The organism is Frankia sp. Hr75.2 (assembly GCF_949319125.1).
Lineage (GTDB): Bacteria > Actinomycetota > Actinomycetes > Frankiales > Frankiaceae > Parafrankia > Parafrankia soli.
Genome location: NZ_CASGGV010000122.1, coordinates 57,672 through 108,755 on the forward strand (window position 1 = coordinate 57,672; position 51,084 = coordinate 108,755).

A 51,084-nucleotide genomic window follows, 5' to 3' on the forward strand; every position below is an offset into this window, starting at 1 on the left:
GACACGCTTAACCTGATGGAAACCCTGCGCGCGGCTGAATCGGGGCATCTGAAACACCGGTCCGGGGCAGCGGCGGCGCCCCGGACACCATCGCGGAACTCCTGGCAGAATTTGCTGGAACCGTTCGCGCACGCGGACTGGAACCGGCGCCACGCGAGTGGCGCCACACGGCGGATCGCCGGGCCGGCGAACCGCCGGTCCGCGCGGCGGGAGGAGGTGGGCGGTGACCGGGGCCGAGCGGGCCGACGCCGCCCGTAATCGCGCGGCGATCCTGGCCGCGGCGGCGGACCTGTTCGACCGCGAGGGGGCCGAGGAGGTGTCGATGAACGACATCGCCGAGGCCGCCGGGGTCGGCAAGGGCACCGTCTTCCGAAGGTTCGGCGACCGCACCACCCTGGTCGAGGCCGTCCTGCAGCCCCGGGCGAACACGCTGAGCCAGCGCGTCGAGCACGGGCCGGCGCCGCTCGGCCCCGGTGGCAGCCCGACCGAGGCGCTGAGCGCCTACCTCGACGCCCTGCTCGACTTCGTGGTGGCCAACCGGACCCTCATCCGGGCACTCGAGCACCGTGGGCCGAACGCCTACTACTCGAACTCGTCCAGCCGGTACTGGATCGCCGAGCTCGCCCGGCGCCTCGCGGCCGTGCGGCCCGGGGAGGACACCGACTATCTGGCGCACGTCCTGTTCACCGCGCTGCGTGCCGACGTCGTCGACTACCTCGTCGCGGCCCGCCAGATGCCCCTCGATCGCGTCCGCGCCGGTCTCCACAACCTGGCCGGAGTGTGACGGGCTCGCGCCGGGCCTGCTGCTCGCCTGGTTCGACCGCTGGGTGATGGATCTGCCGGACACCCCCGTGCCGGACCGCCCGACGTTCGTGAGCTTCGAGGGTCCCGAAGGCACCGGTGCCGGCTGGCGTGAGGTCTCGAACTACGACCCGGCCGCCCACGGCCGCACCGGGACGCTGCTCCTGGGCAAGGACGGCGTCCTCACCGACGCCGGTGACCGCCGGGGAGCCCACCGCCTTCGAGATCGGCATCCGGCCGGTCCACCACCGCTTCGCCGTCGGCCACCGCATCGGTGTCCGGGTCTCCGGCGGCGCCGCCGACGTCCTCACTCCCAACGCGAGCCCGGTCGACGTGACCGTCAGCACCGGCCCTGGAACCTCCACCCTGGTCATCCCTACCGTGCCCGAGTAGGACGGTCTCCGCGGCGGGCGCGCCGGCCGCGGTCGCGGGCGCGCCAGCCGCCGTGACGGGCGTGGTGGCCGCGCCCGCGGCGGTGGCCGGCACCGCCGCGGGTGGGCGCATGGTGGGGGCGGCGTCGGCGTCCCGAACGCGCAGCGCGGCGAGGAGCCCGAGGGCGGCCAGTGCCGCGGCGACTGCGAACGCCCACCGGAAGGAGCCGGTGTCGCCGACGACCGACCCGCCGCCGGGCCCCGTGGCGGCGGGTCGCGCCAGGCTGAGCGCGGTGGAGACCAGCGCGACCCCGAGCGCGGAGGCGAGCTGGCGCTGCGCGTTGAACAGCGCGGAGGCATGGCCCGTCCGCTGCGGGGAGATGGTGGCAAAGGCCGCGGTCTGGGCCGGCATCATCACGAAGCCGATACCGAAGCCGACCCCGAACAGCAGCGCGCGCAACGGCCAGAGGGATCCGGCCGAGTCGAGAAAGCCGAGGGCGAGCATCGAGGCGGCCGCGAAGACCAGGCCGCCGGCCATCAGCCGGCGCGGCCCGATCCTCGGGTAGAGGCGCCCGGCGATCTGGGTGGCGGTCAGCACACCCAGGGCCTCGGGGAAGACGACGAGCCCGGACGTCGTCGCGCTGGCGCCCCGCACCGTCTGCATGAGCAGCGGGACGAGGAACAGCACGCCCATGAACGCCATGAACGCGATCGACAGGGTCAGGCTGACGGTGCGGAACAGGTCGTTGCCGAGTAGCCGCAGGGCCAGCAGCGGCTGGGTGCGGCGCAGCTCCCACCACACGGTGGCCCCGGTCGCCAGGAGCCCGACCCCGGCGGCCGTGAGGGTCCCGGCCGAGCGCCAGCCGTGGTTCGGCCCGACGGACAGCGCGTAGAGGACGAGGGCGAAGCCACTCGCCGAGAGCACGAAGCCCAGCGCGTCGAAGCGGCCGGCACCCGGCACCCGGGAGCCGGTCAGGAACGCCAGGCCGAAGCCGAACGCGGCGATCCCGATCGGCACGTTGACCAGGAACACCCAGTGCCAGGACGCCTGGTCGGTCAGCACCCCGCCGAGGATCGGGCCGGCGGCCGGCGCGACGACGGTGGGCACGATGAGAATCCGGGCCGCCCGGGCCCGTTCCGCCGGTGGGTAGACCCGGTAGAGCATCGCCATGCCCACCGGGGTGAGCAGGCCACCGCCGACGCCCTGCAGCACCCGGAAGACCACCAGCGCGGTGAGGCTGCCGGCAAGCCCGCACAGGGCGGAGGCCGCCGTGAACACGCCCAGCGCGGCGAGGAACACCGGCCGGCTGCCGAACCTGTCCGCGAGCCAGCCCGACGCGGGGATGGAGACGGCCAGGCTGACCAGGTAGGCGATCACGACCTCGTCGATCGACCCGGAGCTCACGCCCAGGTCGGCGGCGATGGAGGGAAGTGCCACGTTGACGATCGTGGTGTCCATGATCGTGATGAACATCGTCGCGACGAAGAGGGTGGCGACGACGACGCGTTGGCTCGGGCGGCGGTCGAGGGGGACGTCCATGCCGACTCCTTCTGTCCCGCCGCGGCCGAGGTGGGACAGGGCTCCGGCGTCAGACGTCACGGGCCGGCATCATCCGGCCCTCATAGTGAGGCAACCTCACTATGAGGGTGTACGGGAGAGTCGTCAACCGAGGCGGCGGGTGGGGCCGCTCACCACCACCCGCCGCCCGAGGGCTCAGTTCCCCTGGCCGTTGGCGCAGAGTCGCTCGCGCACCACCTGGAACGCGTCACCGGCCGGATTGACCTGGACGAACGCGGCGCACTGAAGCGGGGTGGTCGCGTTGGTGCGCAGGTCGGTCGCCTCGATGAGCCCGCCGGCGTCGTAGTCGGTCACGTTCCGCAGCGCGCTGATGAAGCCCTCGCGGGTCGGGCAGTCGCCGGCCAGCTCAAGTCCGCGCAGGAACATGTCCGCGTAGATGTATCCGTACACGGCGAACTTCTCTTCGGGCTGGACGGCCTGCGGCGCGAAACGGGTCATCGCGTCGCGGTAGCGGTCGATGGCCGGCCCGCCCGCCTCGAACGGGTGGAAATAGACCGGGAAGGAGACCCCGCGCAGCGCCGGCCCCGTCGAGGCGAGCACGCCGCGGTCGTACCCGCTGGTCGAGACGGTCGAAGTGAGAGCCAGGTTCGCCTGGCGGGTGGCCTGCACGATGGCGGCCAGGTCGTCCACGGTGGTGAAGCCCATGAGCGCGTTCGCGCCGCTGCCGGCGATCTGCTGGGCCACCCGCGCCGGGCTGTCGACGCTGGCCGCGAAGGGAATCAGCGGGGCCACCTGCAGACCGACGGCCTCGAACGCGCTGCGGTACCGCCCGGCGACCTCCTCGGTGAACGCCGACCCCCCGGTGCTCACCATGGCGACCTTCGTTCCGCCGTTGGCCTGGAAGTACCGGCCGATCGTCTCCGGCGCCGCGTCGTACAGGTGCGCGAAGACATTCGGGTACTTGGCGTAGGAGGGCTGGGTGAGACCGACGTACGGAACTCCCTCTTTTTCGAGGCTGTCGAGGGAGCCACCGATCGAGGAGGTCACTCCCACCAGGCCGAAGGTGGAGCTGCTGAGATCCTGGGTCACCCGCACGGTCGTGGCCGGGGAGGCTCCGTCGTCCCGCCAGTCGTAGGTGACGCGGCGGCCGTTGACCCCGCCCGCCTCGTTGGCCAGCCCGATCCTGGCATCAACCCCCAGGCGGGCCGACGAGAGCGCCTCGCTGCCCGTGCCCGTGTCGGAGAAGATGAAGCCGAACTTGACCTGGTCGGCCGTGACTCCGGGACTGTCGCAGGGGCCGTTTGCCCCGGCTCCTGCTCCCGATGTCGAGCACCCTGTCAGGGCACCCACGACGATCGCGGCTACCAGGGATAACGGTCCGACCACTCCAGCCTTACGCATACAGATTCCCCCTATGAGCGCGCGGACGAACGCACGCGGCGATGTCGTGGCCGCGGCAGGCCTTCCCTCACCGGGCCGCCCACGGCACCCAACCCTCGTGCCTAAGCATTTCATTAGCGAAGTTTGAGGATCGTAGCCGCTACTCCCAGGACGCCAAATATGGACCCTGACCTGCACAGACATCGTCACGCAAAGCACAGTTCGCAGCCCTGGGCCAGCGTCGGCGCGATGTGCACACAAGGTGCTTCCGGCCGTGCCGAACCATCCCCAATCAGTCCGAAACGGTCGGAAACAATCACGATCACAAGGCGTCGATCTCGCGCCTGGTAACGGGACGACTACCGGTCACCTGACACCGCCGTCCGTCTGGCCTGCCCCGGGTCTCGTGACGCGACTCGGGCCGACCGCGGTTCAGGGAACCTGTCAGCGGCCGGAGCTCGCCGTCGCGGCCTGCTCCCAGATCTGGCGGGACACCGCCTGCGGATCGGCCGCGAGGCGGGACGGCACGTCCCAGATGCGGGTGATCGCCTTGCCCGCCCGGTAGACCGGCCATCCGGGGTCGCCGGTCGCGGCGAACGAGATCCAGGCCGAGCGCATCTGCTCCGACAGGTCGACGACCCCGGCCGGGACGGGATTGCCGAGCAGCATCGACGACATCGTCCCGACGAAGTTGCCGAACGTGAGTGGGGTGTCGATGCCGTGGCAGGCGCCGAGCGCGCCCGCGAAGGCGGGGCTCTGCCAGGCGAACTCGTAGCAGTAGGCGCGGCCGGGATGGTTGCCGACGCACCACAGCGAGGGCATCCGGAAGGCGCCGTCGGAGAGGATCATCGCGTTCAGGTCGGCATCGGACAGATCCGGGTGGGCCGCCCGGTAGGCACCGGCCGCCGAGGGCGGCAGGCCGACCGTCACCGCGGTCGCCGCCGGATCGGCGTCCGCCACGCCCGCCGCGATGGCGAACAGCCGGTACTCGTCACGGGTGGAGCCGGCCACGAGATCGACCTCGCCGCGCAGCCGCCCCCACGGCAGACCGGGGACGAGCTCCCCACCCAGGATCGGCCCGTACGGCGTGATCTGGCCTTCCTCATGCTGAACCGCGTGGATGGCCTCGGGGCGCACGGCTGCCAGGTCGCTGACGGTGGCGCGCACCCCGAGGGCCGCGGCGATGCGCTCGGAGGTCGCCCGGGCGTGCTCCGGGGTGAGGAAGCCACCGGCGACGCTCTGGGCGATCGCGCGGTTGAACAGCCCCCGCCCCTCGTCCGCCGCCACCAGCACGGCCACCGAGGTACCACCCGCGGACTGGCCCATGATCGTCACATTGTCAGGGTCGCCGCCGAACTGCGCGATGTTGTCCCGCACCCAGTGCAGCGCGGCCAGCTGGTCGAGCAGGCCGCGGTTGAGCGGCGCGTCGGGCAGCCAGCCGAACCCCTCGAAGCCGACCCGGTAGTTCACGGTCACCACGACCGCTCCCCCGCGGGCGAGCGTCGCGCCGTCGTACTCGGGCTGGCTGGCGGAGCCGATCAGGAACGCGCCGCCGTAGAACCACACCAGCACCGGAAGACCACGCCCGGTGGGATCGGGCGTCCACACGTTCACGCTCAGGCAGTCGGTGCCGTCACCGGGATGCCACAGCGACTCCAACCCTCCCATCCACGAGGTCTGCGGCGGGCTGGGGCTGAACCTGGTGGCGTCCAGGGTGCCCGTCCACCGCTCGGGTAAGCGGGGGGCGGCGAAGCGGGCGGGGCCGTCCAGCGGGGCGGCGTAGGGGATCCCACTGAATACCGCGATGCCGTCGAGATAGTCGCCCCGGACGTGACCGGCCGCCAGGTGCCTTACAAGGTTCATGTGAAGCCCCCCAGGACGTAGCAGGTGCTCCCGGGAGGTAGCTGTTCCACCCGGGACATCGGAAGTCTCGCGCGTGACCTGCACCTTTGCGCCCATTGCCCTGGTGTCAGCGCAATCGGCCGGTACCAAATATGGGCAAACAGCATGAAAAGCTCAGCCGACAGCGGAGATAACAACCCCTCCGCGCGAGGTGTGACCAAGAACCCACCGGTCGTACACGGACATCGCGTCGATGTGCGTGATACACATAGTTGTACTGTACAGCTAATCTTGGGGTGCACATGGACGCCAGCGAAGTCTCGAACGGAGCGAGTCCGGGCCCCGGCCCGGACCCCGGCCCGGACTCCGGAGCCGGGACGGACGCTCCGTCACGAGCCAGCGCCATCGTCGCCGTCCTGGCCGCGGTCGGCGTCCTGGTCTCGCTCATGCAGACGCTGATGGTGCCGCTGATCCCGGTACTGCCGAAGCTCCTGCACTCCAACGCGAGCGACGCGTCCTGGGCCATCACGGCGACCCTGCTCACCGGAGCCGTCGCGAACCCGGTCTTCGGCCGGCTCGGCGACCTGTTCGGCAAGCGGCGGATGCTCCTGCTCTCCGGCTACATCCTCGTGGCGGGCTCGCTGGTCTGTGCCCTGACCGACTCCCTGGTGCCGATCGTGGCGGGGCGGGCCCTGCAGGGCCTCGGTCTGGCGATCATCCCGCTGGGCATCAGCATCATGCGTGACCTTCTCCCGCCGAAGCGGCTGATCCCGGCCATGGCCCTGATGAGCTCGTCGCTCGGCATCGGCGGCGCGCTGGGACTGCCGATCGCGGCGATCGTCGCGCAGAACCTCGACTGGCATGTGCTGTTCTGGGGTTCGGCCATCGCCACCCTGATCCTCATGGCGCTGGTCACGGTCGTGGTCCCCGAGTCCCCCGTCCGGGGTTCCGGCAGCTTCGACCTGCCCGGAGCGGTGGCCCTCTCCGCGGGCCTCGTCGCGCTGCTGCTCGCCGTGTCGAAGGGGAGCAGCTGGGGCTGGTCCAGCGCCACCACCCTGGGGCTGTTCGGAGCCGCGGTCGCCGTCCTGCTGGCCTGGGGCCGGTGGGAGACGCGCACGAAGGCCCCGCTGGTCGACCTGCGCACCTCGGCCCGGCGCCCGGTGCTCCTGACGAACCTGTCCTCCACCGTGCTGGGCTTCGCGATGTACGCGATGTCGCTGATCTGCCCGCAGATCATGCAGCTACCCAGGGCCACCGGGCACGGCCTCGGCCAGTCACTGCTCGCCACCGGCCTGTGGATGGCGCCGGCGGGGCTGATGATGATGGTCGTCTCGCCCTTCGCCGGACGCCTGATCACCACCCGCGGGCCGAAGGCCGCCCTCCTCTCCGGCACAGCTGTGATGACCGTCGGATACGTCGCCGCGCTCGGGCTGATGGGCAGCCCCGTGGGCGTCCTGGTCATCGCCTGTTCGATCAGCGGCGGCGTGGGGCTCGCCTACGCGGCGATGCCAACCCTGATCATGGCCTCGGTGCCCGCTTCCGAGGGCGCCGCCGCCAACGGCCTCAACACCCTGATGCGCTCCATCGGGACGTCGACGGCCAGTGCCGTGATCGGCGTCGTGCTGGCGAACATGACCATCTCCTTCGGGACGACGCAGGTCCCGTCACTGACCGGCCTGCGCGTCGGCTTCCTGATCGGCGCCGGCGCCGCACTGGTGGCCTTCCTGGTAGCCCTCGCCATCCCGGCCCGCAAGTCGGCCGCACCCACCTCCGTCGTTCCCGACCAGCGCAGCCCGCACGACCGGCCGACCGGGGCCGCTGGGGCCGCCGCCGGTTCCGTGGCGGAGGGCACCGCGGGCGCCGCAGCGACGGACGCGGTCGAGGCAAGGGCCTGAGCGACCGCCCCGGCCCATACCCGGCGGAGCCCCGCGCTGACGGGGCCCCGCAGCCGGCACGAGCACGGCGACGCCCCAAGCCCCGGGATGCGGGACCTGGGCATCTCGGGTCCCACTGCCCGGAGACGTGTGGCTGCCAACCCGCCGTGGAAAGCTCCACGGGCTCCGGCCTGGGCCGCCAACGTTGGCCAGAAGGCCGAACCTTTCCCTGGCTGCACCAGTCTCGCCAGCTCCGCACCCAGTGGGAACGCCGGGTCGACATCCACCGGGCGTTTCTCGGCCCCGCCTGCCCGATCATCTGCCTGCGCAAACTCCAAGCATCATTCGGAACGGGTTTAAGACCGTGTCTGCGGGCGCGGACCGCGTCGTTCACCACGACCTCCTGGATCCGGCATGACTCCACCGACGACCGCTGGCGGCTTCCTCGGGTCTGGTACCGCTGCCGTGTCAAACCCGTTCCCGCTCGGATCACCCACTGACCGTCCGCGAAATCGGCACCGGTGATCCTTGACAACCATCCTGCGCCAGACAATCGCCAGGACATCTGGGGTGACCCGATCACCGCCCTGCCTCGACCCGACCCACCTCGCTTATCATCATCAATCGGGTACATCGGGCGGATGTTTGAGGGGTGGCCGTGCCAGGAGATTCGCCGCTTCCCTCCCAGCTAAGCCTGCGTGGTGACGGTGGATTTGACCGATCCCGGCGCGGGCGTTTCCGTGGTGGGCGGTTCGGCGCCGTGCTCACGGCCGCGCTTTCCGCCGCAGTGCTGCTGTTCAGTGTGGGTGGCTGGTCGCTGTACGCCTACGCCAACGGCAACGTCACGCACGTCGACCTTGACCTGGGTGACGATCGTCCGGCCGCGGACCATGATGTCGAGAACTATCTGCTCGTCGGCACGGACAGCCGCGCGGGCACCGGCGACGAGTACGGCGGCTCCTCGCTCGTCGCCGGCCAGCGCTCTGACACCACGATGCTGATCCACGTGGCCGAGGACGGGGCCACCACGATGGTCTCGTTCCCGCGCGACACCCTCGTCGTCATTCCCGAGTACACCGACGCGGCCGGCAAGGTGCACAAGAAGCATCGGGGCAGGTTCAACTCGGCGATCACCGACGGCGGCCCGTCGCTGCTGGTGAAGATGATCGAGAGCCTGACCGGGATGCGGGTCGACCACTACGTGTCGGTCGACCTCGCGGGCTTCAAACAGATCACCGACGCGATCGGCGGCGTCGACGTCTGCGTGCTGCCCTCGGACTTCAAGGACCACTTCCAGGACGACAACAAGCGGTGGCGGGTGAGCACCAACACCAACGACACGATGAGCGGCTGGTCCGGCGGCCCGGGTACCCTGCACGTCAACGGCGAGCAGGCACTCGCGTTCGTCCGGCAGCGGCATGGCTTCATGCAGGGCGACATCGCCCGGATCAACCGCCAGCAGCAGTTCCTCGGCGCCGTGCTCCGCAAGGCCACCAGCGGCGACGTCCTGACAAACCCACTCAAGTCGTCGGCGCTGCTCCGGGCCGCGACCGGCGCGGTCACCCTCGGTAACACCACACTCGACGAGCTCATGGCCCTCGGACTGTCGATGAAGGGCATGGCGGCCGGCACGATGCACGTCGAGACCCTGCCGACCCGCGCGCCCGGCCTCGCCGACGGCGGAAACCCGAACAACGGAACGCTGCCCGGCTTCGGCGCGGTGCAGCTCTACGACCCGGTCGACCTCGCGAAAATCGTCATGCCGCTGGGCGGCCAGGTCGACGGCGTCACCCTCGAGGACACGACCGCCTCGGCCACGCCCGGCCCGGTGACCGTCCCGCCCGCGCAGGTCGCTGTCGCCGTCTACAACGGCTCCGGCACGTCCGGCCTGGCGGCGAAGGTGACCACGGCGCTGGTGCGGGAGGGGTTCCAGGCAACCAGCGCCGGCAACGCCGACCCCCGCGCGGCGTCACAGGTGCGCTACGGCCCCGGCCAGGAGCAGGCCGCGTGGACGGTGCAGGCGGCGGTACCCGGCTCGATCGCCCGCGCCGACTCGACCATCACCGGGATCCACCTCATCCTCGGCAGCGGGTACACCGGCGTCGTCGCCCCGGCGATGGCGGGTGCCACACCCGCCGCCGGCACGACGCCCGCAGCCCCGGCGGCCGCCGCACCGCAGGGGCCGCCGCCACCGCCCTGCACGCTGTGAAAACCACCCGATCTGAGGCGGGACCTTCCCGAGCGGTCCGGGAGACGTCTGGCCGGCGCCACCAACATCGCCGGACGAGTGGTGAGGTGCGTTCCGCTGACCAGGACATCCAAGGGTGCTTATGCTCTGAGCTGAATATTGATTAACGACTATGTATGGCGGTGGCTGCATGGACGCGGAGTCTGGCCCGGGCAGGGCATGGGCACGCTTCGGTGGCGGGCGCTGTCTCGCCCCGACACTCGGGCGGTGCACCCCGGTGTTCGGACGGCTCACCCCGGCCCTTACACGGGCGGCGTCATGACCCGGCGGCCGCTTGCGGGACTGCAGGTCGTGGAATGTGCGAGCTTCGTCGCCGGGCCCACCGGCGGGATGACGCTCGCGCAGCTCGGGGCCGACGTGATCCGGGTCGACCCGATCGGCGGCGGCAGCGACTACCAGCGCTGGCCGGTGGCACCCACCGGCGAGAGCTACTACTGGACGTCCCTCAACAAGGGGAAGCGGTCCGTCGCGGTCGACCTGCGTTCCGGCGCGGGCAAGGAGCTGGTCACAGCTTTGATCACCGCGCCGGGGCCGGATCGCGGTGTCCTCGTCGACAACGTCGTCGGGCGGCGCTGGATGTCCTACGACGCCCTGACCGCCCGCCGGCCGGACCTGATCCACGTTCGCGTCCAGGGCTATCCGGACGGGCGGCCCGCCGTCGACTACACGGTCAACGCCGAGGTCGGCCTGCCGGGAATCACCGGGCGGGAGGAGGGCGGCGCTCCGGTCAACCACGTGCTGCCGGCCTGGGATTTCATCACCGGGCTGACCGTGTCGACGGCGGTTCTCGCCGCGTTGCGCGACCGCGACCGCACCGGGGCCGGCGCGTTCGTCGAGCTGGCGCTGGCAGACGTCGCGCTCAGCGGTGTGGCGAATCTCGGCTGGCTGTCGGAGGCCGCGGCCCGCGGGACCGAGCGGCCCAGGCATGGCAACCACGTCTACGGCAGTTTCGGCGTCGATTTCACCTGCAGCGACGGCAACCGGGTGATGGTGGTGGCGCTCACCGAGGGCCAGTGGGCGGCGCTGTGCTCGGTGACCAAGACCGGCGAGGTGTTCGCCGCCCTCGAAACGGCGCTGGACGCCGACCTGGCCCACGAGGCCGACCGGTACCGGCTACGCGAGACCATCGCCGCGGTGCTGCGTCCCTGGTTCGCCGCCCGCGACTACCAGCAGGTCAGCAACGAGCTCGACGCCGCCCGCGTGCTGTGGGGCCGGTACCGGGGCATGTCCGACGTCGTCGCAGCGCACGCCGCGGACCCGATCCCGCTGCTCGCGGAGGTCCGGTTGCCGGCTCACGAGCCGTCCTCGGGAACCGTCACGGCGATCACGGCGCGCTCGCCGATGCGCTGGGACGGCGAGTACGGCGCGCCCGGTGAGGCACCGCGCCTCGCCCAGGACACCGCGCCCGTCCTGGGCGAGATACTCGGCCTGACGGATGCCGAGATCGGCCGGCTGATCGACACCGGCGTGATCGCGAGTGAGACGACGGGACGGGCGGGATGACGATCGGATCGGTCGCCGAGGGGCCCTACTTCGACGAGCTGGCCGTCGGGCAGCGGTTCCGCTCCGCGCCGGGGGTCACGCTGACCGCCGGCCTCGCGGACGTCCACCGCTCGATCGTCGGCGGCCGGCTCGCCCTGGCCCTCGACACCGCACTGTGCGCCGAGGTGACCGGCGCCGCGGCGCTCGCCCCGCCGAACGTCGTCTGGGACGTCGCCATCGGGCAGTCCACGGTGGTCACCCATCACGTGAAGGCCAACCTGTTCTACCGCGGGCTGGTCTTCCGCCGGGCGCCCGAGATCGGCGACACGCTGCGGACGTCCACCGAGGTCGTCGCACTGCGGCAGAACAGCGTCCGGCCCGGGCGCCGGCCGACCGGGCTGGCGGTGCTGCGCATCACCACCGTCGACCAGCTCGACCGGCCCGTCCTGGACTTCTGGCGGTGCGCGATGCTCCCGCTGCGCGACCCCGACCGGACCACCGGGCACCGCGACGACATCGAGGCCATCGGGACCGTCGAGACGGCCGGGACGGCGGAGCTCGGGGCCGTCGTCGAGGGCTGGGACCTCGAGCGTTTCGCGGCCGCGACCGAGGGCGCGGGCTTCGCCGATCTCAAGGTCGGGCAGAGCTGGCGGGTCGGCGGCGGCGACGTCGTGTCCAGCGCGCCCGAGCTGGCCCGGCTCACTCTGAACATCGCCCAGGTGCACCACGACACCCGGGCCGGCGGCGGGCGGCGGCTGGTCTACGGCGGTCACACCATCGGCCTCGCGTTCGCCCAGGTCACGCGGGCACTGCCGCGGCTGGTCACCGTCACCGGCTGGCACGGCTGCGACCACGTCGGGCCGGTGTACGAGGGCGACACCCTGCGCAGCGACATCACGGTGGAGGACCTCACCCCGCTCGCCGCGGGCGGCGGCCTGGTCAGCCTGCGCTCGCGGGTACGCGCCGACGGCGGCCCCGGCCAGGAACCCGACCGGGACGTCCTCGACTGGCGCTTCGTCGCGGTCCTGCCCTGATCGACGCGCCGGCCGCTCCGGCGCGGTCATGAGGGCCCGCCCGCCGGGGTGGCAGGTGTCTCGATCGGGCAGTCATCAAGGATGGTCATGCAGTAGCTGGCGCGGCTGACCTTCCAGCCGCCCGCCGTGTGGATGACCTTGCCGCTCGTGGAGTACGAGCGGGGCTCGTCCCACTGCCCGGTGAACGGCCTCAGGATGGTTGGGTCGGTGAAGTTCAGCGTGAACGAGGCCACGGCGTGCTCCGGGTCCCGCAGCACCACGTCCTGCACGGTCACCCGCAGGGTGTGTGCCAACCCGGGATGGTTTGCGAGGAAGCGACTCCTGGTCTCGGCGAGGCCCGGCCCGTTCTCGATCGCCGCGAGCGCCCGGTCCGCAGGCCCGTCCATGGCGTACGCCCGTGTGACGGCCTCGCGGACGGCCTGCTCGGTCTTCGGGTCGAGCGTTGGCCGGGCTCCGACTACCAGCCCTTCAGCGACCCGGCGCAGTTCGTCTTCGGTGAGAGGAGTGCCGGCGGCTACCTCGATGAGCAGCCCGTCCTGCTCGGCCCAGACGAGGGCGAACTCCCGCTTGGGGTCCATGCGGGTGAACACGGCCGGCCGGCCCCGGACCGTCGTGCGGGCGAAGGTCCGCTCTGGCTGCACGCGCATGCTCGACTCGACGGCGTCGAGGGTCGGTACCGGCCCCCAGCTGACCGTGACCATGACGAACGCCATCTGCTTACCCATCATCGCGTTGAAGGACGACCAGTAGGTGGCGATGTCCGGGGTGGGCTCGCCGGTGCCGGCACCGCTCGTGTCCTCCTCGAAGGTCATCTCGGCGGGTATCCAGGTGATGCCGACGCCCCCCACGTCCCGACCAGGCCCCAGCCCGGAACCCGGACCGGCGGTCGGGGCGGACGTCGGCCCAGCGGCCGGACTGGCGGTCGGTGACGGGCGGGCCGGCCTGACCTCGACGGTGTCGGAGTCCGACCGGGCCAGGCCCAGACCCGTGGGGATGGCGACCACGAGCACCGCCACCGCCGCGGCGAGCGCGACCCGCCGCCTGCGCCGACGCAGGCGGAACCGCTCGCGTACCAGGCGGGTGGTGTCCGGGCGGGCCGTGACTTCGGCCGTCACGGCCCGCATGGCCGCTCGTAGATCCCGTTCGACGTCGATGGTCACGGAGTCCTCCTTTCCGCCGGCAGGACGTCGTCGAGGTGCGCGCTGGCCCGCAGTCGGGCGAGTCCGCGCGAGGCCTGGCTCTTGACCGAGCCGACGCTGCAGCCGAGCGCGGCCGCGACCTCCGCCTCGGGCAGGTCGTCGAGGTAGCGCAGCACGAGCACCGCGCGTTGTCGGACGGGCAGGGTCATCAGGGCACGGATGAGCTCGTCGCGCACCGACAACCGGTCGGCGTGGTCCGGCAGGCCGATCTCGGTGTCCGCACCCAGCGGCACCTCGTGGATCCGGAACCGGCGCCACCGGCTCGCCGCCGCGTTGACCAGCGCCCGCCGCACATAGGCCTCCGGGTGCCCGGCGGACACCCGCGGCCAGTGCCGGTAGGTGCGCTCCAGAGCCCCCTGGACCAGGTCCTCGGCCGTCCCCCGGTCGCCGACCAGCAACACCGCGCAGCGCACCAGCCGGTCGCCCGTGCGCGCGACGAACTCCTCGAACGCCCGCTCCTCGCGTTCCAGCACCCGATACGTCCCTTCCGTGGTCCTGCCCTCCTGAACGCCGCCGCGCGCCGCCAGGTTGAGTGCGGCCACGAAAAGGCTTGCGGGACAGGGAACACGGCACGGACACGGAGCGCCGGCCCCACGGGCGACGATGGTGTCCCTGCGTGGCGCTCCGGTGGCACTTTCGGGTGAACCCGATCAGGTACTCGTTACCCACGGGCAGACCGGACGATAGCGTCCAAAACGCACCAAAGCTTGACAAGGGGAGGGGGTGGGACAACAGACCAGCCGCACTGCGCTGGTCGATTACGCGAGGAGATTCGCGCATGAGATTTGTCGGCTCCTGGAAACGTCGCGCCCTGGCGCTCGCCGTCGCCGCGACGGCCTGCACCCTCGGCGGTGGCATCGTCGCCGGGCCCGCGCAGGCGGCCACCTGTTCCGACGTGGAGGTCGTTTTCGCCCGGGGCAGCGGTGAGCTGCCCGGCCTGGGCATCACCGGCGGCCCGTTCGTCAACGCCGTGAAACAGAACCTGCCCGGTAAGACGGTCGCCTCGTACGCCGTGAACTACGCCGCGGACTACGCGCAGACGTCGGCCGGCCCTGGGGCCACCGACATGACCCGGCACGTGAAGGCGACCGCGGCCGCCTGCCCGAACACGAAGTTCGTGCTGGGCGGGTACTCGCAGGGTGCCAGCGTCACGGACATCTCGATCGGGATTCCGACGTTCCTCGGCCTGGGCGAGACCATTCCGAAGGAACTCGCCCCGCGGGTCGCGGCGGTGGTCGTGTTCGGCAACCCACTGGCACTGACCGCCGGTAAGATCACCACGGCGAGTCCGCTCTACGGCCCGAAGGCCAAGGAGTACTGCAATCTCGGCGACCCTGTCTGCGCCTCGGGGTTCAACTTCTTCGCGCACATCATGTACGGGTTCGACGGAAGCGCCGCCGACGGCGGGAAGTTCGCCGCGTCGAAGGTCCTCGCGCTGAAGTAGTCCGCACGCTGAAGTACTCGGCGCGCTGCGGCAATGGTGAAGCGGCCCGCCGGGGCGGAACAGTGTCGTCCGTCCCGGCGAGCCGCCCGGCGCGGTCAGCCCAGCGGTGCGGCGGCTATTACTCCGGGATGGCGCGCAGGTACTGCGCCATCGACAGCGGCGTGATGCTGAGGACTCCGGAGTCCACCGGCATGGTGATGCCGGTGATCCAGCGTGCCTCGTCGGAGGCGAGGAAGGCCACGGCCCAGCCGACGTCCCAGCCGGTGCCCGGGGTGCCGAGCAGGCCGGCCTCGTTGCGCAGTTGCGTGCGGAAGTCGGCCCGCGGGTCCTGCCCGGAGACGGAGTTCACCATCGGGGTGGTGATGTGCCCCGGCGCGATCGCGTTGACCCGGATGCCCTGCCGCCCGTGCGAGTAGGCCATGTCGACGGTCATCGCGAGCATCGCGCCCTTGGCCGCCGAGTAGGCGATCGTGCCGTCGCCCCGCAGCGCGGAGATCGACGAGATGTTGACGATCGAGCCGGAGCCCTGGGCGGCCATCACCGGCACGGCGTACTTGGACGCCAGGAAGACCGTGCGCAGGTTGACGTTGAGGGCGCGGTCCCAGGCCTCCTCCGAGAGGTCCACGACGGTGCCCAGGGAGGCCAGCCCGATGTTGTTCACGAGGATGTCGACCGTGCCGAAGTTCTCGACGGCCGCCGCGACCATCGCCTCGCACTGGTCCGCCTGCGTGACGTCGGCGGCGAAAACCTTCGCCTTGCCGCCCTCTTCCTCAATCATCTTTAAGGTCAGCTCGGCGCGCTCGGGGTACAGGTCGACGAGCAGGACGCTCGCGCCCTTCCGGGCGAGCACCACGGCGCTGGCCTTCCCGGTGCCTATCCCGTCACCCGGCGTGGAGCCGGCTCCGGTGACGATGGCGACCTTTCCCTCGACCCGTCCAGAACTTCGTGCCATCCGACGTCTCCTCTCTCAGCCACGCCAGCGCGTCAGAAGGGCCGCGCCCGCCTCGTATCCGCCGACGTTGGTCACCGCGGCGACTTCCGCGCCGACCACCTGCCGTGCCCCGGCCTCGCCGCGGAGCTGACGGATCGCCTCGGCGGTGTGACCGAAGGAGGCGTGCAGACGCCCGCCGGAGAGCTGCCCACCCCAGGTGTTGAGCGGCAGGTCGCCGCCGAGCGCGATCCGCTTGCCGCCCTCGACGAAGGCGCCCGCCTCGCCGGTACCGCAGAATCCCATCGCCTCGAGCCACCAGACGGCCTCGATGGTGAAGCCGTCGTAGAGCTGGGCGACGTCGACGTCGGCGGGCCGCAGACCGGTCCGGTTCCACAGGGCCGCCGCGGTGGCGTGGCCGACCCGGCCCATGTCCTCCCACTGCTCCCACGAGGGGCGTCCGTCCACGACCCCGGCCATCGCCTCGATGGCGACCGGTGCCCGCAGGTCGGGGGCCGTCTCCGCCGCCGAGACGACGATCGCGGTGGCCCCGTCGACGGGAACGTCGCAGTCGTACAGGCAGATCGGCGTGGAGATCATGCGCGACGCCAGGTAGTCGTCGACGGTCAGCGGGTCGCGGTAGACCGCGTCCGGGTTGAGGGCGGCGTGCGCGCGCTGGGTCACCGGGATCCAGGCGAGCTGCTCGCGGGTGACGCCGTACTCGTGCATGTACCGGGTGGCGTAGGGGGCCACCTGGCACACCGGGGAGAGCGCGCCGATCGGCAGCAGCCAGGCCAGCGGCCCCTCGGCCGCCGGGTGGATCGACCCGTAGGCGGGGCGGCCGCCGGCGTTGCGCGCGGCGCTGCCCTCCTTCACCGTCCGCCAGATGACGACGTGGCGGGCCTGGCCGGTCGCGATCGCCTGCGCCGGGCCGTAGAAGGGCAGACTCATGCCCTCGACCTGGCCCTGCCGCCAGGTGGTGGTGAGGCGCAGGGCGTCCTGGATCTCGTACAGGTTGCCGTTGGCGTAGCCGGGCAGGTTGGCCTTGCCGCCGCCGGGGAACATGGCCAGGCCGTCGATGTCGTCGACCTGCAGGCCGGCGTCCTCGATCGCGGCGTGAACGGCGTCGAGGGTCAGCTGGAACCCGGAGCGGTCGATGCGCCGCCCGACGGCCGACTGGCCGACGCCGGAGAGCACGACCCGCTTCTCGAAGTGCTCGGTGCCCGTCACGCGGTCGCCCCGGCGCCGCTCTCGGAGGCGCGGTCGACGGCGACGAAGCTCGGGACGGCGAAGTCGCCGGGCCCCGGCTCGAAGCCGACCTCGACCGCCATCCCGATCTCCACGGCCTCCGGGGGGCAGCCGCGCAGCCGGCCGGCCACCCGCACGCCCGGATGGCCCGGGAACTCGACGAGGACGATCGCGTAGGGCACTTCGAGACCGGGCATCCAGCGCTGGTGGTTGACCGTGAAGCTGTACACCCGGCCGCGCTCGGTGATCTCCACGAACTCGACCGGACGGCTCCGGCACACCCGGCAGGCCCCGTACGGCGGGAAGGAGTCGGACCCGCAGGCCGGGCAGTGCTCGACGAGCAACCGGCCTTCACGAGCCGCCGTCCAGAACGGCTCGGTCTCCTCGGTCACGGCCGGGGGTATACCCACGATCGCGGTCAAGCCTCTCCCCCTTGCTTCCCTGCTCAGCCCTTGCTTCCCTGCTCAGCTTCCCTTCACAGGGAAGAGGAGTGTACGCTCACTCCGCTATTCTGCCACGCAAGCCCGGACACGCGCGCGGACAGCCGCCGAGTCTGCTCCCCGACCCGGACGGCCTGGTCACGCCGTCCGGCCGGTCGTCCGTTAAGGAGCCCTGGTTGCCAGGCAATCGCATCGTCTTCGGAGCAGCGGCCCTCCCCGAGCCGGACCGGGCGTGGCTCGCCGCCGCGGAGCGCCTCCCGATCGAGTCCGTCTGGCAGGGCGGCCACATCCTCCCCCGGACGGGCACCGGAGAGGTGATCACCCGGCTGGCGCTGATGACCGCGTGGACGGAGCGCGTCCGCGTCGGCACCTCGATCCTGCTCGCCCCGCTCTACCCCCCGGTGATCATCGCCAAACAGCTCGCCGACCTGGACGTCCACAGCGGCGGCCGGATCTCGGTCGGGGTCGGCGTCGGCGGCGAGTTCCCCCAGGAGTTCGACGCCGTCGGCGTGCCCGTCGCCGAGCGCGGGGCGCGCACCGACGAGACCCTGGACATCCTCCGGGCGCTGTGGTCCGGCGAGCCGGTGACCCACCACGGGAAGTTCTTCCACCTCGACGAGGCGAAGCTCGTCCCGGTCGAGCTGCGCGGCGCGGACCGGCCGGGCGGGCGGCCCGGCGGCCCGCCGCTGTTGATCTCCGGCCGCAAGGGGCCCGCCATGCGCCGCGCCGCCCGCGTCGGCGACGGCTGGATGCCCTACCTGATGTCACCGGACGCCTATGCCCGCACGGTCGGCACCGTCCGCGAGCACGCCGCCGCGGCCGGCCGCGACCTGGAGAAGTCCGGCTTCGAGTGGATGATGTACGTCTACTGCTCGATCCGCCCCGACGGCGACCGCGCCCGCGACGACGTCGCGTCGTTCCTCGGCGGCGCCTACGGGAACAAGCCCGGCGGCATGCTCGAGCGGGTCGCCCCGGCCGGCACGCCCGAGGAGGTCGCCGCCCGCTTCCAGCAGTACGTGGACGCGGGGGTGCGCCACTTCATCATCTCCCCGGCGGCGCACGAGGACACCCTCGAGGTGATCACTCTCGCGGCCAGGGAGGTACTGCCCCGCCTCACGCTGCCGGCGGACGGGCTGTCAGTGGACGGCCTGTCAGTGGACGGGCTGCCGGCGGACGAGGTCGCGCCGTGAGCACCGCCCCCGCCGGACGTCCCTGCGAGGGCCTGTCGGTCGTCGAGGTCGCGGTCGGCACCAGCGACCTCGGCCTGGGCCTGGCGGGCGGCGTGCCCGGTATGATCTTCGCCGACCTGGGCGCGCGGGTCGTCCGGGCGGTCGGGACGTCGACGCCGGCGATCGACGAGCACGTGGCCTGGGGCGAGGTCTGGCACCGCGACAAGCAGCTCGTCGTCACCGACGACGCGGCCGAGGTGCGCGCGCTGCTCCGGGGCGCGGACGTCGCGTTCGTCTACGGACCCGAGGCGCTCGTCGAGCGGCGCGGCCTGGGCCACCTCGACCTCCAGGCGGCCAACCCGGGCCTGGTGTACGCCCGCTGCCGGCCCAGCCGGACGTCCAAGGGCCTCGGGGAGGACTTCGGGCTGCTGGTGGAGGCGCGGGCCGGGTTCTGCACCCAACTCGCCGGGCACCGGCCGGGCCCGATCTTCGTCGACGCGCAGGCGTCGGGCAGCGGCACGGCCTTCCTGCTCACGACGTCCGCGCTCGCGTTGTTGCGCCGCCGGGTCGGGACGGGCACCGGCGGCTGGGCCGAGACGTCGCTCTACGACGGGCTGCTCTCCACCCTCGGGTGCATGATCGGGCGCTCCGAGCGCGCCGCGACGGAGATCGAGTCCTACTGGGAGAAGGGATCGACCTTCCCGAACTTCCTGTACCGCTGCGCCGACGGCGAGCTGCTGCAGGTCTGGTTCGGTGGGAAGGGGATGTACTCCCGTCTCATCGACGTTCTCGGCGACACCCCCAGCGACGAGGGCTACTACGCCGACCAGATGACCGGGGCGCTCAACGAGCGTGCCCGCCGCTGGCGCTCGCCGTTCGCGCTGCGGCCGCGCGAGGACTGGCTGAACCGGCTGCGCGAGGCGGGCATCGCCTGCGAGCCGGTGCTGCGCCCCGGCGACGCGCTGGCCGACCCGCACCTGGCCGAGGTCGGCCTGGCGGTGACCCGCTCGGAGTCCGGCCGGCGGGACGTCGTCGTCGGCTCGCCGATCTCCGTCCGTCCCGTCCGTCCCGCGCCCGCGGACGGCGCCCCCGCCGCGAGCGCGGCCGGGACGTCCGGCCGTCTCCTGCGGGGGGTTCGCGTCCTGGACTTCTCGGCGTTCGTGGCCGGTCCGCTGGGCGCCCAGATCCTCGCCGACCTGGGCGCGGAGGTCGTCAAGGTCGAGCCGCCCGAGGGCGAGGCCATGCGGGCCGCCGCCTACGCGGTGGCGGCCTGCCAGCGCGGCAAGCGCAGCCTGGCGATGGACCTGGGCGCCCCAGAAGCCCGGCCCGTCGTGGAACGGCTGATCCGGTGGGCCGACGTCGTCGTGCACAACTTCCGGGTCGGGGTGGCCGAACGGCTCCGGATCGACGCGGAGACCGTCGCCCGGCTCAACCCACGCGCCGTGTACTGCCACGCCAGCGCCTTCGGCCCGACGGGACCGCGGGCGAAGTACCCCGGCAACGACGCCCTGATGCAGGCGCTGACCGGCCTGGAGCAGGCTGTAGGCGGCACCGGCAACGATCCGGTCGCCCCCACCTGGATTCCGCTGGACGTCAGCGGCGGCTGGGTGGCCGCGACCGGCATACTGGCCGGCCTGTACGCCCGGGAGTCGACCGGGTGCGGGCAGCGGGTGGCGACGAGCCTGCTGGGCGCGGGGATGCTCCTGCAGAGCGGGGTGTTCCAGCGCGACGGCGAGCGCGTCCCGACCCCCTCGCTCGACTCGACCCAGACCGGGTACGGCCCGGGCTACCGCATCTACGCCGGCGGCGACGACCGCTGGTTCGCGCTCGTCCTGCCCGACCGCGCCGCGTGGGCCCGCCTGCGCGAGCTGACGGCACCCGCCGCGACGCCCGTCACCGGCGACGCGGCCGCCGGCGACGACGGCACCGCGGCCGGCGGCCTGCCGGAGTCCTACGTGCCGCTGCGTGGGGGCTCGGACGACGCGAGCGCCCGCCGGGCCGAGTCCGTCCTGGAGGCCGTGTTCGCCGCCGCGCCGGCGGCCGAGTGGGTGGCCCGTCTGCGCGCCGCCGGCCTGCTCGCCGACCTCATCGAACCGCTCGACCGGGACGGCTTCCGCCGCGCGGTGCTGGACGACCCGGTCAACCGCCAGCTCGGCCGGGTCGCCTCGTACGAGGTCGCCGACTGGGGCTGGTTCGAGCAGATCGGGGCCCTGCCGCGGTACGGCCCGACCGGCGTCGACGCGGACCCGGTCACGCCGATGCTGCCGGGCGTCGGTGAGCACAGCGTCGCCGTGCTCACCGACCTCGGCTTCCCCCCGGCGGAGATCGACGCCCTCCTGGCCGCCAAAGCCGTCCGCCAGACCTGACCCCCTCGCGGACAGACCTGCTGGCGGACAGACCTGACCCTCACGGATCCCGGAAGCACCGCGGAATCCCCTCGGACGCCGGCCGTCCTGGCCGGCGTCCGCATTCATCACCCGCCTTTCGGGGCGGCACCGCCGTAGATCCCGGAGAACTGCCTGGGCGGCGTTCCGCGCGTTACCGGTGAGAACGAGATCGCCCGCCTTCGGGAAGGCGGGCATTCAGCCTGCCACCGCAAACGCCCCTGCGCCCGATAGGGAAAAAGTGTATGCTCACTTACCAGGACTGAGGCCGTGTGAACCGGCCCGCGATCTGCGCGGCAGGCCGCCGAGCGACACGAAACCGTGGCAGGCGACAGAACCGCGACAGGCGGAGGAGGCAGCCAGGTGACCACGACGATCCGTCTCGTGGCCTGCCCGGCGCCCGGAGACGACCCGCACCTCGTGGCCAGCCAGCGCACCGCGCGCAAGTCCCGGCACTTCGACCGGCGCAGCGAGTATTCACTGAATCGTTTTCCCGGAGGTGGCACGCGGTGGACTACCAGCTGATCGATGCCGATGGCCACTACTACGAGCCCGACGACTGCTTCTCCCGGCATATCGAGGCCGGTTTCAAGGAGCGCACCGTACGGGTCGAGCGCGGGGCCGACGGCCTGGGCCGGGTCTATCTGGGCGACCGCCGCACCTTCATGAGCGTGATGCCCGGGGACTACGCGTCCGCCCCCGGCGCGCTGCAGGGCCTGTTCGTCGGCGAGGTGGCGGACGGCTTCACCCACCGCGAGGTCCTGAACGCGAAGGACCACCCCGCGTTCATCGAGCGGCCCGCGCGGCTGGACCTGATGGACGACCAGGGTGTCGAGGCGACCATCATGCTGCCCACCCTCGGCGTGGCCGTCGAGCAGGACATGGCGGACGACGTCGAACTGACCTACGCCAGCCTGCGCGCGTTCAACCGGTGGCTCGAGGAGGACTGGGGCTACGCCGAGCAGGACCGGATCTTCGCCGTTCCGATGCTCTCCCTGCTCGACATCGACCACGCCGTGGCCGAGCTGAAGCGGGTGCTGGACGCCGACGCGCGCCTGGTGCACCTGCGCCCCGGGCCGATCGGCGGCCGCTCCCCCGCGCACCCCGACTTCGACCGGTTCTGGGCGATGGCGGCCGAGGCCGGGGTCGGGGTCGTGTTCCACGTCTCCAACAGCGGTTACAACGCGGCGTACGGCCGGCTCTGGTCCGAGGACGCGGGCAACCCGTCACACCTGCAGTCGCCGCTGCAGTGGGCGCTGTGCAACACCGAGCGGCCGATCGTCGACACGCTCAGCGCGCTCACCCTGCACAACCTCTTCGGCCGACACCCCAACATCAAGATCATCTCGATCGAGAACGGCAGCAACTGGGTGCGACCGCTGCTGAAGACGGTCGACAAGGCCGCCGCCCTCGGCCGGCGCGGCCCGATGATCGGCGGCACGCTCTCGGCGAAGCCCAGCGAGATGCTCGCCGAGCACCTGTGGGTCTGCCCGTTCCCCGAGGACGACGTGCACGACCTCATCAGCGTGCTCGGCCCGGACCAGGTCCTCTTCGGTTCGGACTACCCGCACCCCGAGGGGCTCCGCCAGCCCATGGACTACGTCGAGCGCCTCGACGACTGCGACCCGGTCACGCGGCGCAAGGTGCTGCGCAGCAACACCGCCGACCTGCTCCGGATCCCCGACAAGGAGACCGCCAGGTCCGCGTAGGACAGTCCGCGTAGGGACAGTTCGCGTAGGGATAGTCACCGTAGGACACCAACCCCGCCCCCCGGGCCGGTCCGGCTCGGCGCCGGGTCGGGCCCGGCCAGGCCCTGAGCGGCAGAGACAGAGAGCCCGCGGACGCGGAAGCGCCCGGGTGGCCACCGCGGAATGGCTACCCGGGCGCGGGGTTGGTCCGGTGGTCAGGACTGCGGGGTGCCCTCCCCGGTGCCCCGGGCGCGCAGCAGACGGCCGGGCGTGGCGCCGGGGATGTCCTTACCGTACGAACGGGTGGCTACGCCGTTGACCCACACGTGCTCGATGCCGGTGCTGCGCACCACCAGGCGGTCGGCGCCGCCGGGCTGGTCGTACACCCGCTCGACCGGGGTCGTGCCCACCGTGGCCGGGTCGAAGGCGACGAGGTCGGCGTGGAAGCCCTCCTTGACCAGCCCACGGCCGTCCACCCGGAAGGCCTGGTGGGGATGACCGGTGAGGCGCCAGACCGCGTCCTCCAGCGCGATCGCGCCGCGCTCGCGCACCCAGTGACCGAGCAGGTGGGTGGAGTAGCAGGCGTCGCAGAGCTGGTTGGCGTGGGCGCCGGCGTCGGAGAGCCCGAGCAGGGTGCGCTTGTCCGCCAGCAGCTGGGCGATCTCGGCGTCACCGTCGTTCTCCAGCACCACCCGGAAGCGGGTGGGGACGCTGTCCGAGAGCGCGAGGTCGAGCATGACGTCGAAGGGGGTGGTGCCCCGCTGCTGCGCCAGCCGGTCCAGCGGGATGCCCACGACGTCGTGGTGGGCGCCGGTCTCCTCGACATCGATCTTGGACCAGCGGTGGCTCCACGCGCTCAGCGTCGCGGGGCGGGCCCGCTCCCGCCAGGAGGCGTCGCGGTAGAGGTCGGCACGCTCCTCGCGGGGCCGCGCCAGCGCCTCCTTCCACTCGTCGATCTCGGCGAGCGGCACCGGGTCGTCCATCGTGATCTGCATGACGATGGGGCGGCAGGCGATCTGCGGGTAGACCTCGCCGGGCAGCGCCCCGCCCCGCTCGACGGTGCGCATCGCCGCGCCTGGCTTGTCCGCGCGGGCGACCAGCGCCGTCCACGTCACCGGGACGCCGAAGCGGGTGGCCAGCTCGGAGAACTGGTCGATGAACAGGCCCGGGCCGATGGAGACCTGGACGACGCCGCGCCCGAGCTCGCTGAGCACCGAGACCATCGAGTAGACCTCGTCGACCTCGGCGAAGCGGCTCGGCACCGGACGGCCGTAGGCGCCCTGGTGGGCGGGCTGGCGCGAGGTGGAGAACCCGATGGCGCCGGCCTCGAGGGCCTCGCGCACGATCTCGCGCATCCGCTCGAGCTCGGCCGGTGTCGCCGGCCGCTCCTCACCGCCGACCACGAACGCGCGCAGCGGCGAGTGGCCGATGAAGGCGCCGACGTTGAGACGCTTGGGCCGCTGGTCGAGGGCGGAGAGGTACTCCGGGAAGGTCTCGAAGGACCAGGAGATGCCGGCGTCAAGTGCGCTGAGGGACATCCCCTCGACGTTCTCCAGGAGGCGCATGATGATGTCGCGGTGCTCGGGCCTGGTCGGCGCCACCCCGAAGCCGCAGTTGCCCATGATCACGCTGGTCACGCCGTGCCAGCTCGACGGCGTGAGGTCGCCGTCCCAGAGAATCTGGGCGTCGTAGTGGGTGTGCACGTCGATGAAGCCGGGGGCGAGGGTGAGCCCCTCGAGGTCGACGACCTCGCAGTCGGGCGTCGGGGTGAGCTCGCCGGGGGCGCCGACGGCGACCACGCGGCCACCGCTGACGGCGACCTCCGCGGCGCGGGCCGGGGCACCCGTCCCGTCGATCAACGAGGCGTGGCGCAGCAGCAGATCCATCGAAACTCCGATCGGTCGCCCGCGGCAACGATAGTTCCCAGAAGATAGCAAATACTCGCTCACTTATCGAGTTCGCGAGGCACTGCTCACGAGGCACTGCTCACGAGACGCCCGCTCACGAGGCGCCCGCGGACGGGCCCCACGACCTACGACTTACAGCTCGTTTCGCAAAGATCGGCCAGGAGTGGGATGCCGTGTCGGGACCCTGGTCGGGGTGGCCGGCTGGCGCCCCCCGCGGAACAGGACCCAGACCGAGGCCCGGTACCTCCTCCCCGAGCCGGTTATGCACCCTGAGTCTCCGCCATCGGGTGATGTGCGGCGGGTGAGAGAGTCCTGGCTGCCCCTCACCCGCCACGGTTCCGCGCCGCCGTGCATAGCGGCCGGCCCGGTACGCATACCCGTCGGGCCCGGACCGTGCCGGGGACCCGATGATCCCCGCGCATCCCGCACCCAGCACCCCGCACCCCGCGCACCCGGACACGGCCGCCACGGACCACGGCCGATCATGATTTCCCTGGGGGTGCTCGAACCGGACACGACACCCCGTTGTCGATCAATCTTTGCGAAACGGGCTGTTATGCACCCCGGTTCCCCACGACGCGAGGGAACATCAGGTCAGGGTGCCGTGCCGCCACCGGTACCAGCGGCGGGCGGGACCAGCTCACGCCGCAGCTGAGCGACCTCGGCACGCCAGCGCCGCACCGCGGCTTCCTTGATCTCCGCATAGCCCTTGACCACCTGGACGGACTCGGCGGCCTGGACCAGCGTCTCGTAGGAGACGCCGGACCCGGCCCGCACCGGCCGCACAAGCTCGGTGATCAGCGCCTCGTACTCGGCGATCACCGCGCGCTCGGTGCGGCGGTCGGGGTCGTAGCCGAAGACGTCGAAGGGCGTCCCGCGCAGCCGCTTCATCGCCCGCAGGCCGTGGAAGGCGACGGCGTAGGGCCGGCCCATCGGGAGCTTCCTCGACACGCCCAGCCGGCGCAGCGCGGGTGGATGGAGGTGGTAGGTCACCTTGTACGGGCCGTCGATGCCGAGGCCACGCGCGACCTCGTCGTAGTCCGTCTTCAGGTGCAGCCGGGCGACCTCGTACTCGTCCTTGTAGGTCAGGATCTTGTGCCAGGAGTCGGTGACCGCCCGGGTGAACTCCCATCCGCTGGCCTCGTCGTCCCGCGCGGACGCCTGCTCGACCAGGCCGAGGAAGCGCCGCGCCAGCGAGTCGCCCGAGTAGTCGATCACCTGGGCGGCCCGGCGGACCAGCAGGTCACGCAGCGCCGGGGGCAGCGGGCGCTCGGCGACGAGCGCCGCCGCGCGGGTCAGCGCCGCCGGTGACGGGTCGGTGAGGCCGGGCCGCCGACCCGGCTCCGGACCGGCGCCGGAGGCCTCCGCGCCCGCCGACCCGGTGGCCACCGACCCGGCGCCCGCGGGCCCGGCGCCCGCGGGCCCGGCGAGGCTGGCCTCGACGGCCGCCGGGTCGTGCGCGGCCCAGCGGCCCCATTCGAAGGCCTCCCGGTTCTTCGCCGCGGCCCTGCCCTGCCGGCGCATCGCGTGCTCGACGTCGTCCAGCGTGAACGGCAGCCCGCCGAGCTGGAAGGCGGCGCCGAGCAGGACGACGTTGCCGAGGAGCTGGTCGGCGAACACCTGCTCGGCGATCTGCCGCCCGGCGATGAAGGCGACCCGCTCGGGGCCGACCCGGTCGGTGATCGCCCTGCGCAGATCCTCGTCGGCGGGCGCGGTCGCGCCGCCCTGGAGCATCGACGTGGTCGGGATCAGCTCGGTCTCGACGACCGCCACGGTGTGGCCGGGGCGGACCCGTTCCAGCTGGGGCCCGCCGGCGGCCTGCAGGATGTCGCCGGAGAGGTAGAGGTCGGCCCCGCCGGGGCCGACCGTCGCCGAGCCGATCTCGGCCCTGGTCGCCGCCAGGTGCAGGTGGGAGACCACGGCCCCGGCCTTCTGCGACAGGCCGGTCTGGTCCACGCCGCCGACGACGAGCCCGGCCGACTCGGCCGCGGCCGCGAGGATCCGGCTGGCGGTGATGATGCCCGTCCCGCCGATGCCGGTGACGTAGATGCCGTACTGGCCGTCGACACCCGGGTTGGCGGGCGCCGGCAGGGTGCCGGCGGGCAGGGCCGGCCGCACCGACTCGCCCGTCCCGGCGGACGCACCCGCGGCCTGCTCGGCACTCGCCCTGCGGGCCCGGCGCTTCGCCGGGGACCTCGTCCACGGCCAGGTCCGCGACCGGGGCTGCACGGTGACGAAGGACGGGCAGTCGCCGTCCAGGCAGGTGTAGTCGCGGTTGCAGGAAAGGTCGTCGATGCGCCGCTTCACACCGAGCTCGGTCTCCACCGGGAGCACCGACAGGCAGTTGCTCTTGGTGCCGCAGTCGCCGCACCCCTCGCAGACGGCCTCGTTGATGACGACCCGCCGGGGCGGCTCGGGCAGCAGCCCGCGCTTGCGCAGCCGCCGCGACTCCGCCGCGCAGCGCTGGTCGTAGATGATCACGCTGACGCCGGCCACGCCCCGCAGTTCCTCCTGCACCTCCGGGAGGTGGTCCCGCCCGAGCACCCTGACGCCCGGTGCCCAGCGGGCGCGACGGCCGTAGCGCTTCGGGTCCTCGGCGCACACCACGATGCGGCGCACGCCCTCGGCCTCCAGCGCCCGGGTCATCGCCGGGACGTCCATCAGGCCGACGACGTCCTGACCGCCCGTCATGGCGACCGCGGTGTTGTACAGGATCTTGAACGTGACGGCGACGCCGGCGGCGACGCTCGCCCGGATCGCCAGGATGCCGGAGTGGCTCAGCGTGCCGTCGCCGAGGTTCTGGATGAGGTGCGGCTCGTCGACGAACGGCGCCAGCCCGATCCAGGGCACGCCCTCGGCGCCCATCGGGGTGGGCGGCAGGCTGGTCATGCCCTGGTGCCGGGTCTCGAAGTACATGATCCCGTGACACCCGACGCCGCCGCCGACGAGGGCACCGTCCGGGAAGACCGTCGAGCGGTTGTGCGGGCAGCCGCTGCAGAAGCCCGGCGGCCGGGACGGCAGCGCGAGCAGCGGCAGCGACATCCGCCGCGGCTCGTCGCGCCGGCCGGCGGCGAGCGCCGGGCGGACCCGGGTCAGCGCCTTGCCGACCGCGGCCGGGTCCAGCTCGCCGACCGTCGACAGCAGCGCGCGCCCGTCCAGGTCCTTCTTGCCCGCGACGGGGACCATGATCCCCGCCTGGTGCAGGATCGACCGCAGCTGCGTCTCGATGAACGGCCGCTTCTCCTCGACGACGAGGATCTCCTCGACCGACCGGGCGAACTCGACGACGGTGCTCTCGACCACCGGGTACGTCATCGCGAGCTTGAGCACGCGGACGCCGGCGGCGGCGAGATCGGCGGGGCGGACACCGAGATCGGAGAACGCCTGGACCACGTCGAAGTAGGTCTTGCCGGCGCACACGATGCCCAGCGGCGCGCCCGCCTGGGCGCCGACCACCCGGTCGAGGCCGTTGTGCCGGACGTAGGCCTGCGCGGCGCGCAGCCGGTGGTCGACGACGAGCGCCTCCTGGCCGGGCACCGCGTGCGGGCCGACCTTGGCCTGCGGCCGGTGCCGCCACGGCAGGCCCTCGACCAGGATGTCCTCCGGTTCCTCCGGAGTGTGCCGGTCGAGATCGAGGTCGACGCTGCCGATGCCGTCCGCCACCGCGGTGACGATCTTCATCCCGACCCAGGATCCGCAGTACCGGGACAGCCGGTAGGCGTGCACGCCCAGGTCGAGGACCTCCTGCTGGTCACCGGGGAACAGCACCGGGATACAGGCGTCCTCGAACGTGTACTGGCTGTCGCAGGGCAGGGTGGACGACTTGGCGGTCGGGTCGTCGCCGCAGAACATGACGACGCCGCCGTTCGGGCCGGCGCCCATGGCGTTGGCGTGCCTGAGGACGTCCCCGCACCGGTCGAGCCCCGGGGTCTTGCCGTACCAGGCGCCGACGACGCCGTCGACGCCGGCGTAGCCGCTGACCGCGCCCATCTGGCTGCCCCACACGACGGCGGCGCCGAGCTCCTCGTTCAGCCCCGGCCGGTGCAGGATGCGGTGCTCGGCCAGCTTGTCGCCGAGCTTGTCCAGGGTCAGGTCGAACGTGCCCAGGGGCGAACCCGGGTAGCCCGACACCATCGTCCCGGTGGTCAGGCCGTCCTTGGCATCCAGCCGCTCGCGCACGACGAGCAGGCGCGCCAGGGTCTCGACTCCGGAGAGCAGCGCCGCAGCGGCCGGGGCGGGCACCGGGGCCTCGACCGCGGGCGGATCAGCGACGGGCGGGCCGTCCAGCGGGGGCGCCTCGATCACGTCGCCGGACGCCGCCCGCTCGCCGGTGGCCCCGATCATGGGAACATCCGCGGGTTGACGTAGGCGAACCGCCCGCCCTTGAGGACCGTGCGGCGGCGGTCGGGATCCTGCAGCACGGTGATGTCGGCGAGCGGGTCGCCATCGACGATCAGCAGGTCGGCGAGGTAGCCCGCGCGGACCTGGCCGACGTCCAGGCCCACCAGCGGGCCCATGTTCCGGGTCGCGGTGTTGATCGCCTCCTGCGGTGACATGCCGACCAGCTCCACGTAACGCTGCAGCTCGGCCGCGTAGGTGCCGTGTTTTGTCCACTGGTGGCCGAAGTCGCCGCCGGCCAGGATGCGGATGCCCGCCTCCCGCAGCTGGCGGATGCCCTCGACCTGGGCGTGGAACTCCTTCTCGTAGCCCGAGCGCTCGATCTTCTCCGGGGTGACGCCCCAGGGCTCGGCGTGGCCGCTGACCATCGCGTACAGGTAGTGCAGGCCGGGGCACACCCAGACGTCGTCCCGGCGCGCCTCGAGCTCGTGCACCGCCTTGTCGTCAAGGAAACAGGCGTGGTGGATGACCCGGACCCCGTTGCGCGCCGCCATCGCGACGCTGTCCGACCCGCGGGCGTGAACCGTGATGAACGCCCCGTACCGGTCGGCCTCGTCTACGGCCGCGGACAGCATCTCGTCGTTCATGTAGAGGTCGTCGGAGGGGTACTCGGGGACGATGCCGTCCCCGGAGACGAACAGTTTCAGCGCCCGGACGCCGGTGTCGCACTGGCGGGCGACGACCTCGCGGATGTCCCGGGCGTCGGAGACGACCGAGGTCATCCCGGTGTCCGCGCTGATCGCGCCCCGCTCGGTGATCATCGTGCCGCTCGGGATGACCCGCGGGCCGGGGATGAGGCCCCGCTCGATCGCGTCCCTGGTGCGCACGTCGTCGAACGGCTGGGAGACCCCTGCCCCGACGACGAGCGTGTAGCCGCTCTCCAGGAACGTCCGGGCCACGGCGGCGACGTCGAGCGCGTGCGGCGCGGCCGGCGCGTTGGCGACGGAGACGTGGTCGAAGACGAAGTCGAGCGGCCAGCTCATGTGCACGTGCGCGTCTCCCAGGCCGGGTAAGACGGCCGCCCCGTGCAGGTCGACGACGCGGGCCGCACCGGAGTCGACCTCGATGCGCCCCGCCGCCACCCGCGCGATCCGGTCGCCCTCGATCAGGAGGTCGCCGTCGGCGATGACGTCCGACCCGGAGTCGGTGCCGGGAGCGGAGCAGGTGATTATCTTCGCGTTCCTGATCAGAGTGCGCTCGGTCATGTTCGCGTTCCCTCCCGACACGTCGGCGGTGAGTCCGCCGACCCCGGCGGCGAACCCCGTTCCGAGGGTCACCCGCGGTCGCCCCTCTGCGCCACCTTCAGACGACCGCCGCTAAATGATCACGGTCCGGGTGCCCTCGGCACGGTCGAGCAGCGCGATGCCCTCGTTGATGTCGTCCAGCCGGATCCGGTTGGACACCATGCCGCCGAGGTCGAGCCGGCCGGTCTCGGCCAGCCGGATGAACCTCGGCATGTCGCGCAGGATCTGGGCGCCGCCCACCACGGACCCGGCGAGACGCTTGCCGGAGAAGATCGCCGAGATGGCCGGCAGGGTCAGGGTCGCGCTCGTGGACGGCATGCCGACCAGCGTGACCGCCCCCTGCTTACGTGCCATGTCGAAGGCCTGCACCATCAGGTTGGGCAGACCGACGACCTCGAAGCTGAAGTCCACCCCGCGCCCCTCGGTCAGCGCGCGCACCTGCTCGACCGGGTCGGCCTCCGCCGGGTCGACCACGTGGGTCGCGCCGACTCGCAGGCTGGCCTCACGGCGGGCGGGCACGAGGTCGATGCCGATGATGGTGGCCGCGCCGGAGATGCGCGCGCCCTGGATCACCGACTGCCCGACCCCGCCACAGCCGATCACCGCGACGGACGAGCCGGGGGTCACGCCGGCGGTGATGAGCGCCGCGCCGAGCCCGGTGGTCACCCCGCAGCCGAGCAGCGCCAGCTCCTCGTCGGCCAGGTCGGTGTTGGTCGGCACGACCGAGGCCTCGTCGACCACCATCGCCTCGGCGAACGTGCCGCAGCCGCACACGGCGGCCGCCGTGCGGCCGTCGGCCAGCTTGAACCGCGGCGCCGCCTTGACCGGCCCGCCGAGCTCGCAGTGGTTGGACATGCCGTTGACGCACCACCAGCAGGTGCCGCAGGCCGGCGACACGGCGGCGAGCACCCGCTGGCCCACCTTCACCCGGCGGACCTCGGAGCCCACCTCCTCGACCACACCGCACGCCTCGTGACCGGGAACGATCGGAAGCGGCAGGGGCGAGTGCCCGTTGATGACGTGGAGGTCGGTGTGGCAGATACCGCTCGCGGCGATGCGCACGAGCACATCCCGCGGGCCCACGGCGGGCTGGTCGAGATCCTCGACGACCAGCGGCTTCTCGGCCTCGTACGCGACAGCGACCCGCACTGGCGATCCTCCCATCAGCACCGCCGGCCCAGGGACCGTGAGGGGGCCGCGCGCAACGCCGAGGGTATTTCAGTAACCGCTCACTCCACAAGAGGTCCACCAGCAGCTCTGTTCTGCATTGCGATCAGCCCCGCACGAGGCAGGTAAGTATGTGAGCACCCTGTTAGCATGGCGCCCTACGGATCCGTCCCATGGCGTGCCGGGCCCGGCGCGACGACGTCGATCGTGAGGTTTTCGTGGGATCGTTGGATGGCCGCGTAGCAATCGTCACCGGCGCCAGTCGCGGTATCGGGTCGCGCATTGCCGCGCGCCTGGCCGCGGAAGGAGCGGCGGTCGCTCTGGTCGCGCGCACGGTCGACGCCGGTACTTCCCGGCTGCCAGGCTCGATCACCGAAGTGATCGAGAACATCAAGGCCGGCGGCGGTCACGCCGTCGCCATTCCCGCCGATCTCACCGCGCCCGACGATGTCGAGACGATCATCGAACGTGCGGAGGCAGCCGTCGGCCCGGCGGACATTCTGGTCAACAACGCCGGGGTCAATTTCTACGGACCTGCGCTCGACATCCCGCCGCGCCGTTACGGGCTGATGTTCCAGATGATGGTCCACACCCCGTTCCGGCTCTGCCAGCTCGTGGTTCCCGGGATGGTCAGCCGCGGGCAGGGCTGGATCGTGAACATCACGTCCAAGCAGGCCCGGCACCCGATCGGCCCGCCCTACCCGGAGTGGGCCAGCGACGGGTGCGTCCCCTACGGCATGTGCAAGGCCGCGCTGGACCGCCTGACCACCGGCCTGGCCGCGGAGCTCGAGGGCACCGGGGTGGCGGTGAACGCGCTCGGGACGTCCGGGCTGGTCATGACGCCCGGTGTCGCCGCCGTCTCGCCGCACACTCCGGACAACGCCCCGGTGGAACCGGACGAGGCCATGGCCGACGCGGCCCTGCTGCTGTGCAGCGGGAACCCCGCGGAGCTGACCGGGCGGATCACCTACAGCATGGAATACCTTGGCAGGCCGTTCCCGGACGGGCCGTGGGCCCTGTCCGCCACGTTCTGACCAGCGACCACAACCTGATCAGAGAACACCACTGATCAGAGACCACCACGCTTTCCGACCGGCCCGGCGGCAGGGCTGCCGCCGGGCCACGAGTGAAGGAGGACCCGTGCGTATCGAGGTCGACCCGGACCGGTGCGAGGGGCACGCTCGCTGCTGGGACATCAGCCCCAGCGTCTTCGAGCTGGACGAGCAGGGCCACGGGACGGTCATCCTGCCGGAGGTCCCGGCGGAGCTGGCCGAGCAGGCGGCGGACGCCGCCCGCAACTGCCCGGAGCGTGCGATCACCGTCAGCGACTGAGGTCGCCAGACCGGAGATGCCCGCCGGCACGTGATGTGCCGGCGGGCTTCTTCGGGTCTGCGCGGACCGCGGTCCCGGCCGGTGTCCGCCTCAGCTGGCGTCGAGCGTCCCCATCAGCAGATGGGTGTCCTGCTGGAAGACACGGATCTCGCGGACCAGTCCGCCCGTCACCGTGAACAGCTCGACCACGTCCACCGTCGCCGAACGGCCGGTGGACTTCGCCGTCCAGGTCTGGGTGGTCTGCTGGACGACCAGCTCACCGCACCCGACGATCCTGGGTGGGCTGATGACGCGGCTCCAGTACCTGCCGAACTCGGCGCCCATCCGCTGCGCGCCGGCGTGGCCCTCGTACCAGCCGCCGTGCGGCAGGGACGCCGGCTGCTGCATCCGGATCTCCGGGTCGAACAGCGCGAACGCGCCGTCCATGTCCGCGGAGAGGAACCGCCGCGCCAGCTCCTCGACGAGCGCGGCGGAGTCCCTGGGGTCGAACTCCGACTCGGTCGCCTTCTCCTCGGTCGCCTTGTCCTCGGCGCCCACGTCACTTCCCAGCCGGGGCGGACTCGCCGGCCTGCGCGGCCCTGCGCTCCCGGTACGCCTGGATCGTCTCGGTGAAACCGTGGTGCAGGTGCTGCGGAGCCGGCTCGTTACGCCCGAACACCACCGTGTCGACGATCCCGGCCCGGATGCCGGGCTCCGTGCGGCCGGCGACCCAGAAGTCCTCGCCGTCCACCACCGTCTCGCAGATCCACGGCGCCATGTCGACGGCCTTGGCCCGCTCCTCGGGGGACAGCCCGGGACGCAGGTAGACCGAGTGCAGGACCCGCGACGTGCTGCTGTCGACGGGCAGGATCTGCCACAGCTCGACGTGCCGGCTGTCGAAAGTCAGGCAGGTGTTGGGGAACAGCGAGTACTGCGGGCTGAAGTGCTGTGTGACGTCGCCCCACTCGCTCTCCGGGGTGTCCCGCAGCGCGTCGATGGAACGCAGCGCCGAGGCGTTGCGCAGGTGCCGCCCGAGCGGGTCGAAGGTCAGCACCCCTCCGTAGGCGTAGGTGCGCAGCGTCTTCCGGTGCAGATAGTTGAAGTGGTAGTTCTCCCGGAAGGTGTCGAGGGTGACCTTCCAGTTCGCGGCGACCTCGTGCGGGTGCGGCTCGCTGTGCTGCTCCCAGTCGGCGAAGTCCAGCATCTCGAGCTCGCCCGCGAGCTCCGGGCCGAGGTAGTCGTCGATGTCGAGCGGCTGGCCGGGGCGCAGCCGCCCGACGATGAGCCCGTAGCCCTCGGCGACCGGGAGCTCGACAAGGCCCTTGTCCTCCAGGCACATCCCCTCGAAGTACTCCGACGAGGGCACCCCGACCAGCCTGCCCTCGTTGTCGTAGCTCCAGGAGTGGAACGGACAGCTGAACCGCGCGGCCTTGCCCGCGCCGTCGACGAGCCGCACGCCGCGGTGGCGGCAGACGTTCGTCAGTGCCCGGACCTGGCCCCTGGCGTCCCTGGTCAGCAGGATCGGCGTCCCGAGGATGTCGACCGTCCGGTAGGAGTCCGGCCCGACGAGAGCGCCCGAAAGGCCCAGCACGAGCGGCTGGTCGAGGAAGAGCGCCTCGACCTCCTCGCGGTAGTGCTCGGCCGAGTAGATGTCCGTGGACACCTCGAGGACCGACTCGGCCTGGTCGGTGGTCCGGTTCTCGACGTGCTCGATCAGCCGGCGCACCAGCTCGTGGTCAAAAGCCTCTCTGTCCACGGTCACTCCCATCGTTCTGAAAGATTCTCCGCGGGTGCTGAATCCCGTGACCGGAACGAGGCCGCGGTCGTGATGATTCCAGCCGGTGCCGCCAGCCGGTACCGGCCAGCCGGCGACTCCCGTCCGGGAGACGCCGACCGAGCTCACAGCGTGATGGTCGCCGGGTCAGCAGGCGTGAAGTTGTAGACGCGGGCCGCGTTCCCGATCGTGATCTTGTGCTGGACCTCGTCGGAAAGGTGCCCGAGCCAGCCGCCGGCCAGCTTCACGGTGTCCGGCCAGGTGGAGTCCGAGTGCGGGTAGTCGCACTCGAGCATCACATTGTCCTCACCGATGATGTCGAGCAGGCGGACGCCGGCCTGGTCCTCGATGAAGGTGCCGAAAACGTGGTCGGCGAAGAGCTGGCGAATGTTGGTGTCGAGGTTGAACTTCGCCTCACCCTTGGTCTCGCCGCGCTCGTGGGAGGCGTTCATGTCGATATCGAACCGCGACGCCCAGAACCGCTGCTTGTCGATGACCTGCTCAGCCCGCTCCAGGAAGTACGGAATCCAGCCGATCGAGCCCTCGGAAAGAGCGATCTTGAGGTTCGGGAACCGGTCGAAAATGCCACTGAACAGCCAGTCCAGCAACGTGCCGGCCTGGTTCGCCGCCGCCGAGTAGGCCATGAAGGCCAGCGTCGGCATGTCCGGCGAGGTGCGGATCAGGTTGGACGACGACCCGACGTGCATCGAGATCACGTAGCCGGTCTCGTCGCAGGCCTCGAACATCGGCTCCCAGAAGTCGGTGTGGATCGACGGGAGACCGAGCTTGGTCGGGTTCTCCGAGAAGGCGATCGAGCGGCCGCCGCGGGCCGCCGTCCGCCGGATCTCGGCCGCCGCGGCCACCGGGTCCCACAGCGGAATGATCATCATGGGGATGAAGCGGCCGGGGTAGGCCGCGCCGAACTCCTCCAGGATGAAGTCGTTCCACGCCTGGACGCAGAGCAGCCCGAGCTCCTTGTCCTTGGCCTCGTGGAAGACCTGGCCGCAGTACCGCGGGAACGACGGGAACAGGATCGACGACAGCACGTTGCCCTGGTTCATGTCGGCCACCCGGGCCGCGGGCTCGTAGCAGCCGGGGCGCATGTCCTCGTACGAGATCGGCTCCGGCGAGAACTCCTCGCGGGTCTTGCCCGCCACGGCGTTCAGGCCGGTGGTGACGATCTGGCGGTCCTCGTAGACCCAGAACTCCGACTTACCGTCCCGCACGATGCGGGGCCCGGTGTCGCGCCAGCGCTGTGGCAGGCGCTCCTGCCACAGCCGCGCCGGCTCGATGAGGTGGTCGTCGACCGAAATGAACCAGCTGAACGACACAAGTCCTCCCTGACTTCGGCGCAAGAAAGCGAACGCTCACGTATATGGTAGCTCAGCGCGCAGCCGGAGCACCAGTGAAGCCGCCGGGCTGGTCGACGAACGGTCCGCTACCTGCGCCAACGCCGCGGGCGGGCCCGGCGGCGAGCCCGGCCGGCGCGGGGACCAGCCCGCCGGCCGGGCCGCCAGGCCCGCCAGTCCGCCTACTCGGTGGGCGGTCTACTCGGTGAGCGGGTCGTCCGCCGGCTCGGCGAACCGCGCGGCGAGACGGGCACGGTGCGCGGCGGGCGCGCCGAACAGCGCCCGGCCCAGCAGCGCCCGCTTGAGGTAGACGTGGACGCCGCCCTCCCAGGTGTACCCGATGCCGCCGTGAAGCTGCATGGCCCGGCCGGCGACGTCGACGGCCGCGACACAGACGTAGGACTTCGCCCGCGACACGGCCACCCCGGCCTGCGGGTCGCCGGACGCCACCGCGGCCACCCCCGCCGCCAGCAGCTCCCGGCCCACCGAGATCCGCACGAACATGTCGGCGCAGGCGTGCTTCACCGCCTGGAACGACCCGATCGGACGTCCGAACTGCCGCCGGGTGCCGGCGTAGTCGACGGTGGCCTCGAGCATCGCCTCGGCCAGGCCGAGGCAGTCGCAGGCCACGGCCAGCGCCGCGCGGTCCAGCAGGCGACGGACGGACTCCTGCGGGTCCGTTCCGAACTGCCACACTGACCCGGCGTCGACCACCGCGCCGTCCACGGTGACGGTGCCCAGGCTGCGGGTCTCGTCGACGACCGGCTGCCCGGTGACGGTGACCCCGGGGTCGTCCGGGCGGACCCGCACCACCACGGGCACGCCCGTCGGGTCGAGGGCCACCAGGAGCAGCTGGTCGGCCTCGGCCGCGTCGAGCACGAAGCCGGCGGTGCCGTCGACCCGCGCCCCCCCGCCGGCACCGGGCGCGTCGCCGGGCGTCGCCGGGCGGACGTGGAACGGGATGGTGACGTCGTCACCGGCCGGCAGCGCGACGGCGAGGCGCTGCTCGCCGGCGGCCACCGCGGCCAGCAGTTCGTCCCGGCCGGCGCCGGGCTCGAGCAGGCGCAGCGCGCCGACCCCGAGCACGGCCGAGCCGAGGTAGCCGCTGCTGGCGGCGGCCCGGCCGATCTCGTGCAGCACGACCGCGACCTCGGCGAAGGTCGCGCCGGCGCCGTCGAGCTCCTCGGGCACCTCCAGCCCCAGCCAGCCCGAGCCGGCCAGCAGCGACCAGTCGACCGGGACGGGCGCCTCGTCGTCGCCGGTGCGGCCGGTGGTCTTGCGGAGCATGTCGCGCGCCACGTCACGCAGCTCGCGGTGCAGCTCGCGCAGGTCGTCCACATCCTGCGGCGTGCTCGCGCCCGCGGCGCCCGCCGGGCCCGCGGCGCCCGGACCGGCGCTCATGCCGGCACCACCGGCTCACGGGGCAGGCCGAGCCCGCGCTCACCGATGATCGTGCGCTGGATCTCGCTCGTGCCGCCGGGGATCGTCCACTCCCAGGAACCGATGAAGTCCAGCACCCAGGCCCCCGACTCCCAGCCGCTGGACGCCGGCTTGCGCAGCTCGGTGTGTGCCGGCAGCCCGGCGACCTCGACCGCGAAGTCCATCGTCCGCTGGAGCAGCTCGCTGTAGTAGAGCTTGACGACCGAGGCGTCGGCCGGACCGGCGGTGCCGGCCTCGTGCCGCTCGACCAGCCCCAGACACAGCGCCCGCAGGCCGGCGATCTCGGTCTCCAGCTCGGCGAGACGGTCCTGCACCCGCGGATCGTCGACGAGCCGCCCCCCGCCGGGTGCCGGCCCCCGGCACGCCTCGACCAGCCAGCGGAACCCGGCGTTGCCCAGCCGTTCGGCCAGTTCGAGCATCGTCATCCCCCGCTCGGCGCTGAGCGTCGCCTGGGCCACCTGCCAGCCCTGGTTCACCGGGCCGACCAGGTTCTCGGCCGGGATCACCACCCCGTTGAGGAAGATCTCGCAGAAGTGCGACTCGCCGGCCGCGTTGCGCACCGGACGGACGTCCAGCCCGGGTGAGCGCATGTCCATCAGGAAGTAGGAGATCCCGCGCCGTTTGGGCGCGGCGGGATCGGTGCGGGCCAGCAGCAGGCACCAGTCGGCGTGCGCGGCGCCGCTGGCCCACAGCTTCTGCCCGTCGACGACGAAGCCGTCGCCCTCGCGACGCGCGGTGGTGCGCAGGCCGGCCAGGTCGGATCCGGCCTCGGGCTCGGAGAAGCCCTGCACCCAGATCTCGCCGTCGAGGATCGCGGGCAGGTGCCGCGCCCGCTGCTCGTCGGTGCCCGCGGCGAGCAGCGTCGAGGCGGCATGGTGGATGGAGACGAAGCCGAGCACCAGTCGCGGCGCGTCGTGGGCCGCCAGCTCCTGGTACAGCACCACCTGCCGGGCGGCCGGCATGCCGCCGCCCCACTCGGCGGGCCAGTGCGGGACGGCGTAGCCGCCCGTACGCAGCTCCTGGAACCAGGCCTGCTGGAAGGCCACGAACTCGGCGTCGCCGGCGACCGTCTGCGCGCGCCGCCAGTCGGCCGGCACGTGCTCCCGGCACCAGCGGCGGACCTCGGCGCGGAACTCCGCCAGGTCCTCGGTGGACGTGTTCATCGCGGCTGCCCCTCCTCACCGAAACCCGCGGCGGAACCCGCGCCGGCACGGGCGGCGGCTCCCGCGGGCCCGGCGAACGGGCCGGACAGGCCCGCCCGGCCGATCCGGCGGGTCAGGTGGTCGCGGGTGGCCGACAGGCTGAGCGGATGGCGGCGCACGGGCTGGCTGTAGCGGGAGATCCAGGACAGCGTGGTCTCGTCGCAGAAGCCCATCGCGCCGTGCAGCTGATGGGTCACCCGGAACACCAGGTCGGCCGCCTCCAGGGCGGCGTGCCGCAGCGCGAGCGCGTCCTCGACGGCGTCACCGTGGCCGGCCTGGACGCTCCACAGCGCGAACTTGGCCAGCTCCTCGACCCCGACCCGCTCGACCTCGGCGTCGGTCAGCTGGAACTGCACGCCCTGGAACCGGGCCAGCGGCTGGCCGAACTGCTGGCGGGCGAGGACGTGCGCCCGGGTCAGGTCGAGCGCCCGGTCGAGCATGCCGAGCAGCGTCCAGCACGGCAGCACCAGCGCGAGCGCGGCGTCCGCGCGGCCGTCGGCGGTGCCATCCTCCGTCCCGGTCCCGGTCCCGGTGGACGTCGCGACCGGCTCGGGGTCGAGCTCGGCGACGAACGCGCCGTAGCGGGGCCCCTCCGCCGGCGGGCGGGCGGTGGCCACGCCGCGGCGACCGTCCAGGGTGACCGTCGACCAGCGCTGGCCGACCCCGGCGACCGCGGCCGCCGGGGTCGGGCCGGTGCCGACGCCGGCTCCGGTCCCGGCGGCGAGGACCAGGCCGGCCGTGGAGCCGTCCGCCGGCCGGCACAGCCGCTCGGCCAGCGGGTAGGGCAGCACCCACCAGCCGGCGGCCCGGCACAGCGCGGCCGCGGCCTCCAGTTCGTCGCCGCCGGCACGCGGGTCGAGCTCCCAGGCGCCGATCTCGTCCAGCAGCGGCTCGATCAGGCCGGCCCGCTTCTCCGGCTCCCGCTCGGCGGCCTGGACGAGCTCGTCGCCGCCGGCCGCCTCGAAGGCGCGCAGGGCCGTCCGGCCGTACTCGGCGGCCTCGTCGCTCAGCTCGGTGTTCATGTCCGTGCTCGTGGCCGCGCCCAGGACGGCGGTCATGACGCCGCCAGCAGGGCGCGCGCCATCAGGATCCGCTGCATCTCCACGCTGCCCGAGGCCACGGTGGCCGACACCGAGTAGCGCCGGTGGTCGGCGACCGCGCGGCGGAACCGGCGGCCCGCCTCGTCGGGCAGGGACGCCTCGGCGACGATGTCCATGAGCACCTCCGCGCTCTCCTGGTCCAGCCGGGTCACCGCGATCCGGTAGGCGGCCGAGTCGTCGGGCCTGATCCGGCCGCTGGCCTGCAGTGCCACGACGCGGTAGGCGAGCAGCCGGGCCCGGCGGGCGTGCACGAGCATCCGGGCCCAGCGGCCGCGCAGCTCCTCGGGGAGCTTCTCCCACTGGTCACCGAGGGCGGTGGGAGCCTCGTGCAGCAGCCGCTCGACCCGGGCGTAGCGGGCGATACCCACCCGTTCGAAGGCCAGCACCTCCTGGACGAGCGACCAGCCCTCGTCCACGGTGCCGAGGACGTCCGCCTCGGTCACCCGCAGCTCGTCGAAGAACACCTCGTTGAGGTGGTGCGGACCGATCATGCTGGCGATGGGACGGACCTCGATCGCGGGGTCGGACATCGGCACCAGGAAGACCGTGAGGCCCTGCTGCCGGCGGGCGCCCTTGGACGTCCGGGCCAGCAGGAAGCACCACTGCGCCATCGTGGCGTAGGAGGTCCAGACCTTCTGGCCGGTGACCCGCCAGCCGGCGCCGTCGCGGCGGGCGGTGGTGCGCAGGGAGGCGAGGTCGGAGCCCGCCTCGGGCTCGCTGAAGCCCTGGCACCAGATGACCTCTCCGCGGGAGATCGGGGGCAGGTGGCGGGCCTGCTGCTCGGCCGTGCCGTGCCGCATGATCGTCGGGCCGACCCAGTTGACGCCCATGTACTGCGCGCCGCGCGGCTCGTGCAGGGCCCACATCTCCTCGCGGACGGCCATCTGCTCCCACGGCGACGACTCGCGCCCGCCGAACTCGCGGGGCCAGGCCATGCACAGCAGGCCGCGCTCCGCGAGGGTCCGGCAGAACGCCTGGGCGACCTCGAGGTCAGCGGGGTCGGCGGTGAAGGCACCGAGGAAGTCGGGTGGCACGTGCTCACGGACCAGCTGACGAAGCTCCCGGCGCAGGGTCGCCACGCCCTCGCCCATCTCGTACTCCATGGACCGGAAAAGTAGTCTGAATCGCGTCAACCTTCAATACTTATAAGGATACGAGCGGTATGCTCGCGGGGTGTCGATCAGCCGCCGCGGGCGCGTCTCGCAGGTTCGGATCGCCGAGACCGTCGCCGCGGCCCTGCGTGCGCGCATCCTCGCTGGCGACGGGACGGACGGATACCAGCTCCCGACCCAGGACCAGCTCGTCCAGGAGTTCGGGGTGAGCTATCCCTCCGTGCGGGAGGCCATCCGGATCCTGGAGACCGAGGGCCTGGTCACCGTGCGGCGCGGCAAGGTCGGCGGCGCCGAGGTGCACCGCCCCGACGAGGCGTCCGCCGCCTACCATCTCGGGCTCGCGCTGCAGGCCGGCCGGGTCACGCTGGGCGACCTGGCCACCGGGCTGCAGACCTTCGAGCCGCTGTGCGCCGCACAGTGCGCGGCGGCGCCGGACCGGCACGAGCGGATCGTCCCCGTGCTGCGGGCGAACGTCGAGGCCACGGCCGGGTTCGTGGGCACCGGCAGCGCGTTCACGCACGCCGCCCGCGAGTTCCACGAACTCGTCGTCGCGCTCACCCCGAACGCCACGATCCGCCACATCGTGAGCAGCCTGGTGGCGCTGTGGTCCGCCCAGGAACAGGCCTGGGCGGAGTCGGCCGCCAGCAGGGGCGCGTACCCCGCCGAAGTCGAGGCCGAGCAGGTCGTCCGCACGCACCGGCGGATCCTCACCGAGATCACGGCCGGCCGCGCGCCGGCGGCCGAGCGCATCACCCGCGCCCACCTCACCGCCTCACAGGCCTACCTCCTCGACCGGTTCGACGACAGCGTGGTCACCGTCACCGACGCGAGGTCCCGGCAGACGTACGCCGTCCCGAACCCCATCTGGCGCGTCTAGCCCGGGCGGTACGGCGCGCCCGGGCCAGCACGTCGAGCGTGGGCGGTCAGCGGGCCGTCCAGCCGCCGTCCACCGCGATGGTCTGGCCGGTCACGTACCGGCCCGCGTCGCTGACCAGCCACAGGACCGCGCCTAGGAAGTCCTCCACCCGGCCGTCGCCGGGCAGTGGGGTGTTCCGCCGCAGCCAGTTCTGGCCACTCTCGGTGTCGTAGAGGCTGTCGGTGATCTCGCTGCGGAAGAAGCCCGGGGCGATGGTGTTGACCCGGATCTCGTGCCGCGCCCACTGGACGGCCAGCTCGGAGGTGAGCCCGGACAGCCCCGCCTTGCTGGCCGCGTACGACGCCTGCGGGATGCCGGGGACACCGACGATGCCGCTGATCGACGAGATGTTGACCACCGCGCCCCGCCCGGCCGCCTTCATGTGCGGGAACACCGCCTGGCTGAGCCGGAGCGGAGCCACCAGATTCAGCGCCAGGGTCCGGTTGATGGCGTCGAGCGGCTCGCTCTCGGCGCGTTCCTCGGTGAGGCGGGCACCGGCGGCGTTCACCAGGATCTCCGGCCCGCCGAGCTCGGCGGCGACCTGCGGCACCACGGCGTCGACCTGCTCCGGGTCGAGCAGGTCGGCGCCGACGGCCAGGCCGCCCAGCTCCTCCGCGAGCGCGAGGAGCCGGTCGCGGCGGCGCGCCACCACGGCCACCCGGGCACCGGCGGCGGCCAGCGCCCGCGCGATGCCCGCACCGAGGCCGGACGACGCCCCGGTCACCACCGCGACCCGGTCCTTGAGGGCGAACAAGTCGAACAACCCGAACTGATCGGGAACCGCTGTCATGCGGTCACGATCCGTCCCGGACGCTCCTCGGTCAACTCATCGCCCTCGATCAGGACACGGCCGTTGACGAGGGTGTAGTCGTAGCCCCGCGCCCGCTGGACGAACCGGTTCGCGCCGTGCGGGAAGTCCGCGAGCATTTCGGGGGTGTCCAGGTCGAGGCGATCCAGATCGATCACGTTGACGTCGGCGAAGGCGCCGGGCGTGAGGACGCCCCGGTCGGCGAGGCCGAACAGCTCGGCCCCCTCGGCGCTCAGCTTGCGCACCGCCGTGCCGACGTCCAGCAGGCCCTTGTCGCGCACCCAGTGCCGCAGCAGGAAGGTGGGCTGGCCCGCGTCCATGGTGAGGGCCACGTGCGCGCCGGCGTCCCCGACCCCGACGACGACGTCCGGGTTGGTGATCATCACGGCGACGGCGTCGAGGTCCTGGTTGAGCACCGGGTAGTAGAGCAGCCCACGGCCGTCGGTCTCCAGGGTGCAGGCGAGGAACGCCGCCGCCGGGCTGACCCCGCGGCGAGCCGCCTCGGCCGCCAGGCTGTTACCCGGGTCGACGTCGTACCGCGCCGGGCCGGGCGGGAGCAGGTACAGCTTCGACGGGTCCTTCGGCGCCAGCGGGCCCGACAGCTCGACCGGGTTCTCCGCCTCCTCGACCAGCGCGCGGCGCACCTCGGCGTCGCGGAGCGCCGCCAGCCGCTCCGCCCACGGCTGCTCCATGAACTTCGCCCAGCCCGGCAGCGCGTCGTACGGCGTGCGGCCGACGAGCCCGTAGAGGATGCCGCTGCCCCGGGCCGCGGTCTGCGGACGCAGGTCGGCGCCGCGGCCGCGGGCGGCGGCCACCTCGTCCATCACCCAGGACCACAGGCCGGGCCGGCGGTCGCTCTGCATGATCGCGAAGGTGAGCGGGCGCCCCGAGGCGCGGCTCACCTCCTCCATCCAGGCCAGCTCGGCGACGGAGTTCTGCCGCTCCGGTCCGTCCCGCTCGCCGATGCGGGGGACGACCTCGATCGTGCCGCGCCCGCGCGAGGCGAGGGCCCCGGCGATCGCGGCGAGCTCCGCCTGCAGGGCGTAGGTGCCCGGGACGGCGCGGCCGTCCGGCACGGTGTGCATGAAGCTGCGGGACGTCGAGAAGCCGAGGGCGCCGCCGTCGATCGCCTCGCCGACGACCGCCGCCATCTTCGCGATGTCCTCGTCGGTGGCGGGGGCCTCGTCCAGGCCACGTGGGCCCATGACGTAGTAGCGCAGCGCGCAGTGGCCGATCATGCCGCCGACGTTGACGCCGAGCTGCCGGCGGCCGAGCGCCTTCAGGTAGTCGCCGTAGCTCTCCCAGCTCCAGTCGATCCCGTCCATGATCGTGTCGGCCGGGATGTCCTCGACGGACTCCATCATCTCGGCGAGGTAGCGCTGCTCGCCGGGCCGCACGGGCGCGAACGTGACGCCGCAGTTGCCCAGGACGATGCTGGTCACGCCGTGCCACGAGGACGGGCTGGCCACCGGGTCCCAGAAGAGCTGCGCGTCGAGGTGGGTGTGGATGTCGACGAATCCCGGGGTCACCAGGCGCCCGCGGGCGTCGATCCGGCGGCGGCCGGGTTCGCTCACCTCACCGACCGCGGTGATCCGCTCCCCGTCGATCGCCACGTCCGCGCGACGGGGCGGCGAACCCGTCCCGTCGACCACCTCGCCGCCATAGATCACGATGTCGTGCATGGCATCCGTTCCTCCGGTCCGCCGGACGGGCGGTCGACTGATGAGTAAGCCCTCATTCATCAAAAATGCTAAGGAGGCTGGCCGTGTCCCGTCAAGCGGCACGGACGCCGCTCGTGGATCGCCGGAGCCGGGCACCCGCCGCCGACGACCCGCAGCCCGCATGATCTACGATCGCCGAGCTGCGCCCGCCAGGCGGCGACACGGACAACAATGTCACGGACGACAGTGACGCACATGACACCGAAATCGCGAGGGCGCGGCGTTTCTCGGCGCCGGTGATTCCCCCAGCTGAAGTAGTGTACGTTCATTCACTAGCTGTGGTACTAGGCGTGCCGGGAGGAACCATGGCCGAGCAGGTAGCCCACTCCCCCGACGCCACCGGGTCACAACGGCCTCGGCGGCTCACCGCCGAGGCCCGCAAGCGCTCGATCCTCAAGGCCGCCCGCCAGGCCTTCATCGAGACGGGCGACATGAACGGCACGACCATCAAGGCGATCGCCGAGCGTGGCGGAATCAGCGAAGGCGTGATCTACCGCCATTTCGAGAGCAAGGACCAGCTCTTCTACGAGGCCGTGGTCGAGCCGCTGCGCGAGGCCGTGGACGAGCTCGTCGCCGCGACCGAGGTCGTCGATCTCGAGGAGCCGCTGACCCCCGAGCGGCAGCTGCAGACGATGAACGGCCTCTACCGCCAGCTCATCTCCACCCTGGAGGAAGTCCTCCCGCTGCTGGGCCTGGTGCTCTTCGGCGATCCGAAGGTCGGCCGGCGGTTCTACCGCAAGCACTTCGCGGTCGCGATGGACCGGCTCGCCGATGCCTGGCGCGACGTCGAGGACCGCTACGGATTCGAGTTCGAGTCGCCCGACCTCTCCGCCCGCGCGGTGATGGGCATCGCCCTCGTCCTGGCCATGGAGAGCCGCCACAACGACCTGTTCAACCGCGATCGGGCGGTCGCCCTGATCAGCGAGAGCACGATCAAGGGCTTCTTCCCCGTCATCGAGCCCTCCCGCCGCCGGCGCTGACCCCACCCGGCCGGTCGCCCCACCCTGCCGGTCGCCCCACCTCCCAGCTGACGCCTGCGCCCGCTGCGGTGTCAGCGCCGAAGTGAGCTGTGTGTGTGCGGTCAAGAGGATGGCTGAGCCAACTCGCTTCACTCGCCGGCCCCCGAGCGCCGGCGGACGGTCGGATGCCGGCCGGCCGCGCCAGCCCGGAATACCTGTGAGGGCACGGCCACCCCGGCTCGTCGAATCGCTCTGGCCAGCACCTGGCCCGGCGATCTGGCACGTTGGTAGCAAGTAAGCACTCACATGGTTGATAAGGTCGACGACCAGTGCGGACCACACCAACGAAGATCAATTCAAGCTAGCGAGCACTCGCTCATGGTGTTAGGCTCCGCCGAGAGTCACCCCCAGGGAGGCACTGTGCGTGACCGGCTGATGTACAGGGATGCGTTCTATATCAACGGCACCTGGGCCGCGCCGGCCGGCTCCGGGACTCTGAACGTGGTGTCGCCCTCGACCGAAGAGATCGTGGGCGCGTTACCCGAAGCCACCCGCGAGGACATGGACAGGGCGGTCCGCGCCGCGCGCGACGCCTTCGAGAACGGCCCCTGGCCACGGATGTCCGCGGCCGAGCGAGCCGACATCCTCGCCCGGGCCGCCGAGGCCCTGCGCAAGCACGAAACCGAGATCGCCCAGGTCACCACCGACGAGATGGGCTGCGCGACCAGCCAGGCCAAGGCCGCCCAGACCGGCCTGGTCGCCCCCGTCTTCGAGTACTACAGCGAGCTGGCCCGCAGCTACGAGTTCGAGCGGACCGTGCTGGCCGGTGACCGCGGCGCCCTGGTGACGCAGGAACCGGTCGGCGTGGTCGCCGCGATCGTTCCCTGGAACGCGCCGGTCACGCTGGCCGCGTGGAAGGCCGCTCCGGCGCTGGCCGCCGGCTGCACGGTCGTCCTCAAGCCGGCGCCCGAGGCCCCGCTGAGCAACTTCATCCTCGCCGACGCGATGGACGAGGCGGGTGTGCCGCCCGGCGTGGTCAACGTCGTCCCCGGCGGCCGCGAGGTCGGCGAGTACCTGGTCACCCACCCGGACGTCGCCAAGGTCGCGTTCACCGGGTCGACGGCTGCCGGCCAGCGGATCATGAGTCTGTGCGGCGAGGCCGTCCGGCGGGTCTCCCTCGAGCTGGGCGGCAAGTCGGCCTCGATCCTGGTCGACGACGCCGACTTCGACACCGTCGTCCCGACTGTCGTGCGCGGCGGCATGCACCTCTCCGGCCAGGTCTGCGGTGCGCACACCCGCGTCCTGGTGCCGCGGTCGCGCTACGAGAAGGTGCTCGAGATCGCCGCCGCGGCCGCCGCGGGCGTCTCGGTCGGCGACCCGCACGACCCCTCCGTCTTCGTCGGCCCCCTGGTCGCCGAGCGGCAGCGGACGCGGGTCGAGGGCTACATCGAGGGCGCGGTGCGCGACGGCGCCCGCGTGGTCGCCGGCGGCGTCCGCCCGGAGCACCTGCCGCGGGGCTGGTACGTCGCCCCGACCATCATCGGCGACGTCGACAACAACATGCGGATCGCCCGGGAGGAGATCTTCGGGCCGGTCCTCTGCTTCCTCCCCTACGACGACCTCGACGACGCCGTCCGCATCGCGAACGATTCCCAGTACGGGCTGTCCGGCGGTGTGTGGTCGGCCGACCCGGCACGCGGCGTGGAGGTCGCCCGGCGCATCCGCACCGGCAGCGTGGCCGTCAACGGCGCCTATCCGCCGTTCCCGCTGGTGCCCTTCGGTGGGTTCAAGCAGTCCGGTCTCGGCCGTGAGCTCGGCCCCGAGGGCCTGGCCGGCTTCCTGGAGACCCGCAGCATCGGTCTTCCCGCCGCGCTCGTGACGGCGTCCCAGCCGACCCCGTGACACCGGGTGCGGGAAACGTCTCCTGACGGGGACAGCGCGGCTTAGCATCCACCTCGTCCGGGATACCGACGCCTTCCGCCGCGGAGAACCGTCCCGGGCAGCCGCCAACGACACCGGGAGGATCGCGTGCCGAAGGGCATTCTGGTCGTGCAGACCCGTCCCGTCTCCGCCGAGCGCGAGGACGAGTACAACAAGTGGTATTCCGAGGAGCACGTGCCCGACATCCTCAAGATCCCCGGTTTTGTGGGCGCGCGCCGTTACCGGGTTCGCGACACCGCCGACGTGACGGCCGATCCGGGGACGCTCGAGTACATAACCATTTACGAGATCGAGGCTGACGACCTCGCCACGCCGCTGCAGGACCTGCGCGCCTCGTCGAACGCCGGCCGCGTCCGGCGCAGCAGCTCGCTGCAGACCGACCCGCCGCCGATCCGGACCTTCTACGAGCTCATCGACTAGCACGGCGGGACGGCCCTGGTGCCGGGCACCAGGGCCGGACACCTACCCGAGGCCACCGAACCAACCCCGCCACTGACCCGCCACAAAGAGGAGAACCGGTGTCGACACTCACGCCCCCCGACGCGGTGGCGCTCCCGTTCCTCGGCGGCGGGCCGCGGCGGTTGCTGATCGGCGGAGAATGGAGCGAGGCGGCCTCCGGCCGGACCTTTCCCAGCATCAACCCGTCCACCGGCGAGACGCTGACCGAACTGGCCGAGGGCGGCGCCGAGGACGTCAACCGGGCCGTCGCCGCGGCGCGCGCGGCCTTCGAGGGCCCGTGGCGGCGCATGCTCCCCAGTGAGCGGCAGGACCTGATCTGGGCGTTCGCGGACGCGGTCACGGCCCACCAGGAGGAGCTGAAGCTGCTCGAGGCGCTCGACATGGGCGCGCCGATCGGGCGCCGCCGCCCCGGGACGAAGCCGGGCTCGTCCTGGGAGGCCGGCGTCCTGCGCTACTTCGCCGGCTGGGTTACCAAGATCCACGGGGAGACCATCCCCAACTCGATCCCGCGCCAGGTCCTCAGCTACACGCTCAAGGAGCCGATCGGGGTGGTAGCCGCGATCGTGCCCTGGAACCGGCCGGTCAGCAACGCCATCTGGAAGATCGCGCCCGTGCTGGCGGCGGGATGCACGATGGTGCTCAAGCCCGCCGAGGAGGCCAGCCTCGCCGCGCTGCGGCTCGGTGAGCTGCTCACCGAGGTCGGGATCCCGCCCGGCGTGGTGAACATCGTGACCGGCCCCGGGGAGACGGCCGGCGCGGCCCTGTCTGCGCATCCGGACGTCGACAAGGTGGCCTTCACCGGGTCCACGACGACCGGGCAGCACATCGTGCGGGCGGCGGCCGGCAACCTGAAGCGGGTCTCCCTGGAGCTGGGCGGCAAGTCGCCCGATGTGGTCTTCGCCGACGCGGACCTGGATCGGGCCGTGCCCGGCGCGGCGATGGCAGTGTTCACGAACTCCGGCCAGATCTGCTGCGCGGGAACCCGCATCTTCGTAGAGCGGTCGATCCACGACGAGTTCGTCGAGCGGATCGCCACGTTCGCCGCGAACCTGCAGGTCGGCAACAGCCTCGACCCGAAGACCAGGATCGGGCCGCTGGTCTCGGCCGAGCAGCTCGAGCGCGTCGTCGGCTACCTCGACCTCTCCAGGGAGGAAGGCGCGCGGGCCGCCGCCGGCGGTGCCCGCATCGAGACCGACGACCTGGCCCGGGGCTACTTCGTCGCGCCGACCGTCCTCACCGACGTGCACGACGAGATGCGGGTGGTGCGAGAGGAGATCTTCGGCCCGGTCGCCTGCGTGCTGCCCTTCGACTCGATCGAAGAGGTGACGGCCCGCTCCAACGACACCGAGTTCGGCCTGGCCGGCGGGGTGTGGACACGGGACATCGGCAAGGCCCACCGGATGGCGCGCGACCTGCGGGCCGGAACGGTGTGGGTGAACAACTTCAACCTCATGGACCCGGCCGTTCCCTTCGGTGGATACAAGGCCAGCGGCTGGGGCCGGGAGATGGGGCACCAGGCGCTCGACGAGTACCTCAACGTCAAGTCGGTCTGGATCGACACAGCCTGATCCGGGCGGCCGGGTGCGGGCGCCCTGGCGGAAACGAACACAAATACCCGTGAACGTCTCGGAGAAAGTGAGGACCAGATGCCCACGCCTGCCGCCGCCCCGATGCCCGACGAATGGTGCCTGAAGGACTTCGACCACCTCTCGCATGACCTGGCAGCCGTCTTTCCCGAGACGATGGACCGGATGCGGACCTTATGCCCGGTCACGCACACCGGGCAGCACGGCGGCTTCTGGGTGGTGACGAAGTACGGGGACGTCCTCAACGTCGCCCAGGACTGGGAGTCGTTCAGCTCCGCCTACGGCCTGGCGATCCCGCCGAGCACGACGCACGTCCGCAACATCCCGGTGGAGGTCGACCCGCCGGAGCAGCGCGTCTACAAGAAGCTGGTGAACTCGCACTTCACGCCGAAAGCGATCGCGGGCTGGGAGGCCCCGGCCCGCGCGCTCGTCACCGACCTCATCGACGAGTTCATCGAGCGCGGCGAGTGCGAGTTCATGGACGACTTCGCCCGCCCGTTCCCGAGCCTGTCGTTCTTCAAGTTCGCGTTGGACGCCCCCACCGAGGACCTCGACAAGGTCTCCTTCCTCGCCTCCAAGGCCTCCATTCCGAACGACCCGATCGGTAAGGAGTGCTGGGCCGGTCTCTCCGAGTGGATCAACGGTTTCGTCGAGCAGCGGCGGCAGCGCCCGCCCCGCGGTGACGTCGTCGACGCCCTCCTCAAAGCGGAGTTCGAGGGCCGCCCGCTGACCCAGAAGGAGATCGTCGGCATCGTCCAGCTCCTCATCCTGGGTGGGCTCGAGACGACGGCCGGGGCGCTCGGTCTGATGCTGCTGCGTTTCAGCCGGCAGCCGGAGATCCCCGCCTACCTGCGCTCGCATCCTGAGCGGATTCCCGCCGGGGTGGAGGAGCTGCTGCGGCTCGACGGGCCGTTCATCGCGATCGCCCGGACCGCCACCCGGGACATCGAGCTCGACGGCAAGCAGATCAGCAAGGGCGACCGGGTCCTCATCTACTGGGCCTCCGCCAACCACGACGACGCCGAGTTCCCGAACCCGAAGACCTTCGACATCGACCGCTCGCCGAACCGCCATCTCGCGTTCGGCGCCGGGCCGCACCGCTGCCTCGGCTCGAACGTCGCCCGGCTGAACATGCGGATCGCCCTCGAGGAGCTGCTTCGGCGGATGGACGACATCCGCCTCCGCGAGGATGCCGACATCCACTTCCACTCGACCCTCACCCGGGCGCCCCTGCACGTCCCCATCACCTTCACCCCCGGCCCCCGTTCCGCGCCGGTCGGCTGACCCGGGCACCGGAGCCGCCGGCCGGTTGATCAGGGACGCGCGCTCCGCACGGTCTCCCGGACGGGTTCGCTGCCGGGGCCTGTCCGCACACCATCGCCACGAACACCAGTGCGATCCGGCTCTGCGAGTCGCTCGGGTTCACCCGCCGGGCCCGCCCAGTTGGCCGCCTGGTTGGGTCGAGCAGGGATACCGGCGCGAGCGCGCCATGTCCGGACCACCCCGGCACAGCCCCGTCGGACCGCCCCACCACACCGCGAAGATCAGAAACAGACCACACGCGGCACACGCCGCCAAGATCCACAGCGGGCACTCAAGAGCGCACCGCACTCGATGCTGGAATTCCGGAGCCTGGGTT

The 51,084-nt window shown here is 72.1% G+C and carries 39 protein-coding genes and 1 pseudogene; 19 read left to right on the forward strand and 21 right to left on the reverse strand.

Annotated features, from left to right (window positions below):
- The first annotated feature begins 223 nt into the window (after nucleotides 1-223).
- Together AC559T_RS11585 and AC559T_RS11590 are read left to right on the forward strand one after the other, a co-directional pair.
- Nucleotides 224-784 (forward strand): TetR/AcrR family transcriptional regulator, encoded by a 561-nt coding sequence (locus tag AC559T_RS11585; RefSeq protein ID WP_112109074.1) that lies wholly within the window; start codon nucleotides 224-226, stop codon nucleotides 782-784.
- Between the two features lie 212 nt (nucleotides 785-996).
- Nucleotides 997-1,194, forward strand: a complete 198-nt coding sequence (locus AC559T_RS11590; protein ID WP_498868713.1) for a CocE/NonD family hydrolase C-terminal non-catalytic domain-containing protein — start codon at nucleotides 997-999, stop codon at nucleotides 1,192-1,194.
- A 273-nt stretch (nucleotides 1,195-1,467) separates the two neighbouring features.
- On the opposite strand, the pseudogene AC559T_RS11595 reads toward AC559T_RS11590, so the two are convergent.
- The 3 genes and pseudogenes from AC559T_RS11595 to AC559T_RS11605 form a co-directional block, all read right to left on the reverse strand.
- Nucleotides 1,468-2,712, reverse strand: a pseudogene (locus tag AC559T_RS11595) (DHA2 family efflux MFS transporter permease subunit); the annotation flags it as partial.
- Between the two features lie 174 nt (nucleotides 2,713-2,886).
- Nucleotides 2,887-4,092, reverse strand: coding sequence for an ABC transporter substrate-binding protein (locus AC559T_RS11600; RefSeq protein WP_498868694.1), 1,206 nt, complete (start codon nucleotides 4,090-4,092; stop codon nucleotides 2,887-2,889).
- A 423-nt stretch (nucleotides 4,093-4,515) separates the two neighbouring features.
- Entirely contained in the window at nucleotides 4,516-5,934 is a 1,419-nt protein-coding gene (locus AC559T_RS11605) for a carboxylesterase/lipase family protein (RefSeq protein WP_498868695.1), read from the reverse strand.
- Between the two features lie 281 nt (nucleotides 5,935-6,215).
- On the opposite strand from AC559T_RS11605, the gene AC559T_RS11610 reads away from it, so the two are divergent.
- The 4 genes from AC559T_RS11610 to AC559T_RS11625 all read left to right on the forward strand — a co-directional run bounded on the left by AC559T_RS11610 (nucleotide 6,216) and on the right by AC559T_RS11625 (nucleotide 12,551).
- Nucleotides 6,216-7,808 (forward strand): MFS transporter, encoded by a 1,593-nt coding sequence (locus tag AC559T_RS11610; protein WP_498868696.1) that lies wholly within the window; start codon nucleotides 6,216-6,218, stop codon nucleotides 7,806-7,808.
- Nucleotides 7,809-8,445: 637 nt separating this feature from the next.
- Nucleotides 8,446-9,996 (forward strand): LCP family protein, encoded by a 1,551-nt coding sequence (locus AC559T_RS11615; RefSeq protein WP_112109112.1) that lies wholly within the window; start codon nucleotides 8,446-8,448, stop codon nucleotides 9,994-9,996.
- Nucleotides 9,997-10,293: 297 nt separating this feature from the next.
- Nucleotides 10,294-11,538: a CoA transferase gene (locus AC559T_RS11620; RefSeq protein WP_498868697.1), complete on the forward strand. Its 1,245-nt coding sequence runs from the start codon at nucleotides 10,294-10,296 to the stop codon at nucleotides 11,536-11,538.
- Nucleotides 11,535-12,551 carry a MaoC family dehydratase gene (locus AC559T_RS11625; protein ID WP_498868698.1) on the forward strand — a complete coding sequence of 339 codons (1,017 nt, stop codon included), beginning with the start codon at nucleotides 11,535-11,537 and terminating at the stop codon, nucleotides 12,549-12,551. The genes AC559T_RS11620 and AC559T_RS11625 overlap by 4 nt, the downstream gene beginning before the upstream one ends.
- Before the next feature lie 26 nt (nucleotides 12,552-12,577).
- On the opposite strand, the gene AC559T_RS11630 is transcribed toward AC559T_RS11625, so the two are convergent.
- Both AC559T_RS11630 and AC559T_RS11635 read right to left on the reverse strand, forming a co-directional pair.
- Nucleotides 12,578-13,711, reverse strand: a complete 1,134-nt coding sequence (locus tag AC559T_RS11630) for a hypothetical protein (RefSeq protein ID WP_112109068.1) — start codon at nucleotides 13,709-13,711, stop codon at nucleotides 12,578-12,580.
- Complete coding sequence (locus AC559T_RS11635; protein ID WP_112109111.1) at nucleotides 13,708-14,223, reverse strand: SigE family RNA polymerase sigma factor; 516 nt, start codon at nucleotides 14,221-14,223, stop codon at nucleotides 13,708-13,710. Before AC559T_RS11635 ends, AC559T_RS11630 begins: the two co-directional genes overlap by 4 nt.
- A 305-nt stretch (nucleotides 14,224-14,528) precedes the next feature.
- Between AC559T_RS11635 and AC559T_RS11640 the strand changes: the two genes are divergently transcribed.
- On the forward strand, nucleotides 14,529-15,194 hold the full coding sequence (locus tag AC559T_RS11640; protein WP_498868699.1) for a cutinase family protein: 666 nt from the start codon (nucleotides 14,529-14,531) through the stop codon (nucleotides 15,192-15,194).
- Nucleotides 15,195-15,312: 118 nt separating this feature from the next.
- Here the strand turns inward: AC559T_RS11640 and AC559T_RS11645 are convergent, their stop codons facing one another.
- The 3 genes from AC559T_RS11645 to AC559T_RS11655 are packed head-to-tail and all read right to left on the reverse strand — an operon-like array spanning nucleotide 15,313 to nucleotide 17,762.
- Nucleotides 15,313-16,146, reverse strand: coding sequence for an SDR family NAD(P)-dependent oxidoreductase (locus tag AC559T_RS11645; RefSeq protein ID WP_498868700.1), 834 nt, complete (start codon nucleotides 16,144-16,146; stop codon nucleotides 15,313-15,315).
- A gap of 15 nt (nucleotides 16,147-16,161) precedes the next feature.
- Entirely contained in the window at nucleotides 16,162-17,352 is a 1,191-nt protein-coding gene (locus tag AC559T_RS11650; protein ID WP_071059555.1) for a thiolase family protein, read from the reverse strand.
- The gene (locus tag AC559T_RS11655) at nucleotides 17,349-17,762 is read right to left on the reverse strand and encodes an OB-fold domain-containing protein (protein ID WP_041255108.1); all 414 of its coding nucleotides are present in this window, start codon (nucleotides 17,760-17,762) and stop codon (nucleotides 17,349-17,351) included. Before AC559T_RS11655 ends, AC559T_RS11650 begins: the two co-directional genes overlap by 4 nt.
- 224 nt (nucleotides 17,763-17,986) lie before the next feature.
- Here AC559T_RS11655 and AC559T_RS11660 point away from each other — a divergent pair, with 224 nt between their 5' ends.
- The 4 genes from AC559T_RS11660 to AC559T_RS11675 all read left to right on the forward strand — a co-directional run bounded on the left by AC559T_RS11660 (nucleotide 17,987) and on the right by AC559T_RS11675 (nucleotide 23,072).
- Nucleotides 17,987-19,000, forward strand: a complete 1,014-nt coding sequence (locus AC559T_RS11660; protein ID WP_498868701.1) for an LLM class flavin-dependent oxidoreductase — start codon at nucleotides 17,987-17,989, stop codon at nucleotides 18,998-19,000.
- Nucleotides 18,997-21,345: a CaiB/BaiF CoA-transferase family protein gene (locus AC559T_RS11665; RefSeq protein WP_112109063.1), complete on the forward strand. Its 2,349-nt coding sequence runs from the start codon at nucleotides 18,997-18,999 to the stop codon at nucleotides 21,343-21,345. The genes AC559T_RS11660 and AC559T_RS11665 overlap by 4 nt, the downstream gene beginning before the upstream one ends.
- Before the next feature lie 381 nt (nucleotides 21,346-21,726).
- Nucleotides 21,727-21,888, forward strand: a complete 162-nt coding sequence (locus tag AC559T_RS11670) for a hypothetical protein (RefSeq protein WP_157904194.1) — start codon at nucleotides 21,727-21,729, stop codon at nucleotides 21,886-21,888.
- Nucleotides 21,873-23,072: an amidohydrolase family protein gene (locus AC559T_RS11675; RefSeq protein WP_071059552.1), complete on the forward strand. Its 1,200-nt coding sequence runs from the start codon at nucleotides 21,873-21,875 to the stop codon at nucleotides 23,070-23,072. The genes AC559T_RS11670 and AC559T_RS11675 overlap by 16 nt, the downstream gene beginning before the upstream one ends.
- A 194-nt stretch (nucleotides 23,073-23,266) precedes the next feature.
- Here the strand turns inward: AC559T_RS11675 and AC559T_RS11680 are convergent, their stop codons facing one another.
- From AC559T_RS11680 to AC559T_RS11695, 4 genes are all read right to left on the reverse strand, one after another.
- Entirely contained in the window at nucleotides 23,267-24,937 is a 1,671-nt protein-coding gene (locus tag AC559T_RS11680; RefSeq protein WP_498868702.1) for an N-acyl-D-amino-acid deacylase family protein, read from the reverse strand.
- Nucleotides 24,938-25,552: 615 nt separating this feature from the next.
- Complete coding sequence (locus AC559T_RS11685) at nucleotides 25,553-29,302, reverse strand: indolepyruvate ferredoxin oxidoreductase family protein (RefSeq protein WP_498868703.1); 3,750 nt, start codon at nucleotides 29,300-29,302, stop codon at nucleotides 25,553-25,555.
- Nucleotides 29,299-30,561, reverse strand: coding sequence for a metal-dependent hydrolase family protein (locus AC559T_RS11690; protein WP_498868714.1), 1,263 nt, complete (start codon nucleotides 30,559-30,561; stop codon nucleotides 29,299-29,301). The genes AC559T_RS11685 and AC559T_RS11690 overlap by 4 nt, the downstream gene beginning before the upstream one ends.
- 111 nt (nucleotides 30,562-30,672) lie before the next feature.
- A complete protein-coding gene (locus tag AC559T_RS11695; RefSeq protein WP_112109060.1) occupies nucleotides 30,673-31,749 on the reverse strand; it encodes a Zn-dependent alcohol dehydrogenase in 1,077 nt (358 codons plus the stop codon).
- A gap of 236 nt (nucleotides 31,750-31,985) precedes the next feature.
- Here AC559T_RS11695 and AC559T_RS11700 point away from each other — a divergent pair, with 236 nt between their 5' ends.
- Together AC559T_RS11700 and AC559T_RS11705 are read left to right on the forward strand one after the other, a co-directional pair.
- Complete coding sequence (locus AC559T_RS11700) at nucleotides 31,986-32,801, forward strand: SDR family NAD(P)-dependent oxidoreductase (protein ID WP_112109109.1); 816 nt, start codon at nucleotides 31,986-31,988, stop codon at nucleotides 32,799-32,801.
- Nucleotides 32,802-32,907: 106 nt separating this feature from the next.
- A complete protein-coding gene (locus AC559T_RS11705) occupies nucleotides 32,908-33,099 on the forward strand; it encodes a ferredoxin (protein ID WP_020464245.1) in 192 nt (63 codons plus the stop codon).
- A gap of 90 nt (nucleotides 33,100-33,189) precedes the next feature.
- On the opposite strand, the gene AC559T_RS11710 is transcribed toward AC559T_RS11705, so the two are convergent.
- The 7 genes from AC559T_RS11710 to AC559T_RS11740 form a co-directional block, all read right to left on the reverse strand.
- A complete protein-coding gene (locus AC559T_RS11710; RefSeq protein WP_368951895.1) occupies nucleotides 33,190-33,636 on the reverse strand; it encodes a nuclear transport factor 2 family protein in 447 nt (148 codons plus the stop codon).
- Between the two features lies 1 nt (nucleotide 33,637).
- A complete protein-coding gene (locus AC559T_RS11715; protein WP_071067145.1) occupies nucleotides 33,638-34,834 on the reverse strand; it encodes an aromatic ring-hydroxylating oxygenase subunit alpha in 1,197 nt (398 codons plus the stop codon).
- A 143-nt stretch (nucleotides 34,835-34,977) separates the two neighbouring features.
- Nucleotides 34,978-36,183, reverse strand: a complete 1,206-nt coding sequence (locus AC559T_RS11720; RefSeq protein WP_498868704.1) for an amidohydrolase family protein — start codon at nucleotides 36,181-36,183, stop codon at nucleotides 34,978-34,980.
- 216 nt (nucleotides 36,184-36,399) lie between these two features.
- Nucleotides 36,400-37,602 (reverse strand): acyl-CoA dehydrogenase family protein, encoded by a 1,203-nt coding sequence (locus AC559T_RS11725; protein ID WP_498868705.1) that lies wholly within the window; start codon nucleotides 37,600-37,602, stop codon nucleotides 36,400-36,402.
- Complete coding sequence (locus AC559T_RS11730) at nucleotides 37,599-38,804, reverse strand: acyl-CoA dehydrogenase family protein (RefSeq protein WP_498868706.1); 1,206 nt, start codon at nucleotides 38,802-38,804, stop codon at nucleotides 37,599-37,601. Before AC559T_RS11730 ends, AC559T_RS11725 begins: the two co-directional genes overlap by 4 nt.
- Nucleotides 38,801-39,901: an acyl-CoA dehydrogenase family protein gene (locus AC559T_RS11735; RefSeq protein WP_498868707.1), complete on the reverse strand. Its 1,101-nt coding sequence runs from the start codon at nucleotides 39,899-39,901 to the stop codon at nucleotides 38,801-38,803. The genes AC559T_RS11730 and AC559T_RS11735 overlap by 4 nt, the downstream gene beginning before the upstream one ends.
- Nucleotides 39,898-41,046, reverse strand: a complete 1,149-nt coding sequence (locus AC559T_RS11740) for an acyl-CoA dehydrogenase family protein (protein WP_498868708.1) — start codon at nucleotides 41,044-41,046, stop codon at nucleotides 39,898-39,900. Before AC559T_RS11740 ends, AC559T_RS11735 begins: the two co-directional genes overlap by 4 nt.
- A 70-nt stretch (nucleotides 41,047-41,116) precedes the next feature.
- Here AC559T_RS11740 and AC559T_RS11745 point away from each other — a divergent pair, with 70 nt between their 5' ends.
- Nucleotides 41,117-41,932: a FadR/GntR family transcriptional regulator gene (locus tag AC559T_RS11745; protein ID WP_112109055.1), complete on the forward strand. Its 816-nt coding sequence runs from the start codon at nucleotides 41,117-41,119 to the stop codon at nucleotides 41,930-41,932.
- 46 nt (nucleotides 41,933-41,978) lie between these two features.
- Here AC559T_RS11745 and AC559T_RS11750 read toward each other — a convergent pair whose 3' ends face one another.
- Nucleotides 41,979-42,761 (reverse strand): SDR family NAD(P)-dependent oxidoreductase, encoded by a 783-nt coding sequence (locus AC559T_RS11750; protein ID WP_112109054.1) that lies wholly within the window; start codon nucleotides 42,759-42,761, stop codon nucleotides 41,979-41,981.
- Complete coding sequence (locus tag AC559T_RS11755; RefSeq protein ID WP_498868709.1) at nucleotides 42,758-44,461, reverse strand: N-acyl-D-amino-acid deacylase family protein; 1,704 nt, start codon at nucleotides 44,459-44,461, stop codon at nucleotides 42,758-42,760. The genes AC559T_RS11750 and AC559T_RS11755 overlap by 4 nt, the downstream gene beginning before the upstream one ends.
- 344 nt (nucleotides 44,462-44,805) lie before the next feature.
- On the opposite strand from AC559T_RS11755, the gene AC559T_RS11760 reads away from it, so the two are divergent.
- The 5 genes from AC559T_RS11760 to AC559T_RS11780 all read left to right on the forward strand — a co-directional run bounded on the left by AC559T_RS11760 (nucleotide 44,806) and on the right by AC559T_RS11780 (nucleotide 50,729).
- Nucleotides 44,806-45,480, forward strand: a complete 675-nt coding sequence (locus AC559T_RS11760) for a TetR/AcrR family transcriptional regulator (RefSeq protein WP_112109052.1) — start codon at nucleotides 44,806-44,808, stop codon at nucleotides 45,478-45,480.
- 399 nt (nucleotides 45,481-45,879) lie between these two features.
- Entirely contained in the window at nucleotides 45,880-47,361 is a 1,482-nt protein-coding gene (locus tag AC559T_RS11765; RefSeq protein WP_112109051.1) for an aldehyde dehydrogenase, read from the forward strand.
- A 126-nt stretch (nucleotides 47,362-47,487) separates the two neighbouring features.
- Nucleotides 47,488-47,820 (forward strand): DUF4286 family protein, encoded by a 333-nt coding sequence (locus AC559T_RS11770; RefSeq protein WP_071067129.1) that lies wholly within the window; start codon nucleotides 47,488-47,490, stop codon nucleotides 47,818-47,820.
- A 98-nt stretch (nucleotides 47,821-47,918) separates the two neighbouring features.
- Nucleotides 47,919-49,427: an aldehyde dehydrogenase family protein gene (locus tag AC559T_RS11775; protein ID WP_498868710.1), complete on the forward strand. Its 1,509-nt coding sequence runs from the start codon at nucleotides 47,919-47,921 to the stop codon at nucleotides 49,425-49,427.
- A gap of 78 nt (nucleotides 49,428-49,505) precedes the next feature.
- A complete protein-coding gene (locus AC559T_RS11780) occupies nucleotides 49,506-50,729 on the forward strand; it encodes a cytochrome P450 (protein WP_498868711.1) in 1,224 nt (407 codons plus the stop codon).
- Nucleotides 50,730-51,084 lie beyond the last annotated feature (355 nt).

What these genes read in the sequence shown, in the direction of transcription:
- AC559T_RS11600 (WP_498868694.1), bottom strand. Translation starts at nt 4,092, where the DNA reads ATGCGTAAGGCTGGAGTGGTCGGACCGTTATCCCTGGTAGCCGCGATC.
- AC559T_RS11605 (WP_498868695.1), bottom strand. Translation starts at nt 5,934, where the DNA reads ATGAACCTTGTAAGGCACCTGGCGGCCGGTCACGTCCGGGGCGACTAT.
- AC559T_RS11610 (WP_498868696.1), top strand. Translation starts at nt 6,216, where the DNA reads ATGGACGCCAGCGAAGTCTCGAACGGAGCGAGTCCGGGCCCCGGCCCG.
- AC559T_RS11620 (WP_498868697.1), top strand. Translation starts at nt 10,294, where the DNA reads ATGACCCGGCGGCCGCTTGCGGGACTGCAGGTCGTGGAATGTGCGAGC.
- AC559T_RS11625 (WP_498868698.1), top strand. Translation starts at nt 11,535, where the DNA reads ATGACGATCGGATCGGTCGCCGAGGGGCCCTACTTCGACGAGCTGGCC.
- AC559T_RS11640 (WP_498868699.1), top strand. Translation starts at nt 14,529, where the DNA reads ATGAGATTTGTCGGCTCCTGGAAACGTCGCGCCCTGGCGCTCGCCGTC.
- AC559T_RS11645 (WP_498868700.1), bottom strand. Translation starts at nt 16,146, where the DNA reads ATGGCACGAAGTTCTGGACGGGTCGAGGGAAAGGTCGCCATCGTCACC.
- AC559T_RS11680 (WP_498868702.1), bottom strand. Translation starts at nt 24,937, where the DNA reads ATGGATCTGCTGCTGCGCCACGCCTCGTTGATCGACGGGACGGGTGCC.
- AC559T_RS11685 (WP_498868703.1), bottom strand. Translation starts at nt 29,302, where the DNA reads ATGATCGGGGCCACCGGCGAGCGGGCGGCGTCCGGCGACGTGATCGAG.
- AC559T_RS11690 (WP_498868714.1), bottom strand. Translation starts at nt 30,561, where the DNA reads ATGACCGAGCGCACTCTGATCAGGAACGCGAAGATAATCACCTGCTCC.
- AC559T_RS11725 (WP_498868705.1), bottom strand. Translation starts at nt 37,602, where the DNA reads ATGAGCGCCGGTCCGGGCGCCGCGGGCCCGGCGGGCGCCGCGGGCGCG.
- AC559T_RS11730 (WP_498868706.1), bottom strand. Translation starts at nt 38,804, where the DNA reads ATGAACACGTCCACCGAGGACCTGGCGGAGTTCCGCGCCGAGGTCCGC.
- AC559T_RS11735 (WP_498868707.1), bottom strand. Translation starts at nt 39,901, where the DNA reads ATGACCGCCGTCCTGGGCGCGGCCACGAGCACGGACATGAACACCGAG.
- AC559T_RS11740 (WP_498868708.1), bottom strand. Translation starts at nt 41,046, where the DNA reads ATGGAGTACGAGATGGGCGAGGGCGTGGCGACCCTGCGCCGGGAGCTT.
- AC559T_RS11750 (WP_112109054.1), bottom strand. Translation starts at nt 42,761, where the DNA reads ATGACAGCGGTTCCCGATCAGTTCGGGTTGTTCGACTTGTTCGCCCTC.
- AC559T_RS11755 (WP_498868709.1), bottom strand. Translation starts at nt 44,461, where the DNA reads ATGCACGACATCGTGATCTATGGCGGCGAGGTGGTCGACGGGACGGGT.
- AC559T_RS11760 (WP_112109052.1), top strand. Translation starts at nt 44,806, where the DNA reads ATGGCCGAGCAGGTAGCCCACTCCCCCGACGCCACCGGGTCACAACGG.
- AC559T_RS11780 (WP_498868711.1), top strand. Translation starts at nt 49,506, where the DNA reads ATGCCCACGCCTGCCGCCGCCCCGATGCCCGACGAATGGTGCCTGAAG.